Genomic DNA, 57671 nt, shown 5'->3' on the forward strand with positions numbered 1-57671 from the left:
CGAGATAACCTAAGCTTTTATTTTTAAAAACTTATTGTATTTAGGCTTTTTAATTACTGAATCATGGGGACGAGCCACAGGATTACAGGATAATATATTTGTAACAATCTAAATTTGCTTGTATAAAAAAATTCAAAGGTTTAGTGTAATTTAGCTTGAAAGCTGTTATAGCTTTGTTATAATCATAATTACAAAACAAAAAAGGTTTATAAAAATGAAAAATTTATTGAAAATTATATTAATTCTAGCTTTTTCAGCACCAGTATTTGCTTCTTCAACAACAACTCAACAATGGTCTGATCCTGCTTCTGTTACAGCAGATACTATTAAAGGAATGACACCTGACGCCGTAAATGGTTGGTTAGCAAGCTTAACAGCTGATCAATATGGTAAGTTATCATCAGATGTACAAAACTGGATGAATACCGGCTTAACAATGGATCAATATAATATGCTAAAACCTGAAGTTCAAGCATTAGTAACAAAGCCTGCTTCTATGTAATTAATAATTCTTTTAGATTTATTAAAGTTAAATTTTAGATAGGTTTAGAGTGGTTTTATATTTACTCTAAACCTATTTTTATACTTTCTTCTCCAAAAACTTCCGCAAACAAAAATACAAAAAATAATAAAAAATTCTTATATTTTACTGTAAAAAGAAGTAATATCATCTATTTTGATATTTTTAGATCCTATGATAATTGTATGAGACTATTTATTACCGTAATAATCATGGAAATTTTAGCTGGAGCAGAAGTAGATTTATTTGTTCCAAGTTTTCCGGATATACAAGATACATTTAATCTTTCACCTTTTATGACAGAGTTACTACTTGGCGTGAATCTAATCGCTTATTGTATTACCTCGCTTATAGTTGGTAATTTAGGAGACAGATACGGACGAAAACCAATAATCATACTTGGATTAATAATTTTTAATCTTGGTAGTTTATTTTGTGTATTTTCCAATAATTACGAAAGAATATTATTTGGCAGGTTTTTGCAAGGTACTGGAATATCAGCTGTTGCGGTTTTAGTATATGTAGTAATTGCTGATATTTATTCCGTGCAGGAACAACAAAGATTAATGGGGATTCTAAATGGTACTATTTCGCTTTCTATGGCAACCGCCCCTGTTATAGGTAGTTATGTTAATTTATTTTGGGGATGGCATGCTAATTTTATTTTATTATTTATTTTAGGGCTTATTAGCTTAGGTTTGGGAATAGTTTTTATTCCAAAAGGACAAGCTAATAGTAAAGTACAAATTTCCTTAAAAGAATATTATCCTATTTTCAAATCACCAAAAGCCATATATTATATACTTACCATGGTGTTTCTTGCACAAGGATATTGGATATTTATTGGAATTGCCCCTATTCTATATATGCAAGATTTAGGAGTTAGTTTAGAATATTTTGGGTTATATCAAGGATCAATTGCAGCTTTATTTTCAATTATGAGCTTTACTAGCGGTTATTGCTTTAAAAAATTTGGTGTTAAACATTGCTTTTACTTTGGCATTATATGTGTAGTATTGTTTTTACTTGGAAGTATTACATTAGCTACATTTAATTTAAATGATCCACTAATAATAACAGCTGTGACGCTTTTATTATCACTTGGCATAATATATCCTATCAATATATTATGGTCAATGATGCTAGAAGCAATCCCAGATGGCAAAGCCCGTATGACTGCTATTTTTACCTCGGCAAGATTAATTCTAACTGCTCTAGGATTACAATTAGTAGGCTGGTTATATAATGGTACTTTTGCACCTCTTGGAATCACCATATGTGTTATTACGGCATTTGGTTTAATAACGTTACCTAAATTATTTAAATATGATAAGGTTTTTGAGATTTCTGATAGTAGGTAGTTCTGTCAAACCAAGGTATGACAACAAAGAAAAATGACCAATAATAACTTTATCTTTACAGTGGCTTTTAGATATTTTAAAGCCAAAAAAAATGAAAAATTTGTTTCTATAATTTCAGGATTTTCTTTGCTTGGAGTAATGATCGGCGTTGCGGCATTAATAGTCGTTATGTCGGTTATGAATGGCTTTCATACAGAACTAACTAGAAATATTATCGGTTTAAACGGCGATATAGTCATAAGTCCTCAAACTAGTAGTATTGATAATTACGAAGAAATCAAAGCTAAATTACTACAGCAAGATTATATAAAACATGTGGATATTATTGCTAATGGTCAAGCTTTAGCACTAGGCAAAAATAATAATAGTGGTACCTTTATTAAAGGTATTGATTTAAACGATTTAAAATTAAAAAATGAAATTTTTAAAAATATTAATTTTGGTAGTTTTGATAATTTCCACGGTAAGAATGTAATAGCACTTGGACAAGGTTTAGCTGCTAATTTAGGTGTGACAGTTAACGATAAAGTTAAACTAATCTCACCAAATTCTATTTCCACTGCTTTTGGCAGCGTACCTAGATCAAAAGAGTTTAAAGTTATAGCAGTTTTTAATAGCGGTATGTATGATTATGATTCAGCAACCATATTAATGCCGCTTGAAGCAGCACAAAATTTTCTATCTCTTGGTAATAACATAAACTTAATTGAAGTTAATACCCTACACCCTGATAAAGCTCTTGCATATTCATATAAAGTGCAACAACTATTACTAGAAAAAAATTTACAAATATTTAGCTGGCAAACTTTGAACTCAAAATTTTTAAGTGCTTTAGCTGTTGAGCGTACAGCTATGTTTACTATCCTTTCTTTAATAATTACAGTTGCTGCCTTTAACATTATCTCAAGCTTATTTATGCTAGTGAAAGATAAAACTTCCGATATAGCAATTTTAAGAACAATGGGAGCAAGCACAAATCAGATAATGCTAATTTTTATCTATAATGGCATGTTTATTGGTTTGCTTGGTACTATACTTGGTTTAATTCTTGGTATTACTTTTTCTTATAATATCGGAACTATTAAAAACTTTTTAGAAAATATAACCGGTACTAAGATTTTTGAAGCAGCAGTTTATTATCTTTATAGTCTACCATCAGAAGTAAGAAGTCAGGATATTATCTTAATCGCTTCTTTATCTATAATATTATGCTTCTTAGCAACAATTTATCCCTCTTATAAAGCTTCAAAATTAAATCCTGTGGATACCTTAAGATATGAGTAATAAAATCCTAACTTTAAAAAATGTCTCTAAACATTATAGGCAAGGCAACTCTATTATTAGAGTATTAGATGACCTTAATTTAAATATCAATGAGGGCGAGCTAATTGCTGTAATTGGCTCTTCTGGTAGTGGTAAATCGACTTTACTACATATTGCTGGTTTGCTTGATAAACCAACTAACGGCGAAGTTATTATTGCAAATAACCAGTATAAAACAAACCATCTAATTCGTCTTAATTATTTGGGTTTCATTTATCAGCAACATCATTTATTAAAAGATTTTACTGCAATTGAAAACGTTACTATGCCTCGTCTTATTAATGGCTCTAACCAAAAAGAAGCAATAGAGACAGCAAAAAGTATATTAGATAGTTTGGGTCTTGGCAAAAAGCTATATAATATGCCAGGTGAGTTATCAGGCGGGGAGCAACAACGTGTTGCAATAGCACGCAGCTTAATTAATAAGCCAAAAATTATCTTAGCAGACGAGCCTACAGGTAACTTAGATCCTAAAACTACCAATGAAGTATTTAACTTATTTTTAAAAGTAGCCAAGGAACAAAATACAGCTGTTGTAATGGTAACGCATAATCATGAATTAGCACATAGAATGGATAAATTATACAGGTTAAAGCATGGAGCATTAAATATGTCTTGATTTAATTTCTTAAAATAAGGATAATAATAATTAACTCTTTTATTAATAAAGGTTAATGATGGCTGAACCTATCATATTTACTCTTTTACTTGGTAGTAATGACCAAATATTAGAAAAAATACGTAAAGAAACAGTTTTAGACTCGCCAACAATTGTCTCACTTCAGACTAGTAAAGAATCACGCATATCAGATAAAGAGCGTATTTTTGCCGAAATACTGAAAGAATCCAGGGAACAAAATAAAAACCCTATTTTTAATGTCCAGCTTAATAACAATAACGTAAAACCCATTTTCAAATCACAAGATTTAATTAATCTACAAAATTTAAATATTAAGAGTACTATTACTTTTGAACATTATACTTCATTAGCAGGAAACCCTGAGTTAGCTGCTTATTGGAAAGAGATTCTTGCAAAAACTAATCATGTATTTTTTGCAAATGAACAAGATAGAGAACTTGCTATAAATGAAAATGCACTAAATAGAGATAAAGCTACTACTATAACAGATACAAATTCAGTGTTATCGGTTTTTAATAATCTTGCTGATGATAAAAAAGTTAATAAATTACTTTCCGGTGCTATACCTGACAAAGCAGAATTAGATAAGCTAATAAAAACAACTAAAAATCAAGGAGGAAGAGTAACTGTAAAAACTTGGCCCTTATCCTTAGATCAGGCAACAAATCTTATAATAGCTAAATTTGGTATTACTTCTGATGATCAAATTTATGGTCTTAAACTTGAAATTACCGAAATTTTAAAAGATCCAAATAATGCTGCTGAAAATCTAAAAAAATACGTATCTCAAATATCACGGCAATTTCAAAAAGATTTAGGAAAACCTGAAGTAAATCCTATAGATTTTAATTTCGATAGAGAGCAAGTTATGAAAAATATTCCTGATGATACACAAAAAGAACCAACTATATCATATGAGCCTAAAGAATCAGAACAACCAGGATTTTTTAGAAGAGTCTTTAACTATTTTAAAAGTGTTATAACTAGTTACCTTGGTAAAAAAGTGGAAACTCAAACTTTTCAACCACAACCTACAACAAAAACAGAACCAGAGTTAATTGAATTACCAAAGGAGCAAAAACAACAACCGGCTTTAGCAGCAATAAAGCAACAAACTACACAACAAATTAATACTAATTCTTCACAAAAAGATTGGGAAAAAATTGGAATGACAGATCAAGCTTATAAAGCCATGATGTTAAATAACATCCCTGCTGTTACTTCTAATACTACCCAACATGATCCTTTTCGTATTCCTCTCGAAGTTAGAGATATTAACGATGTAAAAAAACCTAACCACTGGTATGAAAATCATCAAATCCAGTATATTTTGGAGGCATCTTTGGATAAAAATAATTTTTCTGTCCATGCTCCCATATCTTTAAATCAAAATATTGATCCAAGCTTATTGCCTACTGACCAAATTCCTGAAAATGTTTTGAAAAATGCCATTTCTCAAGTAACGGATGGAAAGAAGAAAGCCGCTGTTATTCCTATTGAAATGGGTTATGGTCATTGGACAGGACTAGTAGCTACATATGATGAAAAAGATAAGCAAGTAATACTAACCTTTAATGACTCACTTGGCAACTCAATTGATTATGATGGTAAAAAATTACCGAAATTAATAGATAAAGCCTTAGACAACCTTCCTAATAAACCAATTATAATTGATGAAAAAATTAAGCAGCAGGATAATAATTTTGATTGTGGAGTTTTTACTGTAGATAATCTTATCAAAATCGCCAAGGGACAACAGATTCTTAAAACAAATGCACAAGAACTTCGAAATCAACATGCAGAGATTTTAACTCAAGCTATGACCAAACAACAAGCTCAGGGGATTGGACAACAAATGCAAAAGGATACTAAGGTACCGAATAATAAATACCAAAACATGATTAAAAGCCAAAATACGAGTAAGAATAAAGAAAGAACTCTTTAATCTCTTAGGGTTTAATTCCCCGAAGGTCTGCTTCGTGATATACTAGATGCATGGAAGAAAGCAGTTATATACATAAAAGTGATAATGTCACAGTACTAATATATCATTTAGTAACACCGGCAAAGTATAGAAGAGTAATATTCAAAGAGGAACTAGACGATTATTTATGTAAAATTTGTGAGGACATAGAAGCTCGTTATGAAATTAGATTTTTGGAAATAGGAGTAGATAAAGAACATGTACATTTTTTACTACAGTCAATACTAATGTATAGCCCAACAAAAATAACTCAAATCATAAAAAGTATTACATCTAAGGAAATGTTTAAGAAATATCCAAATCTTAAAGAAAAATTATGGGGAAGTGAGTTTTGGAGTAAAGGATATTTTATGAGCACAGTATGTAAACATGGTGATGAGCGGAAATTACGTAATTATGTAAAAAATCAAGGTTCAGGCAAACCTTCTTATAAAGCATTTCAACAAAAACAGTTAAAACTTTTTGGATAGATACCTCGTAGCTCTGCTGCGAGGAGTATCATTAACATCATGGCTACATTTCTTGGCATGTTCAGCGTAGTAGGTTAAACTATAATTCTTTTGGCTAATTGTTAAAAATTGACAGTAATCTGTTCTATTAATTGGTATTGCTTGCAATCTGTTCCTCTTTGACATGTTTAATTATTCTTACAATAATTTATCACTCTTCCACTCATAGCGTAAGTTTTGCTTTTAAAACTAAAAGCTTGATTTTTACCCTGTTTCTGCTTATACAGGAGCGAAATATAATACTAATATATGCGACTCGGACAAACGAAGTTTAATTTGAAAAAGGCTAATCTCTGTGGATATTTCAAAGGAAATTAACTAATTTATCAAAATGAGGAACAGTTATGGTAAACCCAGATCAAAAATCACAAGAGCATACACAAAAAACTAATTCTAATCCTTTACAAGAACCTTGGAAAAAAATTGGAATGACTGAACAAGATTATAAGACAATGATGTCATCTGATAGTCATGCACGACATGCCGCTGCTTATTCGTCACAAAATAAAAACCTTGGGAAAAATTAGGAATGACGGAGCAAGATTACAAATCCATGATGGCAGATAATAACCCTGGTTAGCAAACTACTTCTACATACCAAAATCATCAATCTACACAACAATCAGATTGGGAACAACTTGGAATGACTGAACAAGATTATAAAGCTATGATGGCAGATAGTAATCCTAGAACACAAACTGCTCCTACACATCAAAATCAACCTACACAACATAATACTGCTCAAATAAGCAATGATATAGCAAATATAACAAAGCCCAATTATTTATATAATGAAGATGATATAAAAAAATATTAGATGCAAATATAGATAAGAATAAGTTCTCAATATTTCATCATGCTTCTTTAGAAGAACCAGAAATATTAAAAGATACTCTACGTGCTGCAACAGAAAATTTAATTATAGATAACAAACCAGCAATTATACCTCTTAATACAGGACACGAACATTGGTTAATTTTAGTTGCTAAACAAGATGAAAAAGGTAATGTGAAATTTATTTATAATGACCCTAACGGTAATCCGATAGGAGATCGTCCAAAAGTAACGCAATACATTAATGAAGTTTATCCTAATGCAAAAATAGAAGATCTAAAAACTCGCCAACAAACAAATGCTTATGATTGTGGAGTTTTCATATGCGACAGTGCTATTAAATTGGCTAATAATAAGCCAATTCTTACAACTAAAGAAGCCGAAAATAAAGGGCAAGAACTTCGAAATCAACATGCAAATATGTTAATGAATAAACAACCTAATAAATTTCAAAATCTTGTTGCTAGTCAAAAAACAAGTAATATTCGTACATATGGACGTTAATTACAAACGTAACCAATTTTTGAAATTTCACCATATTTTAATTTTAATGGGACTGTTGCGAGATGAGAGGGTAGCAGGTATAATAAAAAAATAAAAAATATGTTTATATGTCAGAGTATCAAATGCTAATGGTAAGTTTAGATGAGTTAGTAAATGCGGATCATCAATATCGTAAATTCAAAAGTTTATTCAAATTCAAAGCAGTTGAAGCTGAGTTATTAGCATTAGAATGCGAAGCTAATTATAAAGGATATGGTATAGAGAGGCTGTTTAAATGTTTGCTGCTACAATTTATGGAAGACTTATCTGATCGGGAATTAGAACGTTATTTAGCTGATAGCACAGCGGCGAAATGGTTTTGTAATTTTGCTCTTACAGAAAAGACACCTGATTATAGTGTATTTAGTAAAATACGTAAAAAAATAGGTACTAATTTACTATCAAAAATATTTACAAAATTCCGCGATCAACTACGAGTACAAGGCTATATGGGTGAAGTATTTACCTTTGTAGATGCTTCTCATTTAATCTCAAAAGCTAATCTCTGGGAGGAACGTGATAAACTAAGAGCACAAAAATATGATAAATTGAATAATGAGACTTTGCCTAAGGTTGCAAAGGATAAACAAGCCAAAATTGGCTGTAAGGGAGGGAATAAATTTTGGTATGGTTATAAAAAACATGTGAGTGTTGATATTCAATCAGGCATGATCAATAAGGTTGCAGTTACCCCTGCAAATGTTACCGATAGCAAAGGTTTTAAGCATGTTATGCCAAGTTCTGGTGCTACATATGTTGATAAAGGTTATTGTACAATCTCTACCAAGAATGCAGCAGCTAAAAAGGGAGTCCATCTTTGTGCAATAAAGAAAAATAATATGAAAGATAAGAATTTTGACCTTGATAAATATTATACGAAAATCAGAGCACCTTTCGAGATGGTATTTTCAAAAGATAATAAGCGGGTTAGATATATAGGAATTGCCAAAAATCAATTCTCCGAATTTATGAATGCCATATGTTTTAATTTAAAACGATTAGTGGTTTTAACAACTTTAATGGCTTAAAGAAATTTATTAATAAAAATTCTAACTCTGTAAACAAATCTCTATTAAATTACTACACTATTGAATAACATTTATCTCTATATTAAACAGAATTTCTTTTTTAAAATATTTATTACCTCCTTTCCTCTTATTTTACTATCAAAAATTATCTTTCAACGACCCCTTAATGGATTTTTAATTTGATAGTTATATTTTATTAATGTACATAATTAATAATTGACATTATATATATGATATTTAGTACATTAAAATTTTTTATTATATAATAATGAAAGCTTTACATAGTAACCTCGATAAAAAGGGCAGATTATTAATTCCATATCAAATAACAAAACTTACGCTATGTTTGGTTCTAAATATCGTAAAGATGGAGAACGAAGCTGTTGTTGCATATAGTCATCTAAAAGCCCTAACTTTATTTGGTAGACCGTTTTACCTATTTTATTTGCAGTTCTTTTGAGTGTCATTGCTAAAGTAAAAGGGACCAGTAAATTGCACGAAAAAGGGACCAGAGAATTTGGTGTAACCTAATAAGGTTATAATGTGCAATATTCACTAGATAATTAATTAAAATAAATATCTAGTGATACAATGATAAGAATAAATATGTACACAACAATTATCACCCTTTATAAGCAAGGCAATAGTCAAAGAAATATTGCCAAACTAACGAGAATAGACCGTAAAACAGTAAGAAAAATAGTAAACCGTTATGTAGAGTCTGGTACAGAATCTCCTGCACCCTATGAACGATCTTCAGCACTGGATTCTTGGCACGAACAAATAATTGAGTTATTAGAAAAGAATCTAAGTTACATAAGAATTTTTGAAGAGTTAAAAATTCAAGGTTATACAAAAAGTTATGGTTCGCTAACCCGTTATATCAAAAAATATAAGATACAAAATAACAGTTGCATTCGTTTTCATACTTTAGCAGGAGAGGAAGCACAAGTAGATTTTGGTGACATAGGCTTACAGTATAATTCTAAGGGGCGTAGAGTTAAAGCATATGTATTTAATATGCGTTTAAGTTATAGTCGCCTTGATTATTATGAAGTAGTGTTTGATCAAAGTTGTCAAACATGGATACAATGTCATATCAATGCATTTAATTATTTTGCTGGCAGTCCAAAAGTAATAAAACTTGATAATCTTAAAGCTGGAGTGGTAGATAGCAATTTCTATGAGCCCGTATATCAGAAGGAATACAAACGTTTAGCTGATCATTATGGAATTTTACTTTCTCCTTGTCGTGTATATCAACCTCAAGAAAAAGGCAAAGTAGAATCAGGAATAAAGTATGTCAAAAATAATTTTTTTGCTGGACGTAAATTTCATAGATATGAAGAATTAACACATGATCTTGCTAACTGGTTAAATAAAGCAAATAACCGAATACATGGTACTACTAAAAAAATTCCTCAGGAACTATTTGAGCAAGAAGAAAGTAATAATTTAATGCCTTTACCATTAGAAACGTTTGATTTGTCATCGTGGCATAATCGAAAAGTAGCAAAAGATTGTCATATCACCATAGATAATAATTATTATTCCGTACCGGCAAAATATATATACAGTGAGGTACTGGTACAATTATCACCAAAACTTGTTCAAATATTTTCTATCCAAAATGATTTAATAGCAAGGCACGTTAGAACAGATGGCAAAGGAATATTTACCACTAATCCGTCTCATTATGCCAAATATAAACGTCTATGCCCAGGTTTTATAGAATATAGTGAACATTATCAACAACAAATGCAGCAGATAGGAAATAATTGCAGTTTATTATTAGAGTTATTACAACAAACACGAGTAAATGATTGGCAACGTTGTGCTAGAGGTATTATTTCTTTACGTAAGGTTTACAATGATGAGTTAATAGATAAAGCTTGTCATAGAGCATTACATTACGGTATAAGTTCTTACTCTAAAATTAAAAATATCTTAAATAGTAATGCAGTAAACTTACCATTGCCAGAGTTTGGAGGTCAGAATGCAGAACTTGCTTAATGACCTACGTAGTTTTAGATTATCAGGTATAGTCAATAGCTTAAATGAAAGGATTATTTATGCTCAAAATAATAAACTAGGATTTAAAGAATTTCTCTCACTATTATGTGAAGATGAAAAATCTCACCGTAAGGATAATAATTACCGTCGTCGTAAAAGTGCTGCTAAATTACCAGTCACTAAAAATTTAGAAGACTTTGATTTTCAGTTCCAACCAAGTATTGATGCCAAAGTAATAAGTGATTTATCTACTTGTGATTATATTAATACTAAGGGCAATGTCATATTCATAGGTAATTCTGGAACTGGCAAAACTCATCTTGCTATTGGATTAGCATTAAAAGCTTTAACACGAGAATACTCTGTATATTTTACTACGGTATCGGATATGCTTTATAATTTACATATTGCAAGAGCAGATAATAGCTATCACAAAAAAGTTAAATTACTCTTATCATTTGACTTATTAATTCTTGATGAGTTAGGTTTTAAGCAATTACCAAAACATTCAGTAGATGATTTTTTTAATATTATTGCTAAACGATATGAAAATAAATCTACCATTATTACCACAAACAAGGATTTTGAAAGATGGAATGAAATATTTGCTGATGAGTTATTAACTCATGCAATTATTGATCGAGTAGTACATCATGCACATATACTAAACATCACAGGTAAAAGTTATCGTATTAATAACTATAAATTTGGAGGTCATTTGACATAAAAATTTTTACATATAGTGGTCCCTTTTTCGTGCAATTTACTGGTCCCTTTTTATTTGACAATGACATTTGAGAAAAGCCCAAACTAGAAATGCACAACTAATGTGATTACGTTGGATACGCTGTTTTCTGCATTGGCAACGTTCTATACCAGTCAGTTGCTTAATTTTTCTATGCATGCTCTCAATTACCCATCGCAAGCCAAACTCATCTTGTGCAGCTTTAGAAGATTTTTGAGTTTTGTTATTGGTAACAACATAATCAACTCTGTTGGTAGAAACAGTAAATTTAAACAAATTAACATGCTTATTTTTGGCAAATCCTTTTATATGAATCTCCATTCCATTCTTAATTTCTTCATCTGAAAACGTCAACTTGCTAACAGCTTTATAAGGCTCGTAATCACACGTTTTACTAACATTTCTATTGGCTTTAATAGGGGCATAATAATATTTGCCCAAGGAGTCAACATGTTGCATAATTTTGTGTGTAGCATACCATGTGTCAAAAAGTACAGTTTGAAAAGGAATCTTTTTACTATAAAACACGAGTTTCGAATTAATATAGCATAGGATTTAGCATATCAAGAGAGATGTAATAGAAGGTTTATTATCAGACATTTGATAATTTATCAGTGCTGCAACCATATGCACAAAGGCATTTGTAACTGATCTATGCCTTGAATGCTCAAACTTCCCCAATAGTTTAATTTTACTAAACACAGATTCTATTAATGCTCTTTTAAGCAATAATATTTTATCCAACATAGACATAAGTTTATTTTTCATATTTTTCTTTACCCTAGTTACCATAAAAATTCCTTGCTCTAAAAGTTGTTGAAATAATTGTTGTGAAATATAACCACGATCTCCGAATACTTTACCAAAAAGATTTTTGATCATCAGTTCCAGCTGTTTTCTATCATCCTTATTGCCAGGGCTAAAAGATGCTTTAACTATACCACCGGCTCTATTAATTATTAGATGTAGTTTAAGTCCATAGAACCAACCTTTTGTTGTCTTACTGCGTGCTGCTATGCCGGCGAACACTTTATGGGGTCGTTGAAAGATAATTTTTGATAGTAAAATAAGAGGAAAGGAGGTAATAAATATTTTAAAAAAGAAATTCTGTTTAATATAGAGATAAATGTTATTCAATAGTGTAGTAATTTAATAGAGATTTGTTTACAGAGTTAGAATTTTTATTAATAAATTTCTTTAAGCCATTAAAGTTGTTAAAACCACTAATCGTTTTAAATTAAAACATATGGCATTCATAAATTCGGAGAATTGATTTTTGGCAATTCCTATATATCTAACCCGCTTATTATCTTTTGAAAATACCATCTCGAAAGGTGCTCTGATTTTCGTATAATATTTATCAAGGTCAAAATTCTTATCTTTCATATTATTTTTCTTTATTGCACAAAGATGGACTCCCTTTTTAGCTGCTGCATTCTTGGTAGAGATTGTACAATAACCTTTATCAACATATGTAGCACCAGAACTTGGCATAACATGCTTAAAACCTTTGCTATCGGTAACATTTGCAGGGGTAACTGCAACCTTATTGATCATGCCTGATTGAATATCAACACTCACATGTTTTTTATAACCATACCAAAATTTATTCCCTCCCTTACAGCCAATTTTGGCTTGTTTATCCTTTGCAACCTTAGGCAAAGTCTCATTATTCAATTTATCATATTTTTGTGCTCTTAGTTTATCACGTTCCTCCCAGAGATTAGCTTTTGAGATTAAATGAGAAGCATCTACAAAGGTAAATACTTCACCCATATAGCCTTGTACTCGTAGTTGATCGCGGAATTTTGTAAATATTTTTGATAGTAAATTAGTACCTATTTTTTTACGTATTTTACTAAATACACTATAATCAGGTGTCTTTTCTGTAAGAGCAAAATTACAAAACCATTTCGCCGCTGTGCTATCAGCTAAATAACGTTCTAATTCCCGATCAGATAAGTCTTCCATAAATTGTAGCAGCAAACATTTAAACAGCCTCTCTATACCATATCCTTTATAATTAGCTTCGCATTCTAATGCTAATAACTCAGCTTCAACTGCTTTGAATTTGAATAAACTTTTGAATTTACGATATTGATGATCCGCATTTACTAACTCATCTAAACTTACCATTAGCATTTGATACTCTGACATATAAACATATTTTTTATTTTTTTATTATACCTGCTACCCTCTCATCTCGCAACAGTCCCTTTATTCATTGAAATACGGTATCTCTTACATACCTCTATACTACTTGAATCTACAAAAGAAAGGCCATCACACTGATCCAAAATAGAATTGAATATCAGTACTAATAGTGGTAAATGTGGACCTATTATTTTTATAAATTGACTATAGCTTACTAATTGAAAATCTCTTTGATGATAAATCCATATTTGCTTCAGATAATAATTCTTAAAACAATCATAAGATGACTGCCAGTAGCCTATTATAATTGTTATTACCTCACTTCTGTTAAGTCGACTTTTAGGACCAGATTTGTTGTTATGGTTAGTAATTGAATTTGTATGCTTGTCTAATTCTTGAAAAAAATCATCGACGTAACAAAATATTTCTGTAAAATCCATTATCATAGGTTATTGCTCTTAAAGTTTTTTCAATAACCTATAAACTTTTTTCTTATACTATAAATACCATATTTTAATTAGCAATTTGTATTTTGTACTCACTTTATAACAAAAACAGTATTATCAATATCCCCGTAACCCACTGTTTATCAGCTATACAGCGACTTTTTGAATACGAAACTCGCGTTTTTTACTATAAACAGCATTATTGAACATCTTTAGTAGGTGATCTAGTTTCGTCGCTCCATCATGATCAGGTGAAAAAATGCGATAATCTATTACCCAAAACTTATCAATATCGGGGTTATAATATACAAGACTCACTACTCCTATACCGGTAGTAACTCCACCTGTAGCTCCACTATACTGCGATCTAGCAACCTCTATTTTCTTTGTGTTCCTTTTGTTTAACACCGTATCATCAAATATTGTATATCCGTTAGATGAAAAGATAACATCATTCTTAATGTGTTCCCATAACAAAGAAGGAGTATATTTTTCATTTTCTAAAAATCTATTAATAACATCATGGCTACATTTCTTGGCATGTTCAGCGTAGTAGGTTAAACTATAATTCTTTTGGCTAATTGTTAAAAATTGACAGTAATCTGTTCTATTAATTGGTATTGCTTGCAATCTGTTCCTCTTTGACATGTTTAATTATTCTTACAATAATTTATCACTCTTCCACTCATAGCGTAAGTTTTGATAACTCAAATCATAAAAAGTATTACATCTAAGGAAATGTTTAAGAAATATCCAAATCTTAAAGAAAAATTATGGGGAAGTGAGTTTTGGAGTAAAGGATATTTTATGAGCACAGTAGGTAAACATGGTGATGAGCAGAAATTACGTAATTATGTAAAAAATCAAGGTTCAGGCAAACCTTCTTATAAAGCATTTCAACAAAAACAGTTAAAACTTTTTGGATAGATACCTCGTAGCTCTGCTGCGAGGAGTATCATTTAAATCTGTTGGTTGCAGTATTTTATTTTTACCAACTTACTCTCCTGATTTAAATCCTTACTATTACCCACAAATTTTACCACTAACAATTGATAGCATCATTACGCTCTCTTGAAGGATTTCATATCCCCGCCATAAAGACATTGCTCCGGGCAACCCATCACTCTTTCTTGCCATAAAGCCTCCTAATTTACCAAGCAAAATAATAGCTTCTTTTATATTTGGAGGCTTGCCAGGAGTATTATTTGTTCTGTGCACGCGCATATAAAGCGTTTTCCATTCTTGGGTGGTAAGTATGCTATCGCAGCTCTCTTCAGGACAAGTTGAGGCTATTTTTGATAAATATAAAATTTTAAAAGCAATGAGGCTTTTTATGGCAATTAATTTTTGTAGCTTTGTTTCGGCAGATAAGCGAGAGGCTTCTATCTTGCATCCTGATTTCAGAACTCTAAAATATTCTTCTATTTTCCATCTTAGCTTATACCAAGTTATACGCTCAACAGCATCTTCAAAGCTACTCACGGGGATGTTGGTCAGTATAGTCCAATCGATTGCCTCTACTCCAACAGGGGCATTAATTTCTTTAGCGCTTACAACATAAACAGCTAATTTGTCACTGATTTTGTGATCAGTATTTTCAGGGCCATATAAAGATACAGACCTAATTGGTATGTGCCCATATGTGTATTTAATTTCAACATTTGCTTTTCTTGCTTTATGAAGTCCATTGCCTGGGATTTTCAGTCTAATCTCTTTCTTGGACTGTAGCTTACTTATTTTCGTTTGTATTTTTGTTTTACCATTTTCCGGGCAAATAAATTTCCTATCCTGTCTGTTGCGAATTACAAATTCTGCAGCTGATTCTTCAATTTTCCATAACAAATCAAAGATATCTGCTTCTCTATCTCCAACCGTAATAACTCTAGTATTTTCAGGAATATTGGCAATTGTTTCCTCAAACGCGTTAATCCATTTATAGCTTTCTTTATCTTTGATGTGAGTGATATACTTACGCCTTGCTTTTTCCTTCTGATCCTCTTCCCTTGCGATACGTGCCCAACATTGCTGAGAGGTAAGGCCTAAAGGCAGACCTCCTGGCGTCACTATAATAGTACTATGCATAATAAGACCCTGTTTGTGCTTTGTATAAGCTTTGGAGATACTGCCTAGCCCTTTTGTCTTAATATGAGTGTCATAATCCAGGTAAGTTGTATCCTGAATTGCAAACACTAAATTTTTGCCTTGGATTCTATTTTGTGTTTCCACATGATGCGAAGAATAGACTTCATCTATATCAAACTTATCATTGCTAAATAGTCTGTAAGCTCCCTTCGCATCTTTCCAGGATCTGCAACTTTGATTTATTGTGCCGGATGCTTTGCTATCAAGTAAGTTACTGGTTTTAATAAGCCGATTTATAAGTCTTTTATCTTTAAAGTCAACATGCCTGAGCTCATTCTCTAACCAACCAGTGCTTGATATATTTATCCCGTATGTTACTATATCTTGCATATCGCCTATCCTTCTTATTTAAAATGATCAGTGAATACTCTAGCAGCATTTTATAATTGTGGGTAATAGTAAGATTTAAATCCTATTGAGCATTACTGGTTTAAAATCAAGAACGAAATAAGAAAAACTGTTTCTAATTTTGAGCACTTTTTTGATGCGGTTTACTATGCTCTTAAAAAAGTCACTACCTTATCGCATTAAGCTATACGTTCAACTATCCAACGCTTGGGAATCACTTTAAACCCCACTTGATCAACAATTTTACGAGAAATTGTCAGTAATGCTCTTACAGTTAAAAAACACCAAATTTGTAATGCTCCAGCATAACCACTATCTGCAAAAAATTTGATAATACTAGGATATTTTGCTTTTGCCTTGATTATTACATTTTTAGTACCATCTCTGTCTTGTATACCTGCTGAATGTACTTCACATGATAATACTAAACCAAGTGTATCTGTAACTATATGGCGTTTCCTACCCTTAATCTTCTTGCCTGCATCATATCCTCTAGCTCCCCTTTTTGGGTAGTCTTAACAGACTGACTATCTATAATCCCTACAGTAGGAGTGGGTTTCTTACTTTCTTTCTCCCTTACTTTTTGGACTAATCTATCATGTATTTCTTGCCATCTACCATTCTTACGCCAACGTAAATAATAGTCATATACTGTTTGCCATGGGGGAAAATCTTTAGGTAATAATCCCCACTGACAACCACTCCTAATTACGTAACGAATGCCATTAATTATATCTCTTATATTATGTTTACGTGACCGTCCTATCTTGCAAGGACCAACAAATGGAGCTAAATGTATCCTTTCTTCTTCCACTATATCACTGGGATACATATTCCTACTTTATTATTTTTTGACAATATAAATTATTTCTTATATCTTTTCAAGACAGGCTCTAAGATATGTGTATAATTCACACATTTATTACTAAATTGCTAATTATTCTTAATAAATCTTTTTGTATTTTTTATAAATTCATTCAATATATTTTTTTCAATTTAAATTGAAAGGAGCAAGTGTAATGGATAATAATAAGGAAGTCATTAAATATATAGCCTCTAGTGTCTGGTCTTCTTGGAATCCTACAAACTGGTCACCAACCATGCAATTAGCTGCCGTAAGTTATATATTTTCTTGTTTAATTGATGATACTACCGCATATTCAATCAAGGATACAGACAGGATAGGTAATAGTCAAAATTTTAATTTTCATAGCACAAAATATCCTGCTTCTCGTTATGTAGAGCTTGCTAAGGAAATACCTATATGCTTAAAAAGGTTAAAAATATTTCACAAAATTGATTCTGAATATGTACCGGATAAATCACTAACTTCTCATAAATTCATCGATAACTTTTCTAATCTATTAGAGTATTTTAAGCTAAATTCTCTTAAAGATTCTACAGATTCTAATCCTAACTATCTTATAGCGTGGAGCTGGGCAAAAAACTTAGGAAATATTTTTGAGCATTTCGGTCAGAAGCTAAAGCGTGCTTGTAATAATATAGAAGAAGCTGAAAATTATTGGAAGAATTACGAACCGGAAGCATTTTCTGATTTTTCGGTATTTCGTGAGTCTGTAAATATAATGACACACTGCAATGATGCATTATTAGGTTGTAGGGATATTATATCAGATATATATCACGACACACTATAGTCATTATTACCTATTTAATTATCGTGCCATAATAAATTGAATATCTAATTCTAGTTTTTCCCAAATTTTATCGCAAGTAAGAATGGGATAATTTTTAAATATGGCAAGTGCAATACATGCTCTATCTCCAAGTGATAAACCATAAGCTTTGGTTTTATTAATAATACTTGCACTAATTAGAGCTTGATCATGACAAAAATCTATAATTTTTATATCTGATAATTTAATAATAGTCTCAGCATCTTCTTTCTTTAAGCCTTGCATTTCTATACAATATTTGTACACCTCAGCAATGTTCACGCTTGAAATAATTCCATCTTTCATGTGCTTTTTAATAAAAAGATAACCTTTTTCCTTAGCAAATAAAGCAATTAATGCCGATGCATCAAATATTATTTTTGACATTATTTTTTACTTCTTGCTTCTTCTATGAAATATTCTTGACGTTTATTAGCTATAAAATCATCTACTATGGAAATTTTTTTATTATGTTGGTTTTTCATAAAAATCTTATGGATTTCATCAATTACATTATCAGAGTTTATAATTTTTACTTCATTATTTTCAATTTTTATAGTTATTTTTTCACCAGGGTGCATATTAAACCTTACTCTGATTGGCGCAGGTATAAGCACTCTGCCATGTTGATCCATGCTAGTTAATACTCTTTCCACATTTTCCCTTTTATGATTATTATACATAATTAACATTTTTTATAATATGGCATTTTTTATTAAATGACAAGTTATATTTAAATCGTTTCAACGCACATAGCTATACCCATACCGCCACCGATACATAGTGTTACCAAGCCTTTTTTAGCTTTATTTATTCTTAATCCATGTATTAAAGTAACAAGAACACGTCCGCCGCTAGCACCGATCGGATGTCCGATTGCTATTGCTCCGCCATTCACATTAACCTTATTCATATCCCATTTCATTTCACGATTAACATAAATACTTTGAGCGGCAAAAGCCTCATTTACTTCAATAAGATCTAGATCGTTAATGCTCCAACCGGCTTTGCTTAGAGCTTTTTGAGAGGCAGGAACGGGAGCAGTCCCCATAATACTTGGATCAACACCGGCTTGAGCATAAGAAACAATACGAGCAAGAGGAGTTAGATTATGCTTTTTTAGAGCCTCTTCAGACACTACCATAAGGCACGCAGCACCATCATTAATTGATGAAGCATTACCGGCAGTAACAGTACCATTTTTATCGAATGCAGGGCGTAATTTACCTAAAATCTCAAGGGTAGTGTCAGGTCTAACTGTCTCATCATGATCAAATAAGCTAGTAGTTTTCTTGACAGTTACTTCAATAGGCAAAATCTCATCTTTAAATATTCCGGCTTTCTGGGCTTTTGCAGCTTTTTGATGTGAGCTTAAGGCAAATTCATCTTGTTGCTCTCTAGTAATATTAAATTGCTTTGAAATATTTTCAGCAGTAATACCCATAAATACTCCTGAGAATACATCAGTTAATCCATCATATTGCATTAGATCAACCATTTTAATATCACCGAATTTAGCTCCTGCTCTTATATAACTGCCATGCATACCAAGCGACATATTTTCCTGCCCGCCTGCTATCACGATATCGTTATCACCAGTCATAATTGAGGCTGCTGCAAGTGCTACAGTTTTAAGACCTGAACCGCAAACTTTATTGATCGTATATCCTGGTACTTCTTTAGGGATACCTGCATGAATTAGAGTTTGTCTTGCCGGATTTTGTCCGCTACCCCCCGTTATCACCTGTCCAAGTATTACCTCATTTATTAAAGCCGGATCAATTTTACTATTTTGCAGAATATCTTTTATTAAATGCGTTGCAATCATCGGTGCAGGAGTAGTACTAAGACTACCCATAAACGAACCGAAAGCCGTTCTTTTCGCATGAGTGATGTAAACCGGTTTTATCATGATATATACTCCTTAAAAATAATATTTGTTACATTCCTGTCATTCCGTGGCGGCATTGCCCGCATGGCTCAAGAATTGTCTTCGATGTCATCCCGTGGACAAGCTACGGGATGACCTTAATGTTAAAATAAATCCGCTAGTTTATTATTTATCAAATAACTAATATGTCCGCCTGGTACTTCTATAAGAGTAGAGTTTTTAAACAATTTTTGCAAAGATAAAATAGAAGATTCAGGCACTATTTGATCATTTTTTGCAGCTACGATATATACAGGGCAGTTAATTACGCCTGGGTCAATTACTGTGCCACCTACTTTCCATTTTAAATTCATAAACATATTTTCACCTAATATATTCTGCATAATCTGATTATAAGTGTCGCTCGGTATATCATGACCGGACATTAGCCAGTTTTCAATTCTGAAAGCTAGTTCTTGCTCTTTTTCGGAAGTTAAGGAAAAAAATTTATCCAGCTTAACCTGAAAATAATCAGGGAATAGCAGAAAAAATAAAATCTGAATATGAATTTTGGGAATTAACGGCAAATTTTCTATGTAAGCATCTAGCTTCAAATATTGATGCAACATTTTTACATAAAAGAAGTGAGAAAAATCCCAAGGGCAGGTTAGTAAAGTTAAAGTTTTTATAGATTTAGATGCGATTATATTTGCAGCTATTGCAAGATTGCCGCCGATACAATGCCCTATCAAATTAATATTATTCACATTTAAATTATTTATAACTTCAACTATTTTATGTACGTAATCATCTAATAAATAGTTTGATTCTTTAACCTCTAACCAATCTATTAAATAAACTTCACCCTGTTCTCTTAAATTCTCTATAAAGCTTTTATTGCGGCTTAAGAAAAATATTTCCGGTGAATTGAAAATGGAAGGGATGATTAGGAATGTCTTAATGTGTTTATTTGTCATCCCGCTACTCAATCGCGGGATCTCAGAATGCAGCCTGTGATGAAAGATACCGCGGTCAAGCCGCGGTATGACATTGGTTGAGCAATAATACACTAACCTATAATATTCAGTTTGCTTTATTATCTCCCCCGTTTCTAAATATCTATTACCTAAATTATGATTTTTTGTGTAACTATTATATAGGTCAAAATATTCCTGATATTTATAGTTATTCTGCATCCTAACTTTCTTATATTATATTAATCTTTCTTGACATTGAACCAAAAATATTATATAAACTTTCGCATCTTCAGAATGTAACAAAACAGTATATAGCCTCTAAATTTTTTAGAGAAAATATCTTTTTATAAAATCTCGAAGTGCTTAAGTTTTTTTTTTGTCCCTAGGGTCTTATAATGCTAAGTACCTCATCATCGCGACCGTTTAAAACCAAATTTAGAGCCGCTTTTTGGCCTATTCATAATTACGAACTCGGAAAGTTTATTCCGATGAGTGCCTTGATGTTTTGCATTTTATTCAATCAAAATATTTTACGCATATTAAAAGATAGCATTTTAATTTCTGAAATCAGTGCAGAGATAGCCGGTTTTGCTAAAGTTTATTGTGTTACACCTGCAGCTGCTTTATTTTTAATTATTTATGCTAAAATGATTAATCATCTCACTTTTGAGAAGATTTTTTATTATTTAACTGCATTTTTTATCGGTTTCTTTGTTTTATTTGCTTTTGTTATCTATCCTAATATTCATGTTTTTCATGTACATCCGGACCATCTAGCTGATTGGATGGAACGCTACCCGCATTTTAAATGGTATATATCATTAATAGGTAATTGGGGTTATATAGTATATTATAGTCTTGCCGAGCTTTGGCCTAATATTTTTTATGTATTATTATTTTGGCAATTCGCTAATGAGCTTACTACTACTGAAGAAGCTAAAAGATTCTATACGCTTTTCTCGTTATTCGGTAATTCATCTTTAATATTGGTTGGCTTCTTAATGATGAATTTATCATCTGAAGAAACTATTGTGAAGCACTTTATAAATATTTCTGACAGCAAAATCACTTTAGTACAAATATCAACTATTTTGGTTACAATCGTTGCAGTTATTTGTTGTCTACTAATTCGTTTTATTAGCAGAAATGTTTTTACCAATCCATTATTTTACGCCAAGGCAAAAAGTGGGCGGTCAACTTCCGAGCGTATGGGGATTATTAAAAGCTTTGAATATATTGCAAAATCTAAATATTTATGGCTACTTTTAATCTGTTCGGCAGCATTTGGTTTTGCTATTAATTTAGTTGAAGCCGTATGGAAAGCAAAAATTAAGGAGCTATACCCAACTGTTAATACTTATGCTGAATTCAACAGTCTATATATACTTTGGACCGGCGTTGCCATTATGGTTATGACTATTATCGGTAATAATGTTATGCGTATGCACAACTGGTTTGTTGCTGCCGTAATCTCACCTGTGATAATAATGGTTACCGGTGTTTTATTCTTTGTGCTTATTGTATTTGATCAAAAAATTCTCTCATTATTTGATGGAGCAATTCTAATGTCACCTCTTGCCCTTGCTGTATCTATTGGCGGGATTCAGAATATTTTAGCTAAGGGAACAAAGTATTCTATATGGGATACTTCAAGAGAAATGCTATATATCCCTCTTGATCAAGAGTTAAAAACGAAAGGTAAAGCTGCTGTTGACGTGATAAGTGCAAAAGTTGGTAAATCATCAAGTGGGCTTGTACAATCTATTATATTTACCATAGTCCCAACTGCAACTTTTACCTCTATCTCACCTGTTCTAATGGTGGTATTTACTTTTGTATGCCTTGCTTGGATTTATGCGGTTAGGAAGATATATTTTGAATATCAAAAAATAGCGTAGACTTGATGAACTTGAAAAATTGGCGTCGTCGTTCTATAAGCACTGTGGTGCTCACGTATTAAGTATACGCTCCGCTTTGGTTTTCTACAATTGTTTATCTAAATTGCAGTTAAAAGCTTACAAAATCAGATTGACTTATTTAAAGTTTTGCCTAGAATCATTTTGGAGCAGCTAAAGGCTGTTCTTGGGTGTCGAAACCCTAACGGCAAGAGGTTTAAATCAGCCTTTAAATGATTTTCCTCGATCATATCAGGGTCGGGGAGGTTGTAGCCATGTTCAGGGCTTAAAGTTAATACTTTAAGCCTAAAAGCTACTCAGCTGTTCTTGTCGACGGTTTTCGAACTCCCCGGTCACCAATTAGGATTTGCTTTTTTGGTGATCAAAATTAAATTAATTTAAAGGAGATTAAACCGCTATGAACAATATTGTAGAAAAAAGAATAGCCCTTATTGAGCCATATTTAGATTTTATTATTAAAAGTGAAGAATTATTGCGAGAAATCTATCCAAATGGCATAGATAGGGATTTAATGATAGAGTTTATTTTAGCTAAGAAGCCCTATAAATCTTATGCTTATTATACTCTAATTCGTAGTTTATTCAAATCGCCATGCAATAAAATTATACTTATAATTGACAAACAATTACTAAAATCTTTCCTGGGCTTATTTCGCTCTATTATCCTTGGTACTTTATCATATCTCAAGCTAATTAAAATTTTTATCTATGATGAGAATGATTTCGTTTTAGATATAAAAGCCTTAAAAAGTAATGAAAATTACTTCTGACCATATAAAATCAACTACCAAAACTTACGCTATGAGTGGAAGAGTGATAAATTATTGTAAGAATAATTAAACATGTCAAAGAGGAACAGATTGCAAGCAATACCAATTAATAGAACAGATTACTGTCAATTTTTAACAATTAGCCAAAAGAATTATAGTTTAACCTACTACGCTGAACATGCCAAGAAATGTAGCCATGATGTTATTAATAGATTTTTAGAAAATGAAAAATATACTCCTTCTTTGTTATGGGAACACATTAAGAATGATGTTATCTTTTCATCTAACGGATATACAATATTTGATGATACGGTGTTAAACAAAAGGAACACAAAGAAAATAGAGGTTGCTAGATCGCAGTATAGTGGAGCTACAGGTGGAGTTACTACCGGTATAGGAGTAGTGAGTCTTGTATATTATAACCCCGATATTGATAAGTTTTGGGTAATAGATTATCGCATTTTTTCACCTGATCATGATGGAGCGACGAAACTAGATCACCTACTAAAGATGTTCAATAATGCTGTTTATAGTAAAAAGATTCCTTTTCAAACTGTACTTTTTGACACATGGTATGCTACACACAAAATTATGCAACATGTTGACTCCTTGGGCAAATATTATTATGCCCCTATTAAAGCCAATAGAAATGTTAGTAAAACGTGTGATTACGAGCCTTATAAAGCTGTTAGCAAGTTGACGTTTTCAGATGAAGAAATTAAGAATGGAATGGAGATTCATATAAAAGGATTTGCCAAAAATAAGCATGTTAACGCGAGTTTCGAATTAATATAGCATAGGATTTAGCATATCAAGAGAGATGTAATAGAAGGTTTATTATCAGACATTTGATAATTTATCAGTGCTGCAACCATATGCACAAAGGCATTTGTAACTGATCTATGCCTTGAATGCTCAAACTTCCCCAATAGTTTAATTTTACTAAACACAGATTCTATTAATGCTCTTTTAAGCAATAATATTTTATCCAACATAGACATAAGTTTATTTTTCATATTTTTCTTTACCCTAGTTACCATAAAAATTCCTTGCTCTAAAAGTTGTTGAAATAATTGTTGTGAAATATAACCACGATCTCCGAATACTTTACCAAAAAGATTTTTGATCATCAGTTCCAGCTGTTTTCTATCATCCTTATTGCCAGGGCTAAAAGATGCTTTAACTATACCACCGGCTCTATTAATTATTAGATGTAGTTTAAGTCCATAGAACCAACCTTTTGTTGTCTTACTGCGTGCTGCTATGCCGGCGAACACTTTATTCATTGAAATACGGTATCTCTTACATACCTCTATACTACTTGAATCTACAAAAGAAAGGCCATCACACTGATCCAAAATAGAATTGAATATCAGTACTAATAGTGGTAAATGTGGACCTATTATTTTTATAAATTGACTATAGCTTACTAATTGAAAATCTCTTTGATGATAAATCCATATTTGCTTCAGATAATAATTCTTAAAACAATCATAAGATGACTGCCAGTAGCCTATTATAATTGTTATTACCTCACTTCTGTTAAGTCGACTTTTAGGACCAGATTTGTTGTTATGGTTAGTAATTGAATTTGTATGCTTGTCTAATTCTTGAAAAAAATCATCGACGTAACAAAATATTTCTGTAAAATCCATTATCATAGGTTATTGCTCTTAAAGTTTTTTCAATAACCTATAAACTTTTTTCTTATACTATAAATACCATATTTTAATTAGCAATTTGTATTTTGTACTCACTTTATAACAAAAACAGTATTATCAATATCCCCGTAACCCACTGTTTATCAGCTATACAGCGACTTTTTGAATACGAAACTCGCGTCATGTTAATTTGTTTAAATTTACTGTTTCTACCAACAGAGTTGATTATGTTGTTACCAATAACAAAACTCAAAAATCTTCTAAAGCTGCACAAGATGAGTTTGGCTTGCGATGGGTAATTGAGAGCATGCATAGAAAAATTAAGCAACTGACTGGTATAGAACGTTGCCAATACAGAAAACAGCGTATCCAACGTAATCACATTAGTTGTGCATTTCTAGTTTGGGCTTTTCTCAAAAGAACTGCAAATAAAATAGGTAAAACGGTCTACCAAATAAAGTTAGGGCTTTTAGATGACTATATGCAACAACAGCTTCGTTCTCCATCTTTACGATATTTAGAACCAAACATAGCGTAAGTTTTGCTACTTTAAAAAATTGATTAATGGGAAATGATTATTGTTGCTCGTGTGAATCGAAAACCGCCATATATGTCATTCTTAGCTAAAAGCGGGAATCCAGGAAAAAAGCATAAATACAGCAAATTTTTAAAATTAAAAGCTTAGGTTATTTCGCTTTATACTAGATTCCTGCTTTCGCAGGAATGACATCGGAATCACACAACAATGTCGCCACGGGATGACAAGATTGAGTTGATCCGCACGGGCAGTGCAAAAAGTAAGATGATGTTTATTTATAACTTATAAATCCCAGAGAATTCAGGGAGTTTACTGTTTCAAATAATGGTAGTCCCATAACATTTGAATAAGAGCCAGCAATAAATGAAATGAAAGCTTCGGCATAACCAGAGATTTTACATCCTCCAGCTTTATCAATTCCCTCATCTAGTGAGCAATAAAAATTTAGCTCTTCTTCACTTAATCTTTTAAACTTAACGACTGTTTGGACTATTTTCTGCCTAATTACCAATTGATCTTTATCTTTTTTGATAATACATAAACCGGTATAAACACGATGACGACGTCCGGATAATATATTCATACAATATCTTACTTCTTCAGGACTGCTTGCTTTGGGCAATATTCTTCTTCCAAGTGCCGTTACAGTATCTGCTGCTATGATAATAGCAGAATCTTCTATTTGAGAGGCAACTTTTGTAGCTTTTTCGTAAGCAAGCCTTGTAGCTAAGTGATTTGGTGATTCACGTAGATTAGGCGTTTCGTCTATATCTGCTGGAATAATTTGTGCAGGTGTAATTTTAATTCTTTTAAGAAGCTCAACCCTTGCAGGTGACTGTGATGCTAGTATTATAGGTAGGTTTTTTGATCGATATTGCATGCTTAAGATTGGTGACGAAGAATCACACGTCCCTTAGTTAAATCGTAAGGGGTCATTTCTACTGTAACTTTATCACCCAATAATATTCTAATACGATTTTTACGCATTCTACCAGCGGTGTGAGCAATAATTACATGACCATTTTCCAACTTCACTCTAAAAGTAGCGTTAGGTGCAAGCTCAATTACTGTACCTGTAAACTGAATGAGATCGTCTTTTGACATTAATTTATATTCATAATGGTCGGGGCGGAGAGATTTGAACTCCCGACCCTCTGGTCCCAAACCAGATGCGCTACCAGGCTGCGCTACGCCCCGAGAGTTAATTTCCTATATTATATACTCCATTATTTGCAACAAATCAATTTGTTTATTCAAAAATATGTAAATATTAGCTTATTTAATAATGAAAGCAGCAATTAATGATACTCCTCGCAGCAGAGCTACGAGGTATCTATCCAAAAAGTTTTAACTGTTTTTGTTGAAATGCTTTATAAGAAGGTTTGCCTGAACCTTGATTTTTTACATAATTAACGCGAGTTTCGTATTAAGATGCCTAAATTATAGTTAAGGAATTTGCCACAATCCTGATTTTTTAAGGCTTTTGGGAGATTGGATAAGTTTCATACTGTAATAATTGGAGTCAAAAAAGACAAATTGCTGAAAATTTATGCATTTTAAGCCCATTTTATAACAAAAACAGTATTATCAATATCCACCGTAACCCAGTATTTATCAGCTATACAGCGACTTTATGAATACGAAACTCGCGTATAATTACGTAATTTCCGCTCATCACCATGTTTACCTACTGTGCTCATAAAATATCCTTTACTCCAAAACTCACTTCCCCATAATTTTTCTTTAAGATTTGGATATTTCTTAAACATTTCCTTAGATGTAATACTTTTTATGATTTGAGTTATTTTTGTTGGGCTATACATTGGTATTGACTGTAGTAAAAAATGTACATGATCTTTATCTACTCCTATTTCCAAAAATCTAATTTCATAACGAGCCTCTATGTCCTCACAAATTTTACATAAATAATCGTCTAGTTCCTCTTTGAATATTACTCTTCTATACTTTGCCGGTGTTACTAAATGATATATTAGTACTGTGACATTATCACTTTTATGTATATAACTGCTTTCTTCCATGCATCTAGTATATCACGAAGCAGACCTTCGGGGAATTAAACCCTAAGAGATTAATTCTTTTAGTTTATTATCTATGCTCATACTATTTAATATTATATCGAGATTATTAATATAAATTATTGAAGTTTTTTAATAAAGTTAAAGTATAGTTTTTAATAGTAATTTATTCTTATAAATAGGAGAAAAGTTGCTTTTATGCTTAAGTACTATTATAGTCTTGTATGATTTAATTCAAAACTTACGCTATGAGTGGAAGAGTGATAAATTATTGTAAGAATAATTAAACATGTCAAAGAGGAACAGATTGCAAGCAATACCAATTAATAGAACAGATTACTGTCAATTTTTAACAATTAGCCAAAAGAATTATAGTTTAACCTACTACGCTGAACATGCCAAGAAATGTAGCCATGATGTTATTAATAGATTTTTAGAAAATGAAAAATATACTCCTTCTTTGTTATGGGAACACATTAAGAATGATGTTATCTTTTCATCTAACGGATATACAATATTTGATGATACGGTGTTAAACAAAAGGAACACAAAGAAAATAGAGGTTGCTAGATCGCAGTATAGTGGAGCTACAGGTGGAGTTACTACCGGTATAGGAGTAGTGAGTCTTGTATATTATAACCCCGATATTGATAAGTTTTGGGTAATAGATTATCGCATTTTTTCACCTGATCATGATGGAGCGACGAAACTAGATCACCTACTAAAGATGTTCAATAATGCTGTTTATAGTAAAAAGATTCCTTTTCAAACTGTACTTTTTGACACATGGTATGCTACACACAAAATTATGCAACATGTTGACTCCTTGGGCAAATATTATTATGCCCCTATTAAAGCCAATAGAAATGTTAGTAAAACGTGTGATTACGAGCCTTATAAAGCTGTTAGCAAGTTGACGTTTTCAGATGAAGAAATTAAGAATGGAATGGAGATTCATATAAAAGGATTTGCCAAAAATAAGCATGTTAATTTGTTTAACATTTACTGTTTCTACCAACAGAGTTGATTATGTTGTTACCAATAACAAAACTCAAAAATCTTCTAAAGCTGCACAAGATGAGTTTGGCTTGCGATGGGTAATTGAGAGCATGCATAGAAAAATTAAGCAACTGACTGGTATAGAACGTTGCCAATGCAGAAAACAGCGTATCCAACGTAATCACATTAGTTGTGCATTTCTAGTTTGGGCTTTTCTCAAAAGAACTGCAAATAAAATAGGTAAAACGGTCTACCAAATAAAGTTAGGGCTTTTAGATGACTATATGCAACAACAGCTTCGTTCTCCATCTTTACGATATTTAGAACCAAACATAGCGTAAGTTTTGGAGATTAAGATATTCAGATGGTTTGACAAAACTAAAACCTTCACTTGCCTTTATTTTTTGGAGCTTTAAGCTTTATCTATCTGGCTAAAACCTTGGGTAAGATCCCAACGGGTACTGCATATGCCGTATGGACAGGTATAGGTGCAACAGGTACAGTTATATTAGGTATACTTGTTTTCAATGAACCGGTATCTATATTACGCTTATTTTTTGTTACTACCTTAATAGTATCTATAATCGGACTTAAATTTTCTTAAAAATAATTATAACTTAATACCAGTATCTTTTATTCAACTAATTTACCTTGTACGTAAAAATCGTATGCGGTTTGATAGAAGCTAATAGCTTCTTCGGTAAGGCTAATAGAATTGGGGATTTCTTCTTTTTCTTCTCCTAATAATATATAGGTTTTCGGGTGTAGTTTAGGACTTAGGATTACTAGCTTTTCGTCTCTTAAAAATCCTAGTAACTGATAAGTGCTAATAAAAGCTCTATTTGCCGGATTATTTATTATATCTTGTCCCCATAATTTGCTTTTATACTCAAAGCCGAGTAAACCGAAAATCGTTGGGGCTATATCTATTTGACTTGCTAGATTATCTATTTTTTTTGGCTTTAATATTTGTGGTGCATAGATAATTAGCGGTATATGATACTTCTCTACAGGTAACTCCGTTTTACCGGCACTTGAAGCACAATGATCGGCAGTAATCACAAAGATAGTATCGTTAAACCATTCTTTAGTCTTAGCAGTTTCTAGGAACTTATTTATTGCATAATCGGTATATTTAACTGCTGCATTACGTCCACCACCTGATGGTAGATCGATCCTATTATCAGGAAAAGTATAAGGTCGGTGGTTTGAAGTAGTCATAATTAACGAGAAAAACGGCTTACCATCTTTATAATCTGTATCAGCTTGCTCTATTGCCTTGTTTAAGATATCCTCGTCTGCTACTCCCCATACATTTGCAAAGCTTATCTCGTGAGCTGTTAGATTACCTCGGTCTATTATATTATAGTGATTACCGCCAAAATAATTACGTAAATTATCAAAATAACTATAACCGCCAAAGATAAAGTTAGTGTTATATCCTTGATTCCTAAACACAGTGCCGATATTGAATAAGTTTTGGTTGTCAGGTCTACGCACTATTGACGAGCCTGGAGTTGGAGGAATAGTTAAAGTTATAGCCTCAAGCCCTCGCACTGTTCTTGTACCAGTAGCGTATATATTTGTAAAAAACATACCTTTATCTACTAATGCATCTAAATACGGAGTAATGTTATCGCTATTACCAAAGCTTTTCATGAACTTGGCACTTAAGCTTTCTACTGTAATAAAGACTACGTTATATTTTTGCTTATTCGGATTTTTAGAGCTAATAATACGCTCGATAGAGTCATCATTTATGAATTTGTCACTATTATTTTGTAAGCTATCACGTATTATGCTTAAAGCTTGCTTATTATCAATAGTAGGATAAAAGCTATTATAGTTTAGGCTGTTGTTAAGATAAGCTGAAAAAATCTCATAGGGACCATTTTTAGCAAGCTCTTCTGCATATTTATTAGAGTGGAAATTTAGCTTTTCAGGACTATAGAATTTAAAGGCTATAAAACTAATTGATGCTAGGATAACTGCCATAACCAAACAACATTTTCTATTGATATTATATGCTGCATCAATAATAGCTTTCCGTAAAATATAGGTAATAATAGCACTAACTATTAGAATTCCGCTAATGATCTCTATATAGGGCATAGATTCTTTAACTGTGCCAATAATTTCATGAGTATATACTAGATAATCAACGGCGATAAAATTAAAGCGAGTGCCGAACTCATCCCAAAAAGTAAGTTCAGCTGCTGTAATAAAGATTAATGAAGCAATAAAACCACAATAAAATAAATAACAAAGCGGTGTGTAGACTAGTCTAAATCTTGATAATGCTAAGTTGCCCAGCAATATTAAAACTAACATTACCGGCAGGAAATAAGCTATAGAAATAAGATCGTTAATTAAACCGAAAATGAACACTAATGGCAATTCTATAAGCGAAACCTGTTTATAGAACAATGCATATGTGCATAAAGCTATTCTAGCGATTGTTTGGAATATTAAGTAAGTTTTAGCGGCTAGTGATTTCATTGGTTTTATTTGAATTTATTTTTAACTATGGGTGCATAGTGATTGCTAGAATAGTAATATAATCTTTGTTAGGTCCATAGTGCCAAAATATTCTATAAGCGGCAGGAGTATTATTTTCAGCATAAGCTTCAAATATCTCTTCTCCTTTATCTCCTTTAATAGAATGATATTTGTGAGTGTTTAAACTGGGATGCCTAGGATTTGATTGCAAATATGCTAGTGACTTTCTTACAGTTTTTAAACGTTTTTCTAGTCCTTTGTTGTTTTCAAGTTCCTCTAAATCCTTATTTGCTTGAATGGTAAATAGGAGTTTAAAATTCATTTCTTATTCATCGTTTAAATATTTCCTAAAATCTTCTCTAGGTGCAATTTGTCCTTTAGCAGAATTTTTAATACCCTTTTTTAATTTTGTTAGAGCTACCTTATTATTAAATAGCCAACTTTCTTTTAAAGGAATTTCCGTATAAGGTTCTAAAATAATTTGTCCATCTTTATTATTGACAGTAACGTGAAAACTACTTATTCCATCAGCTATTTTACCTAGAGTTATTCTTCCTTTTGTATCTGGTTTTAATATACATGTTTGTGCCATGTTATTTATTCTTGAACCTCAAAATGATATCTGTTTAGGATAGCATATAGTGGGTAAGTAATCAAGTGGGATAAAAAATCACCTAGTATCACCTTTCCGGTAATAATATCTCTCTCTTACCTGTATGATTTGGTGGCGAGACTATCCCTTCTTTTTCCATTTTTTCAACTAAATTGGCAGCTTTGTTATAACCGATTCTAAGCGATCTTTGAATATAACTAATGGAAGATTTACGCTCATCTTTTACGATCTGCACAGCTTTTTTATAAAGTACTTCATCTGATGTGCCATCACCGATATCAATGCTGCTATCGTCTTCATCAGGTTGCTCTGTTACAGCAGATATATATTCTGGCGCGCCTGTTTCTTTTAGGTATTCCGTAATTTGTTCGATCTCAGATTCATTAACGAAAGGTCCATGCACCCTAGTAATTTTAGACGTATTACCCATAAATAGCATATCACCCATACCAAGTAACTGCTCTGAACCCTGTTCGCCTAAGATAGTTCGGCTATCGATTTTAGAGGTAACCTTAAAGCTGATACGGCTTGGGAAGTTAGCCTTAATCACGCCGGTAATAACGTCTACAGATGGTCTTTGGGTTGCCATGATAATATGAATGCCGGCAGCTCTTGCCATTTGTGCTAAACGTTGTATCAGCATCTCAATATCCTTACCAGCAACTAGCATTAAATCAGCCATCTCATCAACGATTACCACTATAAAGGGCAGTTTTTCCATATTCATTGCCACAGTTTCATAGATAGGTCTGCCGGTTTCAGGATCAAAGCCTGTTTGAATTGACTTCTCAATTATTCTTCCCTCTTTAACCGCTTCCTGAATCTTAGTATTATAGCCGGCAATATTCTTAACACCGATATTGCTCATCATCCTATAGCGGTTTTCCATTTCTTTAACTGCCCATTTTAGTGCCACCACTGCTTTAGCCGGTTCAGTTACCACGGGCGTTAATAAATGCGGTATTCCGTCATAAGCTGATAGCTCAAGCATTTTTGGGTCAATCATGATAAAGCGACATTCTTCAGGAGTATAGCGGTATAACAATGAAACGATCATAGCATTAATTCCTACCGATTTACCTGAACCAGTTGTTCCTGCAACAAGCAAGTGCGGCATTTTAGCAAGATCGGCGATAAGCGGTTTACCTGCCAAATCTTTACCTAGAACTAAGGGCAGCAAGGTTGATGTATCTTGATATTCTGGTGTTTCTATTAACTCTTTTAAACAAAAGAATTCTCGCTGTCTGTTAGGCAGCTCAATACCAAGCACATTCTTGCCTGGCACTACTGCTATCCTTGTTGATAGGGCTGAGAGCGAGCGAGCTATATCGTCGGATAACCCTACTACTCTTGAGGTTTTAGTGCCTGCTGCCGGCTCAAACTCATATAAAGTTACTACTGGACCTTGGCTTATATTGATTATTTGTCCTTTTACACCAAAGTCGTTTAGCACAGTTAGCAACTCTTCAGCTTTTTGCTTCAACTCTGATGACGAAGCACCTTTTATATGATGATTTTCAGGATTACGAAGTAATGAAATAGGTGGCAAAGCTGCCGCTTCATTTTGCGATATTTTAGGAGCAGCAGGTTTATTAAAGAATTTTATAGGATTTACAGGTGCTGGTTTAGCCATAATAGGCTTTGGTACTTCTGTAAATTTTACTTTTTCACTTACCGGTTTTGTATAAGAAGGGGTAATCTTTATGTTATTATTTGCTTTGCCAGAAAATAATTTTGGCAAAGTTAATTGTGAAAATAGATTATAGAAAAAAGTTTGTATTTTATATGCTAAGAATTCACCTAATTTAATGACAAAGCTACTTAAGGAAGTGAATTTAATTTCAAATAAAACAACAAATATAATAAATGTAAAAAATACTAATAATAAATGAAGTTGATTTGTAAATTGTTTAAGAAAATGGAAAATAATTATACCAGCTGCTCCACCACCATTAGATGGTATGAACTCCAGATCAAAATTAGATAGTAAAGCTGCGGTGCTGAAAAGAGCAAGTAGCATTACTGATATACGGATAAAAAATTTACGATATTTCTGTTGCCAGCAATTTTTTCCCCAAATAAAACAAGAAAGCGGTATTATAAAAGCTGCTACCCCAAAAAACTGATATAGGAAATCTGATAAATAAGAGCCAAAAACTCCTAATAAATTACTAGGATATCCAGTTGTTACTGAATTAAAAGACGGATCATCAAGCTTATATGATATAAGCATCGAAATAGTAGCAAGACCGATTATTCCTAGAATAACAGCCTGTACTTTATTATTTGAAAGAAATTTGTTTACGTAGTATAGCATTAAAAATTTTTTATAAAATATTTTATACAATATAATGTTTTAAAGCTATTAATACAAGAAAATATATAGCTAAATAACTTATCTGATAATTTTAGGAAAGCTTGAAATAATATAAAAAATATATTAAAATTTAAAATATATAATATAAACAAAAAGAATTCTATTGTGCCTGTAATTAGTCGTTTTCTTGGTATTGTAATTATGATGTATTACCGAGATCATAATCCACCTCATTTTCATGCTAAATACGGAGATTATGAAATAATCGTTTCAATAGAAGGTAAAGTGCTTGAAGGTAAGTTTCCTAAAAGAGCTTTACAATTAGTTATAGAGTGGCTTAATTTACATAAAAAAGAGTTATTAGATAATTGGCAAAAAACTCAAAACGGAGAGCCATTAAAATCTATCGCACCATTAGAGTAAAAAAATGTTACATGTAATATCTGTAAAATATATTGATGATTATTATTTACAATTGTCTTTTGATGATGGTACTAGAGGAAATATAAACTTATATAAGCATTTGGTTGGTTCAGTATTTGAACCTCTTAAGGACAAAAATTTATTTGCTAGAGTAACCCTTGACGAAGAATTGCAGACCATTGTTTGGTCTAACGGAGCAGATTTTGCTCCTGAATTCTTAAAAGCCCACCTAGATAATATAAGGTAAATAGAATTTACACCTTTTAAAAAACTATGTTATAATATAGTTCTATAGAGAACACATAGTATAACATGACCATAAAAATTCATTCTGAGAAAGATTTTGAAAAAATGCGGGCAGCTGGCAGGCTTGCCGCCGAAACACTTGATTTTATAGAGCCGCATGTAAAGCCAGGCGTTACTACAAATAGTTTAAACGATCTTTGTCATAATTTTATTATTTCAAATAATGCCATTCCTGCCCCTTTAAATTATAAAGGTTTCCCAAAATCTATTTGCACCTCAATAAATCACGTAGTTTGTCACGGCATTCCAAACGATAAGCCGTTGCGAAATGGTGATATTATAAATATTGATGTTACAGTAATTTTAGATGGTTGGTATGGTGATACTAGCCGTATGTATTATGTTGGCGATGTAGCAATAAAGCCGAAACGCCTTATTCAGGTAACTTATGACGCAATGATGAAAGGAATCGAGGCAGTCAAGCCAGGAGCAAGACTCGGTGACATAGGGCATGCTATTCAAAGCTATGCTGAGAAGCATAATTATTCGGTGGTAAGAGATTATACCGGTCATGGGATTGGTCGTGTTTTTCATGATGAACCATCAATATTAAATTATGGTCGCAGCGGAACAGGACTTGTTCTAGAAGAAGGTATGTTTTTTACTGTTGAGCCAATGGTGAATGCTGGCGGATATGATACTATATTAAGTAGCCTTGATGGCTGGACTGTTACTACACGTGATAAATCATTATCGGCACAGTTTGAGCATACTATAGGCGTTACTAAAGACGGCTTTGAAATATTTACATTATCCCCTAAAAAATTTAATTATCTTCCATATGTTAAACTATAAGCTAATGGAATTCTTTGACGACGAACCTGAAATAGTTCCCGAGATAGCTATAAAAGAAGAGGTAACGCCTCATTATATAGGTCATCGTAAAAGGGTAAAAGAACGCTTTGTGACTTCAGGAGCAGCAAATTTTTCCGATTATGAACTGCTAGAGCTAATGTTATTTTCTTCTATTCCTCGTAAAGATGTAAAACCTCTAGCAAAAAAATTACTGGAAAATTTTAGTAGCATTACTGATTTAATCAATATTGATAAAGAAAGATTGCTTAGTATTAGCGGTACTAATGAGAATTTATATATTAATTTTGTGATAGTACGTGAATTAATAAATAGAGCATTAAAACAAAAAATAATAAATAAAAATATTATTGCCTCATGGGGCTCTTTGATTGATTATTTAAAAGTTAATATGGGTAATATGCGGCTTGAACAATTTCGTGTATTATTTTTGAACAAAAAAATATTTTGATTGCTGATGAAGTTTTAAGCCAAGGAACTATAGATCAAGCGGCTGTGTATCCACGAGAAATAGTTAAAAGAGCGTTGTTTAATCTCTTAGGGTTTAATTCTCCCCGAAGCTCTGCTTCGTGATATACTAGATGCATGGAAGAAAGCAGTTATATACATAAAAGTCATAATGTCACAGTACTAATATATCATTTAGTAACACCGGCAAAGTATAGAAGAGTAATATTCAATGAGGAACTAGACGATTATTTATGTAAAATTTGTGAGGACATAGAAGCTCGTTATGAAATTAGATTTTTGGAAATAGGAGTAGATAAAGAACATGTACATTTTTTACTACAGTCAATACTAATGTATAGCCCAACAAAAATAACTCAAATCATAAAAAGTATTACATCTAAGGAAATGTTTAAGAAATATCCAAATCTTAAAGAAAAATTATGGGGAAGTGAGTTTTGGAGTAAAGGATATTTTATGAGCACAGTAGGTAAACATGGTGATGAGCGGAAATTACGTAATTATGTAAAAAATCAAGGTTCAGGCAAACCTTCTTATAAAGCATTTCAACAAAAACAGTTAAAACTTTTTGGATAGATACCTCGTAGCTCTGCTGCGAGGAGTATCATTGAAGCGAGTAATATTATACTTGTTCACAATCATCCAAGTGGAAGTCCTGATCCCTCAAAAGCTGATATTGATATGACAAATATAATAGTAGATATGTGTAAAACAATAAATATTGTAGTGCATGATCATGTAATTATCAGTAATAATAAATATTATAGCTTTAAATCTAACATGTTACTATGAATATAAATAGCTATATTGTATTATTTATTTTTTCTTTTATAGCAACCACTATATTAACATATATATTAACCAAATATTTTAAGACAATTGGTTTAGTTGATATACCTAGTCAGCGTCGCTCTCATAATAAGATTACCCCACGTGGTGGTGGTCTTGCTATTGTAATTGTTGTAATAACTGCTTTAAGTGCTTTTGAATATATAACAAGTGGTTTGCTTATTAACTCAGCAAAAATATTACCGCCATTATTTGTAATTGCGACAGTCTCTTTTCTAGACGACTTAAAACCCGTGCCGGTACTAATCCGTTTGATAACTCATTTAATTTGTTCTGCTTTTGCTATTTCTCTTTTTATTCCTTTGGATTTTGCTGTTATTCCTATTCCAATATATCTTATTTTTATTATACTAATTATAGCTTTAAGTGGTTTCGTTAATATATATAATTTTATGGATGGTATAGACGGCATGAGTTGTATAGAATCTATTCATCTATCAAGCACTATGCTTATATTATGTTTATTACAATTCCAGGTACTCGCTAATCCATATTTTATATTCAGCATAAATACCATTATACTTAGTTGTTCTATTGGATTTTTAATATTTAATTGGCAGCCGGCAAAAATATTCTTAGGAGATGTTGGTAGCATAAGCCTTGGTTTTTTGTTAGGTCTTTGTTTATTACTGCTTGCTACTACGAATATTAACTTATTTATTGCTTGTGTTATAGCTAGTTTATACTATGTTACTGATGCAGTACTTACTATATTAATTAGGTTAGTAAATAGAGAAAAAATTTGGCAACCCCACTTAAAACACTTTTTTCAAAAAGCTGTAAAAAAAGGTAAAACTCATAAACGAGTAGTATCAATTATAGCGATTTGTAATGTATTCCTGATGTCATTATCTGTATTGTCGTTATATTTCCCTATAATATCTGTGATGCTTGCTTTAGGAGTAATTACTTTAACTGTCCAAAGTTTATTAAGATGAAGCTAATTAAAGATGATGTTCATAAAATAGTTAGGCATATATTTGCAAGGCAGCATCCTTTGCTTCCTGAAATAATGATTAATTGGAGTAAAATAGTCGGATTTAAATTTAGTGATAAGGCTTTACCTTTAAAAATAATTACCGATACTAACAAAAAGCAAAAGACTAATACGTTGTTCGTACAAGCAGAAGATCATGCAACAGCTTTAGAAATATCCTTTTACCAAGAGATTATATTAGAACGCATCGCAGTTTATTTAGGCTTTAAGGCAATACACCAGATGCGAGTGACTGTCTATAAGCAAAAATAGTGGCATCACGGCATGCATTGTTGCGTGATTCCGATCCACGCAACAATGCCATCACGGCATGACACCGTATTAATTACAGTTTAGCGGAATATTTAATATACTAGTCCAAACTGTATCCCAGCCTTTTGCATGAGTAATATTAGGGAAAACCTTATACTTAACGCAGTTAGATGAGCTAGCTTTTATATAAAGTTCTGTGATAAAAGTCGGAACTCTTTTGTCATCTGCTCCGGAGAGATGTAGTTGAGGGATGTAGCTAATTTGCTTTGCGTAATTTATTGGATTTAATGATTTAGTTAGATAACCACGATAATTATGATGCTTGTCAAATTTCTCAGTATCTAAATTACCGGCAATTGTTATAATATCTTTCACATTACTATTTTGGCTAGCGATTAATATTGTAAGCCCGCCGCCACCTGAAAAGCCAACTAAGCTAAATTTCTGCCCATTATTAATAGTATTTATGACATCATTAATTGAATTTACTACTTCATGATTCATTCTTTTATCTAACCAATAATCATGAATGCATTTTGCGTTCATTTCTAAAGGAGTATATTGACAAGGTCTTGCTATATAAACAACATTTGGTCGCTTATCGATTGTAGCAAGTCTTAACAACATCGGATTAACAGGGGTAGGATTGTCAGAATTAACGCCTCCCTCTGCAAGATGCCCATTCCCTTCAATATAAAATACAAAAGGCTGATTACGATCAGTAACACGCTGATAAGTCGTAAGAATAAAATCACCACCTTTTACAAGTTGTTGCTGAAAATTATTTTGTTTAGCTATATCTTGTGAGTGTCTTACTCTACTTGCCACATCATGGGTAGTAGAACAACCGGAAAGTAGAACAGAAACTAAAAATATTATCCAAATAAAATTTTTCATAATGTATTTAATATTTATTGGTAGACGCTTTATATTGTCATCCCGTGGCTTGACCACGGAATCCAGGAAAAATTGAGATAAACTAAGCTTTTAATTTTAAAAATTTACTATATTGTAATTTTTAATTATTGGATTCCTGCTTTTGCAGGAATGACATCAGAGCCATACAACAAAGCCAGTTTTTCCTCGCAATGACGTTACGATAATTAGAACGGGATTTCGTCATCTAAATCACTGTGATCAAAAGAAGGCTTGGAATGCTTATATTCACTCTGACCTGAATCTTGAAGACTAGAATTAGTAGAATTCTTGCTATCCAGCAATATCAATTGTGAATTAAAATTTTGCAATACAATTTCTGTAGTATATTTTTCTTGCCCTGAATTATCGTTCCATTTACGGGTTTGTAATGACCCTTCAATGTATAACTTACTACCTTTTTTAACGTAGCTTTTTACAACAGACACTAATCCTTCATTAAATATTACTACTCTATGCCATTCGGTCTTTTCTTTTTTTTCACCGGTAACACGATCTTTCCAAATGTCGGTGGTGGCTAAAGAAAGATTTGCTATTTCCTTTCCTTCTCCCGTAGTTCTAATTTCAGGATCACGTCCTAAATTGCCTATTAATGTCACTTTATTTAAGCTACCTGCCATAGATTACCTATTTTAAAAATATTATTATTGCAATAATAAAATAAAAGAGCCTATAATACTATAGGTTTTTTAAAATATCCTAAAATTTTTCAGTAAGAGTGATATGAACCAAGAATATATCAAGGTACGTGGTGCTAAAGAGCATAATCTAAAGAATATAAATGTTGATATTCCAAGGAATAAATTTGTCGTTATAACTGGTCTTAGTGGTTCGGGTAAATCTTCCTTAGCGTTTGATACGATTTATGCAGAGGGTCAAAGAAGATATGTTGAGAGCTTATCTTCATATGCAAGGCAATTTCTGCATTTGCAAAATAAACCGAATGTCGAGTCTATTTCTGGATTATCGCCAGCTATTGCAATTGATCAAAAAACTACTTCTAAGAATCCACGTTCTACAGTTGGAACTATAACAGAAATTTACGACTATCTCAGGCTATTATATGCACGGGTCGGAATTCCTTATTCTCCAGCAACGGGTCTTCCTATACATAGTCAAACTGTTTCTGAAATGGTAGATATAATAAATGAATTGCCTACGGGAACGAAAATATATTTGCTAGCTCCGATTGTCAGAGGGCATAAAGGAGAATTCAAACGTGAGATTATGAATCTGAAAAAGCAAGGATTTCAGAAATTAATTGTTAACGGGGAAACTTGTGAAATAGATGATTTGCCAAAACTTGATAAAAATAAAAAACATAATATTGAAGTAATTGTTGACAGAATAGTTCTAGATGAGAATTTAGGCAATAGGCTAGCCGATAGTTTAGAGAGCTCATTAAATCTTGCTGATGGTATCACTTATTTAGAAATCGTAGAATTACCAACTGTAGCTAATACTGAATACGAAAAAAATCAGCGTATAACTTTTTCCGAAAAATATTCTTGTCCAGTATCAGGATTTCAGCTTACAGAAATTGAACCAAGAATATTTTCCTTTAATAGTCCCTTTGGTGCATGTCCAAAATGTGAGGGAATTGGTAAAGAGTTTTTCTTCGATCGTGATTTAATCGTACCAGATCACAGAATATCCATTAAAGATGGTGCAATAGTGCCGTGGGGTAGCACGTCCTCAAAGTTTATTTTAGAAACATTAAAAGCACTTGCTGAGCATTATAAATTTTCTATAGAGTCACCTTTTTCAGCTTTATCTGATAATATTAAAACAATTTTGTTTGAAGGTTCCGGAGAAGAAGCGATAAGATTTGAGTTTCATGATGGTTCTAAAACACAAGTAATTCATCAGCCATTTGCCGGAATAATACCGAGTTTGCAAGAAAAAGATCGTACCATAGAATCGGTTTTAATCAAGGAGGAACTCGCTAAATTTAAGTCCAAGCATAAATGTACGGCTTGTAATGGCTATAGGCTAAAAGACGAAGCTTTATGTGTTAAAATAGTAAATATTCATATAGGTGAAGTAGCAGGTATGAGTATTGCAACACTGCAACAATGGTTTTCTCACCTAGAACAAAAATTAAATAAAAAACAGCTATTTATTGCTGAACGTATCCTTAAAGAAATTAATGAAAGACTAAAATTTTTGATGAATGTTGGGCTTGATTACCTAACATTGTCAAGAGAGTCTGGTACTTTATCAGGGGGTGAAAGTCAGCGTATTCGTCTTGCTTCGCAAATAGGTTCAGGTCTTAGTGGTGTTTTATACGTACTTGATGAGCCATCCATTGGCTTGCATCAACGTGACAATACTAGATTAATTGAAACGCTAAAAAGGTTAAGGGATCTTGGTAATACTGTTTTAGTAGTAGAACATGACGAGGAAACAATGTATGAGGCTGATCATATCATTGATATAGGTCCAGGTGCTGGTATTCACGGCGGTCGTGTTATTGCTGAAGGTAATGCCGGAGAAATAAAGAATTTTGAAGAAAGTATTACAGGAAGATATTTAAGCGGTCGTCAAACAATTAAAGTGCCAACGCAAACACGAACAGGGCATGATAATAGAGCAATAGAGCTTATTGGAGCTGTTTCTAATAATTTAGATAATGTCGATATAAAAATCCCGCTCGGTACATTCACTGCTATAACAGGGGTATCAGGAAGCGGAAAATCAAGTTTAATGATTCATACTTTATATAAAGCTGCTTTAAAACATCTAGAGCCTACAGCAAAAGTATTTCCAGGAAAATACCAAAAATTAAAAGGGCTTGAATATATAGATAAAATTATTGATATTAATCAGTTGCCAATCGGCAGAACTCCACGTTCTAATCCTGCGACTTATACCGGTGCGTTTACTCATATTAGGGACTGGTTTGTAGAACTGCCGGAATCAAAAGCCAGAGGTTATAAAGTCGGTAGGTTTTCATTCAACGTTAAGGGTGGTAGATGTGAGGCATGTCAAGGTGACGGGCTAATTAAGATAGAAATGCATTTCTTACCTGATGTATATGTAAAATGTGACATTTGTAATGGTCATAGATATAATAGAGAAACTTTAGAAATAAAATATAAAGGTAAATCTATTGCAGATATATTAATGATGACTGTTGAAGATGCAATGCAGTTCTTTGAAAAAATCCCATTAATTTACGAAAAGCTTATTACCTTAAATGAAGTAGGGCTTGGCTATATTAAAATTGGTCAATCGGCAACTACTCTTTCAGGAGGGGAGGCACAGCGTGTTAAGCTTGCTAAAGAGTTATCAAGACGCTCAACCGGTAAAACTCTTTATATACTAGATGAGCCGACTACAGGATTGCACATTGACGATATCAATAAATTGCTAAAAGTGCTACATAAGCTTGTTGATATGGGAAACACTGTTTTAGTTATTGAGCATAATCTAGATGTTATAAAAACGGCTGATTACATTATTGATGTTGGTCCTGAGGGTGGTGATAAAGGTGGTAAGATAGTAGTACATGGCACCCCTGCCGATATTGCTGCTTGTCCTGAAAGCCATACCGGTAGGTATCTAAAGCAGTATTTAAAATGATATAGTACGCAAAGGCAGTTAAAATAATATTTTGTTTGTTATAGTTTTGATTAGGCACTTAATTGGGAAGACTCTAAAAATTCAAAAAACCTTTATGTCTAATTTAATCATCTTTTCGTTATATATACTTGTTTTATTTGAAAAATTGGCTATGTCGTCTTATAAGATCTGCGGTAATCACGTATTATTATACGCTCCGCTCCTCGCCTTATAGACTCCTTGCTCTTTTCCAAATAAAACTTCGTCTACTAACTCTTCATTTATACAAGGTATATCTCTTCTAAATCCCGATAGCTGATACCATATTTACAATACCATCTTACTGCCCATATTATTATTGTCATATTTAAAATGACATCTCTTAAAAACTTTCTATTTTATTTTTTGCATACCTTATTTAATAATTACTCAACTGGATTAAAAAGGGAAGAGATTGAGAAGTTAAAATAACTCAAATAAAAATTATATAAATTTTAACACTGTCATTTCTTGATATTACAAGCACCTTTTAACCTGGTTAATCATATGTAAATATTGGTTCCGGTAGCTTCTGGAATCAATATTTTTGATATCCCAGTTCTCACTATTTAGTATTACTGTTTTAACATTTAATTTATTATATAAGTTTGGATTTTGCTCAGTACTTAAAATAAGACATTTATTATTAGACTCTTTAATTAAAGAGTCTAATTTACTCAAATATCTCAAGCTTTTTTGACTGTCGCTATATAATTTTGTCGTATGGATATTTGTATCAACAAAAAAATACTCGCCACTATCGCTTAATAAAATCACATCTTTCAAATTAGCAAGTTCATTATTTTTAGCTTCTTGCAAATCTTGCAATTCTTTCATTGCTAGCTCAAGATTATTATTAATATCTTGTTGTAATTCAGGAAATTTTTTACTAAATATTTTAGTAAACTCCTGTAGTAAAACTTTTACGTTATCAAGATCAAGCCAAATATGCCAGTTACAGTCAATTGATTTAGACTCGTCTACATCGTCCCTCGTCGCTCTCCTATTATTTATAGGCTTCGCTCCTCGCTCCTTGTATCCAAGTCCAACTGAATTGACTGTATTCTTAATAATGTATAAATCTTTAATATCACTAATTTTTATAATGGTGTTAGCATGATTATTAATTAGCTTGTCAGCAAATCCGTCAAATTCTTTATCTATATAAATAGCAATATCGGCATTTTTTACCTTGTTTAGATCACTTGGTTTTAAATTATAATGATGTGGGCAACCACTATTTACGGCTAAACTTTCTACTTCTGCTTTATCTTTAACAAGCATTGTAGCTATGCTTGCAATTGGGGTAATGCTTGTCACTATTTTGGGTTTAGTGTAACTAGCAAAGCTAAAGAATATGATGTAAAGTAGTGTTACTTTCATCCCATGGCTTATCCAACGTTGTTGCATGGCTTCGATGTCATCCCAGCAACGGCGGGAATCCAGAAAAAAGAAATTTTTACTCTTCATATATTTAGATTCCTTGTTTATTACTAGATTCCTGCTTTCGCAGGAATGATAATAGTTCCAACTTACTAAGCTTAAAATCCTGATCTATCCAAATCTTTTTTAAGTAATTTAGTTTTTCGCCTATTTCTTTTTGCTCTATATTTATATTCAGTAAATCAGTGCCATTTATTGGAAATTTAGGTCGTTCTAATGAATCATATATATTTATAAATTTTGTTATTTGTGAATATTCTATCTTACCTAATACATTTGCTGTTAATAGATATTCTTTATAATTTTTATGTTCTAGCCAGATTTTTTTTATATCAAATTCAGTGATTATATTCTTGTGAATAAAATCTAATATTGATAATATTCGGATAGTTTCGTGTTTTGAAAATTTCCAGTTTAAAAAGATTTTTAAGTCTAAATCTTTTTGATTATATAGTAATAATGCGTATCTATAAACTAGATCTAGATTAAAGTTTTTAGCTTGCTCTGCAATTTTTATTGCATAATTTTGGATGGAGAATATCAAACTCAGAATCTCTATTTCAAACATCGCTTTTAAAATTTCAGGGCTATTGTTTGAGACTATAATTCTATCAAACTCATTTTTTATCCGTTCTCGTGATAAGCTCATTAAACCGCTTTTTAGTTCATCACATGCTTTAAGACTTTTTGGATCAAGCCTATTTGCATAATAGCTAGAAAAACGAAAGAATCGTAAAATTCTTAAATAATCTTCTTTGATTCTTTGATGAGCAGCTCCTATAAATATTACTTTTCGCTGTTCTAAATCTTCAAATCCGTTAAAATAATCATATATTTTACCTTTAAAAGGGCAATAGCTTAAAGCGTTAATAGTGAAGTCTCTTCTTTCTGCATCTTCAGCAAAATCATTTGTAAAGACTACTTTAGCGTGCCTGCCATTACATTCAATATCTTTCCGAAGAGTTGTAATTTGAAATTGTTCCTTTTCTAAGATAGCTGTAATTGTGCCAAATTTTAAGCCGGTTGGGATAGTTTTTATCCTAGCTTGGGACAAAATGCTTATTACTTCATTTGGTAGTAAGTTCGTCGCTATATCAATATCATAACTATCTTTACCAAGCAAGGCATCTCGAACTGAGCCACCAATTAATCTTGCTTCTCCTTTTTTGTTAAGAAGACTCAAAATTTTTTTATACCCTTTTGAAGGAATTTTTAATGTTTTATTGATAGTTTGCATGACTAGATTTTATTCTACATTTTTTAGAATTGCAAAATATAAGTATAACCGGATTTTTGTTTAAAAAATCTCTATCGATAGTCATCAGATTTCCCGTGCATTTTGCTCTATGATTAAGATTGATATGAATTTCGGCTTCTTTGCAATAATTATTTTTATTAAATATGATTCTTTGCCCGTAATTAGTAGCAAAAATATTATCTTTTAGAGGTAGTAGCGTGCTGTCTTTTTGTCCAAACCAATTAGCCCAATAAACCCTATTAAATATCGCCATCTTATCAGCATAAATTTCAAGCTTACCTTGCTTATTCTTAATACCAATTGCCATATTACCCACATCGAATATTAATTCAGGTTTTGGTGAATAAAGCATAAATATAAAGGATATTGCCATAATTACTAGTCCAAATAGTCGCCACGTAGTTTTCCATATACAAATCCAGAAAAATCCAAATAAAAAGAGTAAGATACTAAAATTTGTAATGTAGCCGAAATACCAAACTGAGCCAGGCAAATTATTAAAATAGTGGGCTGATCTAATTATTATTTCAATAAAAAACCCTATAATTTTTAAAATATAACTATCAAATCCAATAATAGTAAAAGGCAGAGATAGTAAAGCAAGTGGCATCAGAAAAAAAGACATTATAGGCACGGCAATAAGATTTGTTGGTACTGAATAAGTGGAAAATATAAAAAACTGATTTATTACTACAGGGGCAGTAATAATGCTTGCTAAAAAACTAGAATAGACATTTGATATAGTATAAAATTTTATTGCTCCAAAAATGCCTTTTTTCTCTCCAAGTAACCACGAATTTTTAAGATAAAACTCATAGCCTGCCACAAGTGACAATACGGCAATAAAAGATAGCTAAAAACTCGGATGAAAAATATATTCGGGATTTAGCGATAATATTATAAATGCAGCAATAGCGAGAGAACGAATAGGAAAACCGGATCTTCCTATAATAATCCCATAAATAAAAATCGCTGCCGTAATAAAAGCTCTGGTTGCTGCGATCTGCATCCCGCTTAGCTCTAAATATCCAAAGCTGCCGATTAATGCACAGTAAGCAGAAACTAGTTTTATTTTGTAATTATACGCTAAATAGTTTGAGAGATTTAGTAAAAACCTTGTAGTAGTAAAAATAATTATCACCACTAATGACAAATGTAGCCCTGAAACGCATAATACGTGAGATATGCCGTTTTGCCGCATATCTTGCATGATTTGCCTGTTTAAGCCTTTCGTTTCACCAAGTAATATTGCCGCCGCAAAATTTCCTTTATCACTACCAAGCTTGTTTATTAAGTTATTATAAATGAAAATACGTATTTTATAAATAAGGCTATCAATAGTCGTTTGATTGCGTGCTAAAATTTTAGGTTCTGACATCGCATAGCCATTTGCTCCTATATCAGCAAGATATGCATAAAACCCAAAATCATAGCCGCCAGGTAATATACTATTTTGAGGTTTATAAAGCTTAGCAAGTAGAGAAATGTAATCATTAACTCTAATTTCTTGTAAATATTTTTTTGGTATACTAATTTTTACTTTCTGTAAATCACGATTAATTTTCTCGATTTTTATTTCACTTAATACTACTTGTCCTCCGATAATAGTTGGTTTGATAGATTCTATTTTACCTCTTACTACAGTAATTATAGGCTTATGAATAGTTTGACCATGCAAACTTGTCGTACGGTATTTTGCGACTAATAAACCAACAAAACTTACGCTATGAGTGGAAGAGTGATAAATTATTGTAAGAATAATTAAACATGTCAAAGAGGAACAGATTGCAAGCAATACCAATTAATAGAACAGATTACTGTCAATTTTTAACAATTAGCCAAAAGAATTATAGTTTAACCTACTACGCTGAACATGCCAAGAAATGTAGCCATGATGTTATTAATAGATTTTTAGAAAATGAAAAATATACTCCTTCTTTGTTATGGGAACACATTAAGAATGATGTTATCTTTTCATCTAACGGATATACAATATTTGATGATACGGTGTTAAACAAAAGGAACACAAAGAAAATAGAGGTTGCTAGATCGCAGTATAGTGGAGCTACAGGTGGAGTTACTACCGGTATAGGAGTAGTGAGTCTTGTATATTATAACCCCGATATTGATAAGTTTTGGGTAATAGATTATCGCATTTTTTCACCTGATCATGATGGAGCGACGAAACTAGATCACCTACTAAAGATGTTCAATAATGCTGTTTATAGTAAAAAGATTCCTTTTCAAACTGTACTTTTTGACACATGGTATGCTACACACAAAATTATGCAACATGTTGACTCCTTGGGCAAATATTATTATGCCCCTATTAAAGCCAATAGAAATGTTAGTAAAACGTGTGATTACGAGCCTTATAAAGCTGTTAGCAAGTTGACGTTTTCAGATGAAGAAATTAAGAATGGAATGGAGATTCATATAAAAGGATTTGCCAAAAATAAGCATGTTAATTTGTTTAAATTTACTGTTTCTACCAACAGAGTTGATTATGTTGTTACCAATAACAAAACTCAAAAATCTTCTAAAGCTGCACAAGATGAGTTTGGCTTGCGATGGGTAATTGAGAGCATGCATAGAAAAATTAAGCAACTGACTGGTATAGAACGTTGCCAATGCAGAAAACAGCGTATCCAACGTAATCACATTAGTTGTGCATTTCTAGTTTGGGCTTTTCTCAAAAGAACTGCAAATAAAATAGGTAAAACGGTCTACCAAATAAAGTTAGGGCTTTTAGATGACTATATGCAACAACAGCTTCGTTCTCCATCTTTACGATATTTAGAACCAAACATAGCGTAAGTTTTGTAGTTTAGCATCAGCTACTCTGCTATAGCTATCAATAAATACCTGAGAATAAACCTTACCTATACCCTTAAAATTTCCTACATAATATGTATCTTGGCATCCTAGATAACCTGAATGCTGTGTCTCAATCTCGCCATGGGCTTCTTTTTCGCTACGTCGTTTCTCTAGTACTTGTAACTGAGATTCAGTAAGTACAATACCATCCTGAGCCATCCTTGCTTCTAATGCTTTAAGCCTTTTATTGATATTGTTTAAATCATTACGTAACCAAATTGATCTCACTCCTCCAGGTGATACAAGTATACCGCTCTTCTTAAGCTCATTTGATACTCGAATCTGTCCATATGCTGGATATTCTATTGCCATATCCATTACTGCCTTCTCTATCGCTGGATCAACTCTATTCGCTATTATTGGCTTCTTCCGGCTAATCTCATACAACGCTTCTTCACCACCAGTTTCATACAGTTCTTTAAATCTGTAATAACTATCTCTGCTATATCACATCGCTTTACATGCTGATGATATGCTACCAAGACTCTTAGCGAGTTCTAGTAATCCTAATTTTGGCTTTATTATTTTTTGATTTAAGTTCATTTCTTATCTCCATTTAATAATTATTTGACCAAAAACAAGATTTGTTACAAAAAAAGAAGAGAAGAATTAAATAGAAGAGTAAAAAGTTTACTTGAGCAAAAGAAGCAAGCCGCAAACACAACAAATTAATCTCTTAGGGTTTAATTCCCCGAAGGTCTGCTTCGTGATATACTAGATGCATGGAAGAAAGCAGTTATATACATAAAAGTGATAATGTCACAGTACTAATATATCATTTAGTAACACCGGCAAAGTATAGAAGAGTAATATTCAAAGAGGAACTAGACGATTATTTATGTAAAATTTGTGAGGACATAGAAGCTCGTTATGAAATTAGATTTTTGGAAATAGGAGTAGATAAAGAACATGTACATTTTTTACTACAGTCAATACTAATGTATAGCCCAACAAAAATAACTCAAATCATAAAAAGTATTACATCTAAGGAAATGTTTAAGAAATATCCAAATCTTAAAGAAAAATTATGGGGAAGTGAGTTTTGGAGTAAAGGATATTTTATGAGCACAGTAGGCAAAACTTACGCTATGTTTGGTTCTAAATATCGTAAAGATGGAGAACGAAGCTGTTGTTGCATATAGTCATCTAAAAGCCCTAACTTTATTTGGTAGACCGTTTTACCTATTTTATTTGCAGTTCTTTTGAGAAAAGCCCAAACTAGAAATGCACAACTAATGTGATTACGTTGGATACGCTGTTTTCTGCATTGGCAACGTTCTATACCAGTCAGTTGCTTAATTTTTCTATGCATGCTCTCAATTACCCATCGCAAGCCAAACTCATCTTGTGCAGCTTTAGAAGATTTTTGAGTTTTGTTATTGGTAACAACATAATCAACTCTGTTGGTAGAAACAGTAAATGTTAAACAAATTAACATGCTTATTTTTGGCAAATCCTTTTATATGAATCTCCATTCCATTCTTAATTTCTTCATCTGAAAACGTCAACTTGCTAACAGCTTTATAAGGCTCGTAATCACACGTTTTACTAACATTTCTATTGGCTTTAATAGGGGCATAATAATATTTGCCCAAGGAGTCAACATGTTGCATAATTTTGTGTGTAGCATACCATGTGTCAAAAAGTACAGTTTGAAAAGGAATCTTTTTACTATAAACAGCATTATTGAACATCTTTAGTAGGTGATCTAGTTTCGTCGCTCCATCATGATCAGGTGAAAAAATGCGATAATCTATTACCCAAAACTTATCAATATCGGGGTTATAATATACAAGACTCACTACTCCTATACCGGTAGTAACTCCACCTGTAGCTCCACTATACTGCGATCTAGCAACCTCTATTTTCTTTGTGTTCCTTTTGTTTAACACCGTATCATCAAATATTGTATATCCGTTAGATGAAAAGATAACATCATTCTTAATGTGTTCCCATAACAAAGAAGGAGTATATTTTTCATTTTCTAAAAATCTATTAATAACATCATGGCTACATTTCTTGGCATGTTCAGCGTAGTAGGTTAAACTATAATTCTTTTGGCTAATTGTTAAAAATTGACAGTAATCTGTTCTATTAATTGGTATTGCTTGCAATCTGTTCCTCTTTGACATGTTTAATTATTCTTACAATAATTTATCACTCTTCCACTCATAGCGTAAGTTTTGGCTTAATGACCGCGTGTTACCATGGTATGAAACTCAAGGCATACCAATACTTCGTATTCTGACAGATTGTGGGTCAGAATATAAGGGAAATATAGAGCATCATGCTTTTGAATTATTTCTAAGTATCGAAGGTATAGAACATACTATTACTAAAGCATATTCTCCTCAAACAAATGGTATGTGTGAACGTTTTAATAAAACTATGAAACAAGAATTCTTTGATACAGCTATGCGGAAAAAGATCTACACTGATCTTGATGATTTACAATTAGATCTTGATATTTGGTTAGAGCATTTCAATAATGAGCGACCACATTCAGGAAAATATTGTTATGGTAAAACGCCTATGCAAACTTTTAAGGACAGTAAGAAATTAGCTATTGAAAAGAACAATGAAATCTTATATCTTGAATACTCATCTGACAGTCATAATTTATCAGATATTCAGATATAATTTTTATAGTGTCTGTAAGATCAAATCTTGACTTCTACATGTTTAACATTAAAATATTTGATCCTTTTAGTTGATCAAAATTTTCTTTCCCGATAACAACGCCTTATGAAAAAACTATCATTTCAGCAAATTATACTAACCTTGCAAAATTATTGGCAGGATTATGGCTGTGCGATTTTGCAGCCTTATGATGCACATGTGGGAGCTGGTACATTTCACCCTGCAACAGTGCTTCGTTGTCTTGGTCCTAAGCCTTGGTCTGTTGCTTACGTACAACCATCAAGAAGACCTGGAGATAGCAGATATGGCATGCATCCTAACAGAATGCAACATTATTACCAATTTCAGGTTATCCTAAAACACTCACCCGATAATATTCAGGAGCTGTATCTTAAAAGCTTAGAATGTTTAGGCATAGATTTAAAAACTCATGACATTCGGTTTGTTGAAGATGATTGGGAATCTCCAACACTTGGAGCTGCAGGGCTTGGTTGGGAAGTATGGTGTAATGGTATGGAAGTGTCGCAGTTTACTTATATGCAGCAAATTGGCGGTATTGAATGTAGACCTGTTGCCGGTGAAATTACCTATGGCTTAGAACGTCTTGCTTTATATATTCAAGGAATTGATGAGGTGAAAAAACTTGATTGGAATGGTCAAACAGGTGAAAAAGCCTTAAAGTATGGTGAAGTTGATTTTGAGGCTGAAAGACAATCCTCAAAATTTAATCTAGAGCTTGCCGATAGCGAAATGCTATTGCGTCATTTTAAAGATAGTGAAGAACAATGTGAGCGGTTAGTAGAGGCAAACTTGCCGTTACCTGCTTATGACTATTGTCTTATGGCAAGTCATTACTTTAATTTATTGAATTCACGTGGAATAATTAGCGTAACTGAGCGTGCTTCATATGTGTTAAGAGTACGTCGTTTGGCTAAAATTTGTTGTATGAAATGGTTGGAGATGAGTGGTGAGTGAATTATTATTAGAACTATTTAGTGAAGAAATTCCGGCTTTCATGCAGAAAAATGCAGAAGAAGGGTATTTAAACATTTTCACCAAAATTTTTGAAGAGAATGAAATATTTGCAAAGTTACAAGTATTTTCAGGACCTCGCAGGATAACGCTATATGCTACACATTTGCCGAAAGTAACGTTACCAAAAGAAATCGAGATTAAAGGACCAAGTACGGAAGCACCGGAGGCTGCAATTAATGGTTTTTGCAAAGCTCATAATGTTAGCAAACTAGAGCTTTCAACTAAGTTAATTAATAATCAATTATATTATTTTTATATTAAAAAAGTAGCAGAAAGACAGATAAAAGAAATTTTACCTAAAATTATTATAGAGGCTATTAATAAATATAGTTGGGCGAAATCGATGTTCTGGGGTGATTACAAAATAAAATGGGTTAGACCGCTACGAAATATTTTATGCGTATTTGATGGCGAAATATTACCACTGCAATTCGGGCATTTAACTGCTAATAATATAACTTTTGGGCATCGCCTTACTGATAATAAAAAACTCGAAATAATAGATTTTGAGGATTACAAAACTAAACTCATAGAAAATTATGTAATTTTAGAAAGATTGAAGCGAGAAGAAATAATTAAAACCAGTTTATTAGAGCAAGCAAATGCTCATAATTTAACCATAAAAGAAGACTTAGGATTAGTCGAGGAAGTAGCAGGGCTTAGTGAATTTCCGGTAATATTATGTGGTACAATACCGCAAAAGTTTTTAGAGTTGCCTAAAGAAGTGCTAGCTTCTTCAATGCGTACTCATCAGAAATATTTTTGTTCATTTGACAAACCAGGAAATTTTGCACCATATTTCCTTTTTGTTAGTAACGGCAATTTTTCCAATAGTAAGCTAGTTGTGCAAGGTAATGAAAAAGTATTATCTGCAAGACTTTCTGATGCTTTATATTTTTATAAGCAAGATATATCTAAAACGCTAGAATCAAATTTAGAAAAGCTTGGAGTTGTAACATTTCATACAAAGCTTGGTAGTTTAAAGGAAAAAGTAGAGCGTATTACTAATATTTGTAAATATATCGACCCTGATAATAAAGATTTAATTACCTCAGCTAAACTTTGTAAAAGCGATCTTGTTTCTGAGATGGTCGGAGAGTTTCCTGAGTTGCAAGGTATTATGGGTTATTATTACGCAAAACATGAGGGCTTGAGTGAAGAAATAATGGCAGCAATCAAAGATCATTATAAGCCTCAAAGTTTGAGTGATAGTGTACCGATCGGTAATGCTGCTTTACTTGCGTTTGCGGATAAATTAGACAGCTTAGTAGGTCTCATGATAGCCGGTGAAGCTCCAACAGGTTCTGGTGATCCATATGCATTAAGACGTCAGGCATTAGGTATAATAAGAATAATAGTTGAGAATAAGTTAGAGCTGAATTTAAGTAGTTTAATTAATTTTTCTTTGAAATTGTATTCATCTGATAAAGATAAAGATTTAATAATATCATTTTTTGAAGAAAGAGCGAAATTTTATTTTAAAAATGAATATGATATTTCGCTAATTAATGCTGTTCTTGATTTAAATTTAGCAAATATAAAATTTAAGCTTGATGCATTGAAAGAGTTTTTAGCAAAAGAAGATGGAAAGCAATTATTAAATGCTTACAAACGAGCAAGTAACATACTTGGAAGCCAAAATATTGATGGGATTGTTGAACCTAATTTATTTAGTACTCAACCTGAAAAGGAATTATTTGAAGTAACACAAAAGATTTCATTGCAAATTGTTGATAAGGATTATGATGAAACATTAAATTTATTGCAGAATCTATTAACCCCAATTACTAGTTTCTTTGATAATGTACTTGTTAATGATAGTGATCCAAAAATTGCCAAAAACCGCTTGCTAATGTTACAAGATGTTTGTGAGTTATTTCATAAAATAGCTAAATTTAACCGCTTATGGTAAAACAAGCAGTTCAATTTATAACCTTCGGTAAAATAGTGATTTTTCCAACTGAAACCGTATATGGAATAGGAGCGGATGCTACCAATCAAGAAGCGTGTTTAAAAATCTTTCAATTTAAAAATCGTCCTACTATCAACCCGCTTATTGTGCATGTCTCATCTATAGAGCAGGCGAAAGAAATAGGTAAGTTTAATTACATAGCCGAAAAAATAGCAGAAAAATTTTGGTCCGGTCCGTTATCTATAGTTGTTCCGTTAAAAGAAAATGCAAATATTGCCCCAGCAGTTACGGCAGGACTTAAAACTATAGCAATTCGTATACCATCCCACCCATTAGCATTGGAACTTATTAAACAATCCGGAAAGCCAATAGCTGCTCCAAGTGCCAACCCTTCAAATTATATAAGCCCGACTAGGCTAGAGCATGTTACAAAGCATTTTAATGATAATGAAGAAATTTTTATTTTAACAGTTGAAGATTATCAATCTAAATATGGTTTGGAATCAACTATCGTTGATACTACCACTGATATACCTACCATTCTTAGAGAGGGGTTTATGACTGCTGAAGTTTTAGAAGCAGAACTTGGTACTAAAATCCATAAAGCATCGAAAAATATTAATATTAAAGCTCCAGGGATGCTTGAGAAACATTATTCCCCAACAGTACCAATTAGATTAAATGCTACAAATTTAAATGCTAAAGAAATAGGATTAAATTTTGGTGATAGCAATCTTAAAGGGGAACATTCATTAAACTTAAGCAGTAAAGGCGACCTTACAGAAGCAGCGGTCAATCTTTATGCCTATTTGAGATTATTAGATGATTATGCTGCTGCTCATAATATAGAACATATAGCGGTTGCTCCTATACCTTTGATAAATATAGGTGCTGCTATCAACGATAGACTAAAACGTGCTGCAAAATAGTAGATTAAATTTTTTATTTACTTGAACTACTCTTTAATAATGTGTAGAAGTCAAGATTTGATCTTACAGACACTATAAAAATTATATCTGAATATCTGATAAATTATGACTGTCAGATGAGTATTCAAGATATAAGATTTCATTGTTCTTTTCAATAGCTAATTTCTTACTGTCCTTAAAAGTTTGCATAGGCGTTTTACCATAACAATATTTTCCTGAATGTGGTCGCTCATTATTGAAATGCTCTAACCAAATATCAAGATCTAATTGTAAATCATCAAGATCAGTGTAGATCTTTTTCCGCATAGCTGTATCAAAGAATTCTTGTTTCATAGTTTTATTAAAACGTTCACACATACCATTTGTTTGAGGAGAATATGCTTTAGTAATAGTATGTTCTATACCTTCGATACTTAGAAATAATTCAAAAGCATGATGCTCTATATTTCCCTTATATTTTGACCCGCGATCTGTCAGAATACGAAGTATTGGTATGCCTTGAGTTTCATACCATGGTAACACGCGGTCATTAAGCATATCAGCAGCAGTTAAAGCTGTTTTATCAGTATATAGTTTAGCATCAGCTACTCTGCTATAGCTATCAATAAATACCTGAGAAACGCGAGTTTCGTATTCAAAAAGTCGCTGTATAGCTGATAAACAGTGGGTTACGGGGATATTGATAATACTGTTTTTGTTATAAAGTGAGTACAAAATACAAATTGCTAATTAAAATATGGTATTTATAGTATAAGAAAAAAGTTTATAGGTTATTGAAAAAACTTTAAGAGCAATAACCTATGATAATGGATTTTACAGAAATATTTTGTTACGTCGATGATTTTTTTCAAGAATTAGACAAGCATACAAATTCAATTACTAACCATAACAACAAATCTGGTCCTAAAAGTCGACTTAACAGAAGTGAGGTAATAACAATTATAATAGGCTACTGGCAGTCATCTTATGATTGTTTTAAGAATTATTATCTGAAGCAAATATGGATTTATCATCAAAGAGATTTTCAATTAGTAAGCTATAGTCAATTTATAAAAATAATAGGTGTCATTGCTAAAGTAAAAGGGACCAGTAAATTGCACGAAAAAGGGACCAGAGAATTTGGTGTAACCTAATAAGGTTATAATGTGCAATATTCACTAGATAATTAATTAAAATAAATATCTAGTGATACAATGATAAGAATAAATATGTACACAACAATTATCACCCTTTATAAGCAAGGCAATAGTCAAAGAAATATTGCCAAACTAACGAGAATAGACCGTAAAACAGTAAGAAAAATAGTAAACCGTTATGTAGAGTCTGGTACAGAATCTCCTGCACCCTATGAACGATCTTCAGCACTGGATTCTTGGCACGAACAAATAATTGAGTTATTAGAAAAGAATCTAAGTTACATAAGAATTTTTGAAGAGTTAAAAATTCAAGGTTATACAAAAAGTTATGGTTCGCTAACCCGTTATATCAAAAAATATAAGATACAAAATAACAGTTGCATTCGTTTTCATACTTTAGCAGGAGAGGAAGCACAAGTAGATTTTGGTGACATAGGCTTACAGTATAATTCTAAGGGGCGTAGAGTTAAAGCATATGTATTTAATATGCGTTTAAGTTATAGTCGCCTTGATTATTATGAAGTAGTGTTTGATCAAAGTTGTCAAACATGGATACAATGTCATATCAATGCATTTAATTATTTTGCTGGCAGTCCAAAAGTAATAAAACTTGATAATCTTAAAGCTGGAGTGGTAGATAGCAATTTCTATGAGCCCGTATATCAGAAGGAATACAAACGTTTAGCTGATCATTATGGAATTTTACTTTCTCCTTGTCGTGTATATCAACCTCAAGAAAAAGGCAAAGTAGAATCAGGAATAAAGTATGTCAAAAATAATTTTTTTGCTGGACGTAAATTTCATAGATATGAAGAATTAACACATGATCTTGCTAACTGGTTAAATAAAGCAAATAACCGAATACATGGTACTACTAAAAAAATTCCTCAGGAACTATTTGAGCAAGAAGAAAGTAATAATTTAATGCCTTTACCATTAGAAACGTTTGATTTGTCATCGTGGCATAATCGAAAAGTAGCAAAAGATTGTCATATCACCATAGATAATAATTATTATTCCGTACCGGCAAAATATATATACAGTGAGGTACTGGTACAATTATCACCAAAACTTGTTCAAATATTTTCTATCCAAAATGATTTAATAGCAAGGCACGTTAGAACAGATGGCAAAGGAATATTTACCACTAATCCGTCTCATTATGCCAAATATAAACGTCTATGCCCAGGTTTTATAGAATATAGTGAACATTATCAACAACAAATGCAGCAGATAGGAAATAATTGCAGTTTATTATTAGAGTTATTACAACAAACACGAGTAAATGATTGGCAACGTTGTGCTAGAGGTATTATTTCTTTACGTAAGGTTT

53 protein-coding genes, 1 tRNA gene and 17 pseudogenes (1 of these 71 cut by a window edge) are annotated in these 57671 nt (G+C 32.2%); 38 read left to right on the plus strand and 33 right to left on the minus strand.

Annotation, left to right across the window (positions count from 1 at the left end):
- The first annotated feature begins 214 nt into the window (after positions 1 to 214).
- The 6 genes from ACOAL3_RS09685 (at position 215) to tnpA (ACOAL3_RS09710) (ending at position 6298) form a co-directional block, all read left to right on the plus strand.
- Positions 215 to 502, plus strand: coding sequence for a DUF2673 domain-containing protein (locus ACOAL3_RS09685; protein WP_419234942.1), 288 nt, complete (start codon positions 215 to 217; stop codon positions 500 to 502).
- 203 nt (positions 503 to 705) lie between these two features.
- A complete protein-coding gene (locus tag ACOAL3_RS09690; RefSeq protein ID WP_419234943.1) occupies positions 706 to 1881 on the plus strand; it encodes a multidrug effflux MFS transporter in 1176 nt (391 codons plus the stop codon).
- Between the two features lie 33 nt (positions 1882 to 1914).
- Positions 1915 to 3165 carry a lipoprotein-releasing ABC transporter permease subunit gene (locus ACOAL3_RS09695; RefSeq protein WP_419234944.1) on the plus strand — a complete coding sequence of 417 codons (1251 nt, stop codon included), beginning with the start codon at positions 1915 to 1917 and terminating at the stop codon, positions 3163 to 3165.
- Entirely contained in the window at positions 3158 to 3823 is a 666-nt protein-coding gene (locus ACOAL3_RS09700) for an ABC transporter ATP-binding protein (protein WP_419234945.1), read from the plus strand. The genes ACOAL3_RS09695 and ACOAL3_RS09700 overlap by 8 nt, the downstream gene beginning before the upstream one ends.
- Positions 3824 to 3881: 58 nt before the next feature.
- Positions 3882 to 5789, plus strand: a complete 1908-nt coding sequence (locus tag ACOAL3_RS09705; RefSeq protein WP_419235644.1) for a Ulp1 family isopeptidase — start codon at positions 3882 to 3884, stop codon at positions 5787 to 5789.
- Positions 5790 to 5839: 50 nt separating this feature from the next.
- Positions 5840 to 6298 carry an IS200/IS605 family transposase gene (tnpA, locus tag ACOAL3_RS09710; protein WP_419234946.1) on the plus strand — a complete coding sequence of 153 codons (459 nt, stop codon included), beginning with the start codon at positions 5840 to 5842 and terminating at the stop codon, positions 6296 to 6298.
- 33 nt (positions 6299 to 6331) lie between these two features.
- On the opposite strand, the pseudogene ACOAL3_RS10975 reads toward tnpA (ACOAL3_RS09710), so the two are convergent.
- A pseudogene (locus ACOAL3_RS10975) lies at positions 6332 to 6445 on the minus strand (IS701 family transposase); the annotation flags it as partial.
- A 236-nt stretch (positions 6446 to 6681) separates the two neighbouring features.
- Between ACOAL3_RS10975 and ACOAL3_RS09720 the strand changes: the two are divergent.
- The 4 genes from ACOAL3_RS09720 (at position 6682) to ACOAL3_RS09735 (ending at position 8742) form a co-directional block, all read left to right on the plus strand.
- On the plus strand, positions 6682 to 6864 hold the full coding sequence (locus tag ACOAL3_RS09720) for a hypothetical protein (RefSeq protein ID WP_419234948.1): 183 nt from the start codon (positions 6682 to 6684) through the stop codon (positions 6862 to 6864).
- Between the two features lie 116 nt (positions 6865 to 6980).
- Complete coding sequence (locus tag ACOAL3_RS09725; RefSeq protein WP_419234949.1) at positions 6981 to 7154, plus strand: hypothetical protein; 174 nt, start codon at positions 6981 to 6983, stop codon at positions 7152 to 7154.
- 104 nt (positions 7155 to 7258) lie between these two features.
- Positions 7259 to 7675, plus strand: coding sequence for a Ulp1 family isopeptidase (locus ACOAL3_RS09730; protein WP_419235645.1), 417 nt, complete (start codon positions 7259 to 7261; stop codon positions 7673 to 7675).
- A 107-nt stretch (positions 7676 to 7782) separates the two neighbouring features.
- Complete coding sequence (locus ACOAL3_RS09735) at positions 7783 to 8742, plus strand: transposase (protein ID WP_419234543.1); 960 nt, start codon at positions 7783 to 7785, stop codon at positions 8740 to 8742.
- Between the two features lie 335 nt (positions 8743 to 9077).
- Here ACOAL3_RS09735 and ACOAL3_RS09740 read toward each other — a convergent pair.
- Positions 9078 to 9203: pseudogene (locus ACOAL3_RS09740) on the minus strand (IS701 family transposase); the annotation flags it as partial.
- A gap of 145 nt (positions 9204 to 9348) precedes the next feature.
- Here ACOAL3_RS09740 and istA (ACOAL3_RS09745) point away from each other — a divergent pair.
- Together istA (ACOAL3_RS09745) and istB are read left to right on the plus strand one after the other, a co-directional pair.
- Positions 9349 to 10755, plus strand: coding sequence for an IS21 family transposase (gene istA, locus ACOAL3_RS09745; protein WP_419234561.1), 1407 nt, complete (start codon positions 9349 to 9351; stop codon positions 10753 to 10755).
- A complete protein-coding gene (gene istB, locus ACOAL3_RS09750) occupies positions 10739 to 11482 on the plus strand; it encodes an IS21-like element helper ATPase IstB (RefSeq protein ID WP_419234522.1) in 744 nt (247 codons plus the stop codon). The genes istA (ACOAL3_RS09745) and istB overlap by 17 nt, the downstream gene beginning before the upstream one ends.
- Positions 11483 to 11548: 66 nt before the next feature.
- Here istB and ACOAL3_RS09755 read toward each other — a convergent pair.
- From ACOAL3_RS09755 to ACOAL3_RS09775, 5 genes and pseudogenes are all read right to left on the minus strand, one after another.
- Positions 11549 to 12022 (minus strand): annotated as a pseudogene (locus ACOAL3_RS09755) (transposase); the annotation flags it as partial.
- 33 nt (positions 12023 to 12055) lie between these two features.
- Positions 12056 to 12535 (minus strand): annotated as a pseudogene (locus ACOAL3_RS09760) (IS982 family transposase); the annotation flags it as partial.
- Between the two features lie 162 nt (positions 12536 to 12697).
- Positions 12698 to 13657 carry a transposase gene (locus tag ACOAL3_RS09765; protein WP_419234543.1) on the minus strand — a complete coding sequence of 320 codons (960 nt, stop codon included), beginning with the start codon at positions 13655 to 13657 and terminating at the stop codon, positions 12698 to 12700.
- Between the two features lie 41 nt (positions 13658 to 13698).
- Positions 13699 to 14094, minus strand: coding sequence for a hypothetical protein (locus ACOAL3_RS09770; protein WP_419234952.1), 396 nt, complete (start codon positions 14092 to 14094; stop codon positions 13699 to 13701).
- A 174-nt stretch (positions 14095 to 14268) separates the two neighbouring features.
- Positions 14269 to 14730 (minus strand): annotated as a pseudogene (locus ACOAL3_RS09775) (IS701 family transposase); the annotation flags it as partial.
- Between the two features lie 69 nt (positions 14731 to 14799).
- Between ACOAL3_RS09775 and ACOAL3_RS09780 the strand changes: the two are divergent.
- Positions 14800 to 15027: a transposase gene (locus ACOAL3_RS09780; RefSeq protein ID WP_419234954.1), complete on the plus strand. Its 228-nt coding sequence runs from the start codon at positions 14800 to 14802 to the stop codon at positions 15025 to 15027.
- Positions 15028 to 15123: 96 nt separating this feature from the next.
- On the opposite strand, the gene ACOAL3_RS09785 is transcribed toward ACOAL3_RS09780, so the two are convergent.
- From ACOAL3_RS09785 to ACOAL3_RS09795, 3 genes are all read right to left on the minus strand, one after another.
- Positions 15124 to 16572: an IS4 family transposase gene (locus tag ACOAL3_RS09785; RefSeq protein WP_419234585.1), complete on the minus strand. Its 1449-nt coding sequence runs from the start codon at positions 16570 to 16572 to the stop codon at positions 15124 to 15126.
- Positions 16573 to 16769: 197 nt separating this feature from the next.
- Entirely contained in the window at positions 16770 to 17060 is a 291-nt protein-coding gene (locus ACOAL3_RS09790) for a transposase (RefSeq protein WP_419235646.1), read from the minus strand.
- Complete coding sequence (locus tag ACOAL3_RS09795; RefSeq protein ID WP_419234955.1) at positions 17036 to 17422, minus strand: transposase; 387 nt, start codon at positions 17420 to 17422, stop codon at positions 17036 to 17038. The genes ACOAL3_RS09790 and ACOAL3_RS09795 overlap by 25 nt, the downstream gene beginning before the upstream one ends.
- Positions 17423 to 17609: 187 nt before the next feature.
- On the opposite strand from ACOAL3_RS09795, the gene ACOAL3_RS09800 reads away from it, so the two are divergent.
- Complete coding sequence (locus ACOAL3_RS09800) at positions 17610 to 18248, plus strand: hypothetical protein (RefSeq protein ID WP_419234956.1); 639 nt, start codon at positions 17610 to 17612, stop codon at positions 18246 to 18248.
- 18 nt (positions 18249 to 18266) lie between these two features.
- Here ACOAL3_RS09800 and ACOAL3_RS09805 read toward each other — a convergent pair whose 3' ends face one another.
- From ACOAL3_RS09805 to ACOAL3_RS09820, 4 genes are all read right to left on the minus strand, one after another.
- Positions 18267 to 18653 (minus strand): type II toxin-antitoxin system VapC family toxin, encoded by a 387-nt coding sequence (locus ACOAL3_RS09805; RefSeq protein WP_419234957.1) that lies wholly within the window; start codon positions 18651 to 18653, stop codon positions 18267 to 18269.
- Positions 18653 to 18958 (minus strand): AbrB/MazE/SpoVT family DNA-binding domain-containing protein, encoded by a 306-nt coding sequence (locus ACOAL3_RS09810; RefSeq protein ID WP_419234958.1) that lies wholly within the window; start codon positions 18956 to 18958, stop codon positions 18653 to 18655. The genes ACOAL3_RS09805 and ACOAL3_RS09810 overlap by 1 nt, the downstream gene beginning before the upstream one ends.
- Positions 18959 to 18999: 41 nt before the next feature.
- Positions 19000 to 20178 (minus strand): acetyl-CoA C-acetyltransferase, encoded by a 1179-nt coding sequence (locus ACOAL3_RS09815; protein ID WP_395477064.1) that lies wholly within the window; start codon positions 20176 to 20178, stop codon positions 19000 to 19002.
- Between the two features lie 122 nt (positions 20179 to 20300).
- On the minus strand, positions 20301 to 21332 hold the full coding sequence (locus ACOAL3_RS09820; protein WP_419234959.1) for an alpha/beta fold hydrolase: 1032 nt from the start codon (positions 21330 to 21332) through the stop codon (positions 20301 to 20303).
- Between the two features lie 176 nt (positions 21333 to 21508).
- Here ACOAL3_RS09820 and tlc5 point away from each other — a divergent pair, with 176 nt between their 5' ends.
- From tlc5 to ACOAL3_RS09835, 3 genes and pseudogenes are all read left to right on the plus strand, one after another.
- On the plus strand, positions 21509 to 23011 hold the full coding sequence (tlc5, locus tag ACOAL3_RS09825; protein ID WP_419234960.1) for a GTP/GDP exchange transporter Tlc5: 1503 nt from the start codon (positions 21509 to 21511) through the stop codon (positions 23009 to 23011).
- A gap of 415 nt (positions 23012 to 23426) precedes the next feature.
- Positions 23427 to 23798, plus strand: coding sequence for a hypothetical protein (locus ACOAL3_RS09830; protein ID WP_419234961.1), 372 nt, complete (start codon positions 23427 to 23429; stop codon positions 23796 to 23798).
- A gap of 90 nt (positions 23799 to 23888) precedes the next feature.
- Positions 23889 to 24572 (plus strand): annotated as a pseudogene (locus tag ACOAL3_RS09835) (transposase family protein); the annotation flags it as partial.
- A gap of 29 nt (positions 24573 to 24601) precedes the next feature.
- Here the strand turns inward: ACOAL3_RS09835 and ACOAL3_RS09840 are convergent.
- Positions 24602 to 25459, minus strand: a complete 858-nt coding sequence (locus tag ACOAL3_RS09840; protein ID WP_419234519.1) for an IS982 family transposase — start codon at positions 25457 to 25459, stop codon at positions 24602 to 24604.
- A 178-nt stretch (positions 25460 to 25637) separates the two neighbouring features.
- On the opposite strand from ACOAL3_RS09840, the pseudogene ACOAL3_RS10980 reads away from it, so the two are divergent.
- Positions 25638 to 25997, plus strand: a pseudogene (locus ACOAL3_RS10980) (transposase); the annotation flags it as partial.
- Between the two features lie 271 nt (positions 25998 to 26268).
- On the opposite strand, the gene ACOAL3_RS09850 reads toward ACOAL3_RS10980, so the two are convergent.
- The 4 genes from ACOAL3_RS09850 to tnpA (ACOAL3_RS09865) form a co-directional block, all read right to left on the minus strand.
- Positions 26269 to 26877, minus strand: a complete 609-nt coding sequence (locus ACOAL3_RS09850; RefSeq protein ID WP_395477068.1) for a Maf family protein — start codon at positions 26875 to 26877, stop codon at positions 26269 to 26271.
- Positions 26878 to 26879: 2 nt separating this feature from the next.
- Positions 26880 to 27101, minus strand: coding sequence for a translation initiation factor IF-1 (gene infA, locus ACOAL3_RS09855; RefSeq protein WP_011476840.1), 222 nt, complete (start codon positions 27099 to 27101; stop codon positions 26880 to 26882).
- A 16-nt stretch (positions 27102 to 27117) separates the two neighbouring features.
- A tRNA-Pro gene (locus ACOAL3_RS09860) sits at positions 27118 to 27194 on the minus strand.
- 434 nt (positions 27195 to 27628) lie between these two features.
- A complete protein-coding gene (gene tnpA / locus ACOAL3_RS09865) occupies positions 27629 to 28036 on the minus strand; it encodes an IS200/IS605 family transposase (RefSeq protein ID WP_419234963.1) in 408 nt (135 codons plus the stop codon).
- Positions 28037 to 28340: 304 nt separating this feature from the next.
- On the opposite strand from tnpA (ACOAL3_RS09865), the pseudogene ACOAL3_RS09870 reads away from it, so the two are divergent.
- Positions 28341 to 29373: pseudogene (locus ACOAL3_RS09870) on the plus strand (IS701 family transposase).
- Between the two features lie 98 nt (positions 29374 to 29471).
- Positions 29472 to 29636 (plus strand): DMT family transporter, encoded by a 165-nt coding sequence (locus ACOAL3_RS09880; RefSeq protein WP_419235647.1) that lies wholly within the window; start codon positions 29472 to 29474, stop codon positions 29634 to 29636.
- A gap of 29 nt (positions 29637 to 29665) precedes the next feature.
- Here the strand turns inward: ACOAL3_RS09880 and ACOAL3_RS09885 are convergent, their stop codons facing one another.
- From ACOAL3_RS09885 to ACOAL3_RS09900, 4 genes are all read right to left on the minus strand, one after another.
- Entirely contained in the window at positions 29666 to 31363 is a 1698-nt protein-coding gene (locus ACOAL3_RS09885) for an LTA synthase family protein (RefSeq protein WP_419234964.1), read from the minus strand.
- Positions 31364 to 31556: 193 nt separating this feature from the next.
- On the minus strand, positions 31557 to 31853 hold the full coding sequence (locus ACOAL3_RS09890) for a hypothetical protein (protein ID WP_419235676.1): 297 nt from the start codon (positions 31851 to 31853) through the stop codon (positions 31557 to 31559).
- Between the two features lie 3 nt (positions 31854 to 31856).
- Positions 31857 to 32123: a hypothetical protein gene (locus ACOAL3_RS09895; protein ID WP_419234965.1), complete on the minus strand. Its 267-nt coding sequence runs from the start codon at positions 32121 to 32123 to the stop codon at positions 31857 to 31859.
- A gap of 88 nt (positions 32124 to 32211) precedes the next feature.
- Positions 32212 to 34461 (minus strand): DNA translocase FtsK, encoded by a 2250-nt coding sequence (locus tag ACOAL3_RS09900; protein WP_419235648.1) that lies wholly within the window; start codon positions 34459 to 34461, stop codon positions 32212 to 32214.
- 165 nt (positions 34462 to 34626) lie between these two features.
- Here ACOAL3_RS09900 and ACOAL3_RS09905 point away from each other — a divergent pair, with 165 nt between their 5' ends.
- The 9 genes and pseudogenes from ACOAL3_RS09905 (at position 34627) to ACOAL3_RS09945 (ending at position 38569) form a co-directional block, all read left to right on the plus strand.
- Positions 34627 to 34884 (plus strand): DUF4160 domain-containing protein, encoded by a 258-nt coding sequence (locus tag ACOAL3_RS09905; protein WP_395477081.1) that lies wholly within the window; start codon positions 34627 to 34629, stop codon positions 34882 to 34884.
- A 4-nt stretch (positions 34885 to 34888) separates the two neighbouring features.
- On the plus strand, positions 34889 to 35131 hold the full coding sequence (locus ACOAL3_RS09910; RefSeq protein ID WP_395477082.1) for a DUF2442 domain-containing protein: 243 nt from the start codon (positions 34889 to 34891) through the stop codon (positions 35129 to 35131).
- Between the two features lie 65 nt (positions 35132 to 35196).
- Positions 35197 to 35985: a type I methionyl aminopeptidase gene (map, locus tag ACOAL3_RS09915; protein WP_395477083.1), complete on the plus strand. Its 789-nt coding sequence runs from the start codon at positions 35197 to 35199 to the stop codon at positions 35983 to 35985.
- Positions 35972 to 36316: pseudogene (locus tag ACOAL3_RS09920) on the plus strand (UPF0758 domain-containing protein); the annotation flags it as partial. The gene map and the pseudogene ACOAL3_RS09920, both read left to right, overlap by 14 nt.
- A pseudogene (locus ACOAL3_RS09925) lies at positions 36311 to 36537 on the plus strand (JAB domain-containing protein); the annotation flags it as partial. The pseudogenes ACOAL3_RS09920 and ACOAL3_RS09925, both read left to right, overlap by 6 nt.
- A 51-nt stretch (positions 36538 to 36588) precedes the next feature.
- A complete protein-coding gene (gene tnpA / locus ACOAL3_RS09930; RefSeq protein WP_419234966.1) occupies positions 36589 to 37047 on the plus strand; it encodes an IS200/IS605 family transposase in 459 nt (152 codons plus the stop codon).
- A 48-nt stretch (positions 37048 to 37095) separates the two neighbouring features.
- Positions 37096 to 37263 (plus strand): JAB domain-containing protein, encoded by a 168-nt coding sequence (locus ACOAL3_RS09935; RefSeq protein WP_419235649.1) that lies wholly within the window; start codon positions 37096 to 37098, stop codon positions 37261 to 37263.
- Positions 37260 to 38258 carry an MraY family glycosyltransferase gene (locus tag ACOAL3_RS09940; RefSeq protein ID WP_395477085.1) on the plus strand — a complete coding sequence of 333 codons (999 nt, stop codon included), beginning with the start codon at positions 37260 to 37262 and terminating at the stop codon, positions 38256 to 38258. The genes ACOAL3_RS09935 and ACOAL3_RS09940 overlap by 4 nt, the downstream gene beginning before the upstream one ends.
- A complete protein-coding gene (locus ACOAL3_RS09945) occupies positions 38255 to 38569 on the plus strand; it encodes a DciA family protein (RefSeq protein ID WP_395477086.1) in 315 nt (104 codons plus the stop codon). Before ACOAL3_RS09940 ends, ACOAL3_RS09945 begins: the two co-directional genes overlap by 4 nt.
- A gap of 69 nt (positions 38570 to 38638) precedes the next feature.
- Here ACOAL3_RS09945 and ACOAL3_RS09950 read toward each other — a convergent pair whose 3' ends face one another.
- Positions 38639 to 39466 (minus strand): alpha/beta hydrolase family protein, encoded by an 828-nt coding sequence (locus tag ACOAL3_RS09950; RefSeq protein WP_419234967.1) that lies wholly within the window; start codon positions 39464 to 39466, stop codon positions 38639 to 38641.
- Between the two features lie 206 nt (positions 39467 to 39672).
- The gene (ssb, locus tag ACOAL3_RS09955) at positions 39673 to 40125 is read right to left on the minus strand and encodes a single-stranded DNA-binding protein (protein ID WP_419234968.1); all 453 of its coding nucleotides are present in this window, start codon (positions 40123 to 40125) and stop codon (positions 39673 to 39675) included.
- Positions 40126 to 40228: 103 nt separating this feature from the next.
- On the opposite strand from ssb, the gene uvrA reads away from it, so the two are divergent.
- On the plus strand, positions 40229 to 43090 hold the full coding sequence (gene uvrA, locus ACOAL3_RS09960) for an excinuclease ABC subunit UvrA (protein ID WP_419234969.1): 2862 nt from the start codon (positions 40229 to 40231) through the stop codon (positions 43088 to 43090).
- 272 nt (positions 43091 to 43362) lie between these two features.
- Here the strand turns inward: uvrA and ACOAL3_RS09965 are convergent.
- The 4 genes and pseudogenes from ACOAL3_RS09965 to ACOAL3_RS09980 form a co-directional block, all read right to left on the minus strand.
- A pseudogene (locus ACOAL3_RS09965) lies at positions 43363 to 43459 on the minus strand (IS6 family transposase); the annotation flags it as partial.
- A 126-nt stretch (positions 43460 to 43585) separates the two neighbouring features.
- Entirely contained in the window at positions 43586 to 44518 is a 933-nt protein-coding gene (locus ACOAL3_RS09970) for a metal ABC transporter solute-binding protein, Zn/Mn family (RefSeq protein WP_419235650.1), read from the minus strand.
- Positions 44519 to 44582: 64 nt separating this feature from the next.
- Entirely contained in the window at positions 44583 to 45788 is a 1206-nt protein-coding gene (locus ACOAL3_RS09975) for a CCA tRNA nucleotidyltransferase (protein WP_419234970.1), read from the minus strand.
- A pseudogene (locus tag ACOAL3_RS09980) lies at positions 45772 to 47010 on the minus strand (ComEC/Rec2 family competence protein). The gene ACOAL3_RS09975 and the pseudogene ACOAL3_RS09980 overlap by 17 nt, the downstream one beginning before the upstream one ends.
- 584 nt (positions 47011 to 47594) lie before the next feature.
- Between ACOAL3_RS09980 and ACOAL3_RS09985 the strand changes: the two are divergent.
- Positions 47595 to 48626 carry an IS701 family transposase gene (locus ACOAL3_RS09985; protein WP_473198140.1) on the plus strand — a complete coding sequence of 344 codons (1032 nt, stop codon included), beginning with the start codon at positions 47595 to 47597 and terminating at the stop codon, positions 48624 to 48626.
- 6 nt (positions 48627 to 48632) lie between these two features.
- Here the strand turns inward: ACOAL3_RS09985 and ACOAL3_RS09990 are convergent.
- Positions 48633 to 49229 (minus strand): annotated as a pseudogene (locus tag ACOAL3_RS09990) (helix-turn-helix domain-containing protein); the annotation flags it as partial.
- A 179-nt stretch (positions 49230 to 49408) separates the two neighbouring features.
- Here ACOAL3_RS09990 and tnpA (ACOAL3_RS09995) point away from each other — a divergent pair.
- A pseudogene (gene tnpA, locus ACOAL3_RS09995) lies at positions 49409 to 49765 on the plus strand (IS200/IS605 family transposase); the annotation flags it as partial.
- A gap of 2 nt (positions 49766 to 49767) precedes the next feature.
- Here the strand turns inward: tnpA (ACOAL3_RS09995) and ACOAL3_RS10985 are convergent.
- Both ACOAL3_RS10985 and ACOAL3_RS10005 read right to left on the minus strand, forming a co-directional pair.
- Positions 49768 to 50013: pseudogene (locus ACOAL3_RS10985) on the minus strand (IS701 family transposase); the annotation flags it as partial.
- Positions 50014 to 50080: 67 nt separating this feature from the next.
- Positions 50081 to 50818, minus strand: coding sequence for a hypothetical protein (locus ACOAL3_RS10005; RefSeq protein WP_419234737.1), 738 nt, complete (start codon positions 50816 to 50818; stop codon positions 50081 to 50083).
- A gap of 55 nt (positions 50819 to 50873) precedes the next feature.
- On the opposite strand from ACOAL3_RS10005, the pseudogene ACOAL3_RS10010 reads away from it, so the two are divergent.
- The 4 genes and pseudogenes from ACOAL3_RS10010 to ACOAL3_RS10025 form a co-directional block, all read left to right on the plus strand.
- Positions 50874 to 51326 (plus strand): annotated as a pseudogene (locus ACOAL3_RS10010) (integrase core domain-containing protein); the annotation flags it as partial.
- 105 nt (positions 51327 to 51431) lie between these two features.
- Positions 51432 to 52301: a glycine--tRNA ligase subunit alpha gene (locus tag ACOAL3_RS10015; RefSeq protein WP_419234971.1), complete on the plus strand. Its 870-nt coding sequence runs from the start codon at positions 51432 to 51434 to the stop codon at positions 52299 to 52301.
- On the plus strand, positions 52294 to 54273 hold the full coding sequence (gene glyS, locus ACOAL3_RS10020) for a glycine--tRNA ligase subunit beta (protein WP_419234972.1): 1980 nt from the start codon (positions 52294 to 52296) through the stop codon (positions 54271 to 54273). Before ACOAL3_RS10015 ends, glyS begins: the two co-directional genes overlap by 8 nt.
- Complete coding sequence (locus tag ACOAL3_RS10025) at positions 54267 to 55202, plus strand: L-threonylcarbamoyladenylate synthase (protein WP_419234973.1); 936 nt, start codon at positions 54267 to 54269, stop codon at positions 55200 to 55202. Before glyS ends, ACOAL3_RS10025 begins: the two co-directional genes overlap by 7 nt.
- A gap of 81 nt (positions 55203 to 55283) precedes the next feature.
- Here ACOAL3_RS10025 and ACOAL3_RS10030 read toward each other — a convergent pair.
- Positions 55284 to 55817: pseudogene (locus ACOAL3_RS10030) on the minus strand (integrase core domain-containing protein); the annotation flags it as partial.
- A 191-nt stretch (positions 55818 to 56008) separates the two neighbouring features.
- Here ACOAL3_RS10030 and ACOAL3_RS10035 point away from each other — a divergent pair.
- Together ACOAL3_RS10035 and istA (ACOAL3_RS10040) are read left to right on the plus strand one after the other, a co-directional pair.
- Entirely contained in the window at positions 56009 to 56335 is a 327-nt protein-coding gene (locus ACOAL3_RS10035) for a hypothetical protein (RefSeq protein ID WP_419234974.1), read from the plus strand.
- Positions 56336 to 56410: 75 nt separating this feature from the next.
- On the plus strand, positions 56411 to 57671 hold the 5' portion of the coding sequence (gene istA, locus ACOAL3_RS10040) for an IS21 family transposase (RefSeq protein WP_419234561.1). It continues 146 nt past the right edge of the window; 1261 of the gene's 1407 nt are visible here — the first part of the coding sequence; its start codon is at positions 56411 to 56413; its stop codon lies beyond the right edge, outside the window.

Source organism: Rickettsia endosymbiont of Nabis limbatus (genome assembly GCF_965196655.1).
Lineage (GTDB): Bacteria > Pseudomonadota > Alphaproteobacteria > Rickettsiales > Rickettsiaceae > Rickettsia.

What these genes read in the sequence shown, in the direction of transcription:
- ACOAL3_RS09685 (WP_419234942.1), top strand. Translation starts at nt 215, where the DNA reads ATGAAAAATTTATTGAAAATTATATTAATTCTAGCTTTTTCAGCACCA.
- ACOAL3_RS09690 (WP_419234943.1), top strand. Translation starts at nt 706, where the DNA reads ATGAGACTATTTATTACCGTAATAATCATGGAAATTTTAGCTGGAGCA.
- ACOAL3_RS09695 (WP_419234944.1), top strand. Translation starts at nt 1,915, where the DNA reads ATGACCAATAATAACTTTATCTTTACAGTGGCTTTTAGATATTTTAAA.
- ACOAL3_RS09700 (WP_419234945.1), top strand. Translation starts at nt 3,158, where the DNA reads ATGAGTAATAAAATCCTAACTTTAAAAAATGTCTCTAAACATTATAGG.
- ACOAL3_RS09705 (WP_419235644.1), top strand. Translation starts at nt 3,882, where the DNA reads ATGGCTGAACCTATCATATTTACTCTTTTACTTGGTAGTAATGACCAA.
- tnpA (WP_419234946.1), top strand. Translation starts at nt 5,840, where the DNA reads ATGGAAGAAAGCAGTTATATACATAAAAGTGATAATGTCACAGTACTA.
- ACOAL3_RS09720 (WP_419234948.1), top strand. Translation starts at nt 6,682, where the DNA reads ATGGTAAACCCAGATCAAAAATCACAAGAGCATACACAAAAAACTAAT.
- ACOAL3_RS09725 (WP_419234949.1), top strand. Translation starts at nt 6,981, where the DNA reads ATGACTGAACAAGATTATAAAGCTATGATGGCAGATAGTAATCCTAGA.
- ACOAL3_RS09735 (WP_419234543.1), top strand. Translation starts at nt 7,783, where the DNA reads ATGTCAGAGTATCAAATGCTAATGGTAAGTTTAGATGAGTTAGTAAAT.
- istA (WP_419234561.1), top strand. Translation starts at nt 9,349, where the DNA reads ATGTACACAACAATTATCACCCTTTATAAGCAAGGCAATAGTCAAAGA.
- istB (WP_419234522.1), top strand. Translation starts at nt 10,739, where the DNA reads ATGCAGAACTTGCTTAATGACCTACGTAGTTTTAGATTATCAGGTATA.
- ACOAL3_RS09765 (WP_419234543.1), bottom strand. Translation starts at nt 13,657, where the DNA reads ATGTCAGAGTATCAAATGCTAATGGTAAGTTTAGATGAGTTAGTAAAT.
- ACOAL3_RS09770 (WP_419234952.1), bottom strand. Translation starts at nt 14,094, where the DNA reads ATGGATTTTACAGAAATATTTTGTTACGTCGATGATTTTTTTCAAGAA.
- ACOAL3_RS09785 (WP_419234585.1), bottom strand. Translation starts at nt 16,572, where the DNA reads ATGCAAGATATAGTAACATACGGGATAAATATATCAAGCACTGGTTGG.
- ACOAL3_RS09795 (WP_419234955.1), bottom strand. Translation starts at nt 17,422, where the DNA reads ATGTATCCCAGTGATATAGTGGAAGAAGAAAGGATACATTTAGCTCCA.
- ACOAL3_RS09800 (WP_419234956.1), top strand. Translation starts at nt 17,610, where the DNA reads ATGGATAATAATAAGGAAGTCATTAAATATATAGCCTCTAGTGTCTGG.
- ACOAL3_RS09805 (WP_419234957.1), bottom strand. Translation starts at nt 18,653, where the DNA reads ATGTCAAAAATAATATTTGATGCATCGGCATTAATTGCTTTATTTGCT.
- ACOAL3_RS09810 (WP_419234958.1), bottom strand. Translation starts at nt 18,958, where the DNA reads ATGTTAATTATGTATAATAATCATAAAAGGGAAAATGTGGAAAGAGTA.
- ACOAL3_RS09815 (WP_395477064.1), bottom strand. Translation starts at nt 20,178, where the DNA reads ATGATAAAACCGGTTTACATCACTCATGCGAAAAGAACGGCTTTCGGT.
- ACOAL3_RS09820 (WP_419234959.1), bottom strand. Translation starts at nt 21,332, where the DNA reads ATGCAGAATAACTATAAATATCAGGAATATTTTGACCTATATAATAGT.
- tlc5 (WP_419234960.1), top strand. Translation starts at nt 21,509, where the DNA reads ATGCTAAGTACCTCATCATCGCGACCGTTTAAAACCAAATTTAGAGCC.
- ACOAL3_RS09830 (WP_419234961.1), top strand. Translation starts at nt 23,427, where the DNA reads ATGAACAATATTGTAGAAAAAAGAATAGCCCTTATTGAGCCATATTTA.
- ACOAL3_RS09840 (WP_419234519.1), bottom strand. Translation starts at nt 25,459, where the DNA reads ATGATAATGGATTTTACAGAAATATTTTGTTACGTCGATGATTTTTTT.
- ACOAL3_RS09850 (WP_395477068.1), bottom strand. Translation starts at nt 26,877, where the DNA reads ATGCAATATCGATCAAAAAACCTACCTATAATACTAGCATCACAGTCA.
- infA (WP_011476840.1), bottom strand. Translation starts at nt 27,101, where the DNA reads ATGTCAAAAGACGATCTCATTCAGTTTACAGGTACAGTAATTGAGCTT.
- tnpA (WP_419234963.1), bottom strand. Translation starts at nt 28,036, where the DNA reads ATGGAAGAAAGCAGTTATATACATAAAAGTGATAATGTCACAGTACTA.
- ACOAL3_RS09885 (WP_419234964.1), bottom strand. Translation starts at nt 31,363, where the DNA reads ATGTTAGTTTTAATATTGCTGGGCAACTTAGCATTATCAAGATTTAGA.
- ACOAL3_RS09890 (WP_419235676.1), bottom strand. Translation starts at nt 31,853, where the DNA reads ATGAATTTTAAACTCCTATTTACCATTCAAGCAAATAAGGATTTAGAG.
- ACOAL3_RS09895 (WP_419234965.1), bottom strand. Translation starts at nt 32,123, where the DNA reads ATGGCACAAACATGTATATTAAAACCAGATACAAAAGGAAGAATAACT.
- ACOAL3_RS09900 (WP_419235648.1), bottom strand. Translation starts at nt 34,461, where the DNA reads ATGCTATACTACGTAAACAAATTTCTTTCAAATAATAAAGTACAGGCT.
- ACOAL3_RS09910 (WP_395477082.1), top strand. Translation starts at nt 34,889, where the DNA reads ATGTTACATGTAATATCTGTAAAATATATTGATGATTATTATTTACAA.
- map (WP_395477083.1), top strand. Translation starts at nt 35,197, where the DNA reads ATGACCATAAAAATTCATTCTGAGAAAGATTTTGAAAAAATGCGGGCA.
- tnpA (WP_419234966.1), top strand. Translation starts at nt 36,589, where the DNA reads ATGGAAGAAAGCAGTTATATACATAAAAGTCATAATGTCACAGTACTA.
- ACOAL3_RS09940 (WP_395477085.1), top strand. Translation starts at nt 37,260, where the DNA reads ATGAATATAAATAGCTATATTGTATTATTTATTTTTTCTTTTATAGCA.
- ACOAL3_RS09945 (WP_395477086.1), top strand. Translation starts at nt 38,255, where the DNA reads ATGAAGCTAATTAAAGATGATGTTCATAAAATAGTTAGGCATATATTT.
- ACOAL3_RS09950 (WP_419234967.1), bottom strand. Translation starts at nt 39,466, where the DNA reads ATGAAAAATTTTATTTGGATAATATTTTTAGTTTCTGTTCTACTTTCC.
- ssb (WP_419234968.1), bottom strand. Translation starts at nt 40,125, where the DNA reads ATGGCAGGTAGCTTAAATAAAGTGACATTAATAGGCAATTTAGGACGT.
- uvrA (WP_419234969.1), top strand. Translation starts at nt 40,229, where the DNA reads ATGAACCAAGAATATATCAAGGTACGTGGTGCTAAAGAGCATAATCTA.
- ACOAL3_RS09970 (WP_419235650.1), bottom strand. Translation starts at nt 44,518, where the DNA reads ATGCAACAACGTTGGATAAGCCATGGGATGAAAGTAACACTACTTTAC.
- ACOAL3_RS09975 (WP_419234970.1), bottom strand. Translation starts at nt 45,788, where the DNA reads ATGCAAACTATCAATAAAACATTAAAAATTCCTTCAAAAGGGTATAAA.
- ACOAL3_RS10005 (WP_419234737.1), bottom strand. Translation starts at nt 50,818, where the DNA reads ATGTCAAAGAGGAACAGATTGCAAGCAATACCAATTAATAGAACAGAT.
- ACOAL3_RS10015 (WP_419234971.1), top strand. Translation starts at nt 51,432, where the DNA reads ATGAAAAAACTATCATTTCAGCAAATTATACTAACCTTGCAAAATTAT.
- ACOAL3_RS10025 (WP_419234973.1), top strand. Translation starts at nt 54,267, where the DNA reads ATGGTAAAACAAGCAGTTCAATTTATAACCTTCGGTAAAATAGTGATT.
- ACOAL3_RS10035 (WP_419234974.1), top strand. Translation starts at nt 56,009, where the DNA reads ATGGATTTTACAGAAATATTTTGTTACGTCGATGATTTTTTTCAAGAA.